This window comes from Bacillus sp. FSL L8-0193 (genome assembly GCF_037976065.1).
Taxonomy (GTDB): domain Bacteria; phylum Bacillota; class Bacilli; order Bacillales; family Bacillaceae; genus Bacillus; species Bacillus paralicheniformis.
The window spans coordinates 423,186-480,856 of record NZ_CP150261.1; the positions used below are offsets into that span (position 1 = coordinate 423,186).

Genomic DNA, 57,671 nt, shown 5'->3' on the forward strand with positions numbered 1-57,671 from the left:
ACGGGCGGAGACAAGCTGAAACGGATCGCAAAACGCTCCTACACGCTCGTCAACAACTATGGACCGACGGAAAACACGGTCGTCGCGACGAGCACGGCGATTGATCCTGATAAAGGAATGCTTTCAATCGGAAAGCCGATCGCCAATACGCGGGCGTATGTGCTAGGACAAAACAACGAAGTCCAGCCCGTCGGTGTCGCGGGTGAGCTGTGCATCGCCGGCCGCGGGCTTGCGCGCGGCTATCTGAACAAGCCAGAGGAAACGGCGAAGCGTTTTACGGAAGACCCGTTTGTGCCGGGCGAGCGCATGTACCGGACGGGGGACGCGGTCAAATGGCTGGAAGACGGACGGCTTGAGTACATCGGCCGAATCGACCAGCAGGTGAAAATCCGCGGCTTCCGGATCGAACTTTCTGAAATCGAAGTCCAGTTCGCGCGGCTCTCCGAAGTGCAGGAAGCCGTCGTCACCGACATCGAAGACGCCTGCGGCAACAAAGCGCTGTGCGGCTATGTCGTTGCGAATGAACAGCTTGATACAGAAAGCCTCGCCCGGAAGCTGGCGCAGACGCTCCCGGACTACATGGTACCGTCATTCTGGGTGCAGCTTAAAGAGCTTCCGGTTACGGCGAACGGAAAAGTCGACCGAAGGGCGCTGCCTCAGCCTGACGTCGAAGCGCAGACAGCCGAATACAAAGCGCCGCTTACAGAAACGGAACAGCTGTTGGCGGACATTTGGCAGGAGGTTCTCGGTATAGACCGAATCGGGATCACAGACAATTTCTTCGCGCTCGGCGGAGACTCGATCAAAGGAATTCAAATGGCAAGCCGGCTTCAGCAGCACGGGTGGAAGCTGGAGATGAAGGACTTGTTTCAGCACCCGACGATCGGAGAGCTGAGTGCTTATGTTCAAGCGGCTGACGATCAGCCGATCGATCAGAACCCTGTCGAAGGCGAAGTCACATTGACGCCGATTCAGCGCTGGTTCTTTGAGCGCCGATTTACGAACGAGCATCACTGGAATCAGTCGGTCATGCTTCACGCTTTAACGGGATTCGACCCGGAAACGGCAGGCAAGGCTTTAAGCAAGCTGATCGAACATCATGACGCACTTCGCATGGTTTATCAACGAAATGGAGACGGGATTGTTCAGTACAACAGAGGGCTGGAAGAAACAGCGGTTCGCCCTGAAGTCATCCGCTTCAATGAATCGGGCGCTGAACTTGAAGCTGCCGTGTTGAAGGCATCAAACCGGATTCAAAGCAGTATCGATTTAACCGAAGGCCCGCTTTTGAAAGCGGCGATCTTTAAAACGGATCAAGGCGATCATCTTCTCATTGTTATTCATCATCTCGTTGTGGACGGAATCTCATGGAGAATCCTCCTTGAGGATTTCGCCGCCGGGTACGCCCAGGCTGAAAAAGGGGAGCCGATTATTCTTCAAGACAAGACGCACTCTTTTGCTGAATATGCGGCTCGCCTGGAAGAATATGCAGGGTCAAAAGCTTTCGCAAAAGAAATCGGCTATTGGCAGGAAATCGAACAGGCGGAGACGGCAGCGCTCCCGAAAGACGATGAAGCAGAGGACAAGCGGATGCGCCATACGAAAACGGCTGAGTTTTCCCTCTCAAAAGAAGAAACGGAACAGTTGATGACAAAAGTTCATGAAGCATATAACACGGAAATGAACGACATTTTGCTTACGGCGTTGGGCTTGGCGCTGAAAGAGTGGACGGGGCAGGAAGACTTTATCATCTGCTTAGAGGGACACGGCCGGGAGGACATCATAGACGGCTTGAATATTTCCCGGACGGTCGGCTGGTTTACAAGCCAGTTCCCGGCGCTGATTCAAATGCGCCATTCAGGGGATATCGGCTATCAAATCAAACAGATCAAAGAAGAATTGCGCCACATTCCGAATAAAGGAATCGGCTATGGCATTTATCGTTATTTGACCGAAGAAGGCAAAAAGGCGAAGCCGATCAAGCATGATATCAGCTTCAACTATTTGGGCCAGTTTACAGAGATGGCGGATTCGGGTCTGTTCACGAGATCAACTTTGCCATCCGGCGATCCGCTCAGCCCGGAAACGGAAAAACCGAATGCGCTGGACATCGTCGGCTATATCGAAGACGGTATTTTGACAATGTCAATCGCTTATCATTCACTCGAATATAAAGAAAGCACCGTCGCCGCTGTCGCCGCAAGCTTTAAAACTTATTTGCTGCAATTGATCGATCATTGCTTAGAGCGGGATGGGGGCGAACTGACCCCGAGCGATCTTGGAGATGACGAACTCACGCTTGAAGAATTAGATAAATTGATGGAGATTTTCTAACAAAAAAACGAGGTGCCTTATGGGGAAACAAAAGATTCAAAAGGTGTATCCTTTGACACCGATGCAGGAAGGGATGCTGTACCACGCAATGCTTGATCCGGAATCTTCCTCTTACTTCACACAGCTGGAGCTATTCATAGACGGGGAATTTGATTTGGGGATCTTTGAAAAAAGCGTGAATCAGCTCGTGCGTTCATACGATATTCTCAGAACGGTTTTTGTTCACCAGCAATTGCAAAAACCGCGCCAGGTTGTCCTGGCTGAACGGCAGGCAATAGTGGAATTTGAGGATCTTGCGGACTTGGATGAGGAAAGGCAAACAAACCGCATTGACCGGTATAAACAAGAGGTACAGGCTGCCGGGTTTAATTTGGCGAAAGACATGCTGTTTAAAACGGCGGTCTTTCGGCTTGACCGGAATAAGTACCTTCTCGTCTGGAGCAACCATCATATCGTGATGGACGGCTGGAGCATGGGGATATTAATGAAACGCCTTTTTCAAAACTATGAAGCGTTTCGAGCAAACCGGACGGTTCCGCTTGATCAGGGAAAACCGTATGCGGACTATATTAAATGGCTCGGCCGGCAGGATAAGGGTGAAGCGGCATCCTACTGGGAACACCGCCTTTCGGGTTTAGAAAGTCCGAGCGTCATTCCCGGCGGCAAACCGCGGCCGGATTCAGAATCGTACCGGAACGAGGAGTTTACGTTTGTTTGGGACAAGAATATGGTGGATGCCCTTCAACAGGCGGCAAACCGCTATCATGTCACAGCTCCCAACCTTTTTCAGGCGATTTGGGGAGCGGTTCTTGCCAAATATAACAGAACCGATGATGTCGTGTTCGGCACGGTTGTGTCCGGGCGCCCGTCGGAAATTGACGGAATCGAGCATATGGCAGGGCTGTTCATCAACACGATCCCTGTCCGTTTAAAGGTCGATCAAAACGTATCGTTTGCCGAGCTGTTCAAACAAGCACAGCAGCATGCGATTGACGCGGAGCGGTACGACTATCTACCGCTCTATGAGATTCAAAAGCAATCGGCATTGGACGGCCGCTTGATCAGCCACCTTGTCGCGTTTGAGAACTATCCGCTTGATAAGGAGCTTGAAAACGGAACGATTCATGAGAGGCTCGGCTTTTCCATCAAGGCTGCCGGAGCTTTTGAACAAACGAATTACGACTTTAATTTGATCGTTTATCCGGGAGCTGAGTGGACGATCAAATTGAAATACAACGGTGCGGCTTTTGATGCGGCTTTCATTGAGCAGGCCGCCGGGCATTTAACGAGACTTGCAGAAGAGGCGATTGCAAATCCCGAGTCAAAAGCAGCCAGCGCCGCCATGTTATCAAAACAGGAGCAACAAACGCTGCTCGCTTTTAATCAAACAAAATCCGATTATCCAAGAGAAAAGACGATCCCGGAGCTGTTTGAAGAACAGGTTAAAGCGTCTCCTGACAAAACGGCTGTTGCCGCTGACGGAAGAAGCCTGACTTACCGCAGGCTGAATGAGAAAGCCAATCAGCTCGCGAGAAGACTGAAAGCTAAAGGCTTGATGCACGGAAATGCCGCCGCCATTATGATGGAGCGGTCGCTTGAAGCAGCCGTCAGCATGCTGGCGGTGCTGAAAGCAGGCGGCGTGTACGTGCCGATCGATCCCGGATATCCTGAAGAGCGGATTCGCTTTTTGCTCGAAGACAGCGGGTCAAAGATCGTCCTTACAAAAGACAGTACGCAGATTTCGCTGGAAGGTTATGAGGTGCTCGCCGTAAATGCGATGGATGCAGAAAAAGAAGATGCCGCCAACCTTGAACATGTCAACAAGCCCGAAGATCTTGCCTATTACATTTATACATCCGGATCGACGGGCAGGCCGAAGGGCGTTATGGTCGAACACCGCAATATCGTCCGCCTTGTCAAAAATGCGGGCTGCATCCCGCTGAAGAGCGGCGTGAAGATGGCGCAGACGGGGGCTGTCAGCTTTGATGCCAGTACATTTGAAGTATTCGGCGCACTGCTAAACGGAGGAACCCTTTATCCCGTCCCGAAAGAGACGCTCCTTGATGGAAAAAGGTTCAACATGTTTCTGAAGGAAACCGGAATCACAACAATGTGGCTGACTTCGCCTCTTTTCAATCAGCTTGCTCAGCAGGATCCGGGAATGTTTGCAACCTTGAACGATCTGATTATCGGCGGAGATGCCCTTGTTCCGGGAATCGTCAACAGAGTCAAACGCGAATCACCGGAACTGTCGCTTTGGAACGGATACGGGCCCACCGAAAATACGACATTTTCGACCTGTTTTTTGATCGATCAAGCATATGAGAGAACGATCCCGATTGGAAAGCCGATCGGAAATTCAACCGCCTATATCGTTGATGAACACGGCTCGCTTCAGCCGATCGGCGTGCCCGGTGAACTGTGTGTCGGCGGAGACGGGGTGGCGCGCGGCTACTTGAATCAGCCTGAGCTGACAGATGAAAAGTTTGTCGGCGATCCTTTTGCCGAAGGGAAGCGGATGTACCGTACGGGCGACTTGGCAAAATGGCTTCCCGACGGGAATATCGAATTCCTCGGCCGAATTGATCATCAAGTGAAGGTTCGCGGCTTCCGGATCGAATTAGGCGAGGTTGAAGCGGCTTTAGCCCGCCTTGAGGGGATTTCAGAAGCGGCCGCTGTCATTCGGGAAAACAACGCCGGAGAAAACGAGATTTGCGCCTATTACACTGCCGTTGGCACGAGGCCGGCCGCACAGCTGCGGACAGAGCTGTCCCGGTCGCTTCCGGAGTATATGATTCCGGCTCATTTGATCGAACTCGACAGCATGCCGCTGACAGCCAACGGAAAGGTTGACAAACGTCAGCTTCCGGCTCCTATCGCTGAAGAGACTGCTAGATTCGAAGCGCCAAAAAATGAAACGGAAGAAATTCTGGCGGCAATCTGGGAAGAGATTCTCGGCATCAAGCAGCCGGGAATCGATGACAACTTCTTTTCCATCGGCGGACACTCGCTGAAGGCGATGATGCTGACTGCCAAAATACAAGAGCAGCTCCAAAAAGAGGTGCCGATCAAAGTATTGTTTGAAAAACCGACGATCAGAGAGCTGGCCGAATTTCTTCAAGGAGAAACAAAAGAGGAAACCGCTTCGATTACGCCGGCACCATCCCGTCCGAATTACCCGGTTTCGTCCGCCCAACGGCGCATGTACATCCTCAATCAGCTCGAAGAAGCAAGCACGAGCTACAATGTGCCGGCGGTTCTGCTTTTGGAAGGCGAATTAGATAAGGAGCGTTTGGAAGCCGCGTTTCGGGCCTTGATCGGCCGCCATGAAACATTGCGGACATCGTTCGAATTAATCGATGGAGAAATCGTTCAAAGCATCCATCAAGACGCGGTTTTTCACCTGACGGAATCAGTGGCGGAAGAAGCGGAAGCCGAAGCGGCGATCAGAGAATTTATCCGGCCGTTTGAGCTGAATAAGGCGCCGCTCGTCCGGGCGGAGCTCGTGAAGCTTGAAGAAAAACGCCATCTGCTGATGATCGATATGCACCATATTATTACGGACGGAAGCTCCACCGGCATACTGATTCGCGACCTGGCCGGCTTCTACCACGGAGAAGAGGCGCCTGCCCCTAAGCTCCACTATAAAGATTTCGCTGTGTGGCAAAACGGACCGGAGCATCAGGAGAAATTGAAAGAACAAGAACAGTATTGGCTTGACGTTTTTAAAGGCGAGTTGCCTGTTCTCGATCTGCCGTACGATTTTCCGCGGCCGTCAAAACGCAGCTTTGAAGGTGACCGTGTCGTCTTCGGAATCGATCAAAAACTGACGGCAGACATTCAAAAGCTGCTTTCTGAAGCTGATGCGACACTTTATATGTTCCTGTTGGCTGCATTTAATATCCTGCTTTCCAAGTATGCGTCACAGGATGATTTGATCGTCGGATCGCCCGTGGCAGGCAGAACCCATCCGGATTTGCACAACATTCCGGGCATGTTTGTCAATACGCTGGCGCTCCGCAATCGTCCCGAAGGAGAAAAAACGTTTAAGCAGTTTTTGCAGGAAGTCAAAGAGACAAGTCTTCAAGGCTTTGCCAAGCAGGATTATCCGCTTGAAGAACTGATTGAAAAACTGCCATTGCCGCGGGATACAAGCCGAAATCCGCTGTTCAGCGTCTTTTTCAACATGCAGAACATGGAGGTCCCGACGCTGAAACTCGGAGATTTGCAGATTTCGTCTTACTCGGTGCGCCACCGCACGGCGAAGTTCGATCTGTCGCTTGAGGCTGTGGAGCATGATGGCGAAATCGGTTTGAGTTTTGACTATGCCGTATCCTTATTTAAAGAAGAAACGATTAGGCGCTGGAGCGGTCACTTCTTAAATGTGATTAAAAAAATCTGCGAAAACCCCGGCATTAAGCTCAGGGACATCGAACTGCTTTCAGTCAAAGAGCGCGCACTTCTGCTCGAAGAAGCGAGGCGCAGCCAGGCGGAGCGCCTTGAGGAGCGGCCGTTTCATGTACAGTTTGAAGAAAAGGTGGACGAAATGCCTGATCAGCCGGCCGTTGTCTGCGGGGAAACGATCCTCACATACCGCGTGCTCGATGAAAAAGCAAATCAGATCGCAAATGTGCTGCGCAGTGAAGGCGTCGGAAAAGACGATGTTGTCGGCATTATGCTGAATCGTTCTGCAGAGGTCGCCGCAGCGATTCTCGGTGTAATGAAATCAGGAGGCGCTTTTTTGCCGATTGATCCGGAAATGCCGACGAGCAGGGTGCAATATATGCTGGAAGACAGCGGAGTCCGCTGGCTCTTAACAGAACCTTCCCATCAAGTGGATCTTGCGGATTGGTATACCGGGAGACTGATAGATGTCAGAAAAGACACGCTGATGGCAAGTAATAAACGGCCGCATCCAACTACGGACGGAGCGAGTTTGGCGTACATCATCTACACATCCGGAACGACTGGCCGGCCGAAAGGTGTTCAGCTCGAACACCGGAATCTGGCAAACTATGTTTCCTGGTTTATCAGTGAGGCGCACCTGTCAGCTTCGGATAAAACGATGCTTTTGTCTTCCTATGCGTTCGATCTCGGATACACGAGCTTTTTCCCGGTGCTGCTTGCCGGAGGAGAGCTGCATATCGTCCCGAAAGAAACGTATACAGAACCGGAGGCATTTACTCATTATATCGGTGAACAAGGGATCACATATATGAAGCTGACGCCGTCGCTTTTCCATACGGTCGTTCAGCCGCAAAGCTTCGCTTTGGCAAAGGGGCTTCAGTCATTGAGACTGATTGTACTAGGGGGAGAAAAAATCAATCCGAAAGATGTGGAGCGGTTCCATTCCCGCTATCCGGACACCAGATTCATCAATCATTACGGTCCGACGGAAACGACGATCGGAGCAATCGCTAAACCGCTCGAGCCGGGCATGATCGGACAATTCGCCGAGCGTCCGACGATTGGACGGCCGATTTCGGGCGCCGGAGCACTGGTATTAGACGCCTCCCACCGGCTTGTTCCCGCCGGAGCAGCAGGCGAGCTGTATATAACGGGAAGCGGGCTTGCAAGAGGATATGTGAACAACCGGGAACTCACGGCTGCGAAGTTTGTCGAAAATCCTTACACGCCGGGCACATTCATGTACCGAACAGGGGATCTCGTCCGCCGTCTTCCGAATGGAGAGATTGAATTTTTGGGGCGGACGGATGATCAGGTGAAAATCCGCGGCTACAGAATCGAATTGAAAGAAATCGAAGAAGCCTTTAACGGGCTTGATGATATAGAGCGGGCTATCGTTCTTTCCTTTACGACTGACTCGGGGTTAGACGAATTGTGCGCTTATATTCAAGCGAAACGACAGCTGCCGGTTTCCGAACTGAGAGAGCGTCTTTCCGAGCGGCTGCCGTCGTACATGATCCCGTCATACTTCGTAACGGTGGATAAAATGCCGCTTTCGGCAAACGGAAAAGTGGACCGCCGCGCACTCCCGGAGCCGCAAGGTCTAAACGGACGAAGCGATTCGTATAGAGCGCCGTCAACCGAAATTGAAAAAGCCCTCTGCGGCATTTGGGAAGAGGTGCTTGGCGTTCAGAAGGTCGGACTTGACGACAATTTCTTCGATCTTGGCGGACATTCATTAAAAGGAATGATGCTGATAGCGGAAATCCAATCCAAGCTCGGAAAAAAAGTACCGTTAAAAACATTGTTCGATTGTCCGACAGTCGGCTTGCTCGCCCGCAGTATTGAAGCATCCGAAGGACAGTCACAACAAAGCGCGATTCAGCCTGCCGAAAAACGCGACTGGTATCCGGTTTCATCCGCTCAGCAACGGATGTATGCCCTCCACCATTTTGAAAAGAACGGAACGGGCTACAACATGCCGTCTGTTCTCATGATGGAAGGCGTGCTTGATACGGATCGTTTAAGACGGGCGTTCGCCGACTTGGTGAACCGCCATGAATCATTGCGAACCGCATTTATTGAAATCGATGGCCGTACCGTTCAAATTGTGCATGAAAAAGCGGACATTGACTTAAAGGTTATTCATATTCGTGAAGAGGACGCAGAAGCGGAAATCAACCGCTTTATCAGACCGTTTGATCTCAGCACCGCTCCGCTGATCAGAGCCGAGTTGCTTTCCATCAGCTCTACGCGCCATCTGCTTTTGATTGATACACATCATATTATTGCGGACGGCGTTTCCAGAAGCCTTTTCGTCAAAGAAATCGCTCAGCTTTATAAAGGCGCTTCGCTCCCTGAGCCGAAGCTGCACTACAAGGATTATGCGGTGTGGCAGCAAGAACCTGACCAGCAAGAAAACATTCGGAAACAGGAAGATTTCTGGCTCCGTCAGTTTAAGGAAAGCGTTCCGGAACTCAGCCTTCCGCTCGACTTTCCGCGTCCTCCTGTCCAAAGCTTTGCCGGTGACCGGGTTCGCTTTAAAGCATCAAAAGACGCCGCCCTTAAAATCCGCCGTTTGACGGCGGAAACGAACACGACGCTGAATATTGTGATGCTCGCCGTTTTTAACCTGTTTTTAAGCCGCCTTGCCGGCCAAAAGGATATTGTCGTCGGTACAGCGGCAGCGGGCAGAACGAATGCTGATCTGAAAGACATGCCGGGGATGTTCGTCAATTCGTTGGCGCTGAAAAACCATGTACCTGATCAAGCATCATTCAGCGAGTTTTTGGAAGAGGTCAAAAACAACAGCCTCGCAGCCCTCGACCATCAGGACTATCCGTTTGAAGAGCTGATCGCCAAGCTTGATTTGCCGCGCGATATGAGCCGGAATCCGCTGTTCAATGTCATGCTGACAACGGAAGATCCTGATAAAGAGACGCTCGATTTAGACGGTCTGACAATCAAGCCGTATGAGATTTCACATGCTGCTGCCAAGTTCGACCTGACACTGGGGGCTTTTGAAAAAGATCATGAAATCGGCCTTCAGTTCGAATATGCAACAGATTTGTTTCAGAAACAAACGATTGAACGCTGGAGCGGATATTTGCTTAACCTGCTCGAAGCGGTTGCCGAAAACCCGGATGCCCGCCTTTCAGAGCTTTCGCTTCTGGATGAAGCGGAAAAACGGCGGATCGTTCAAAATTGGAATGAGACGAAGCTTGATGTGCCGGAGGACAAAACGGTCCATGAGCTGTTCGAAGCGCAAGTCCTCCGCACGCCTGACCGCGGGGCAGCGGTGTACAACGGCGTGGAGTGGACATACAAAGAGCTGAACGCGCGGGCGAACCGCCTGGCTCGGCTGCTGATCGAAAAAGGGGCCCGCCCTGAACAGCGGATCGGGATCATGGTCAAGCCTTCGCTTGAAATGGCCGCTGGCGTGCTCGGAATTTTGAAAGCGGGAGCGGCCTATGTGCCGATCGATCCTAGCTATCCGGCCGAGCGGATCGGATACGTGCTGAAAGACAGCGGAGCAGAGCTGCTTTTGACGCAAAGCGGATTAACGGTGCCAGACACATTTACCGGAGACGTGATCGATTTGAATAGAGAAGGCTCCATTCTGGACGGCGAGCTTTATCCAGAGGATGACATGAATCCAAACGCGCAAGCTCAGTCTGACAACCTGGCCTACTTGATCTACACATCGGGCACGACCGGCCAGCCGAAAGGCGTCATGGTCGAACACCGGTCGCTCGTAAACTTGTGTTATTGGCATAATGACGCCTTTAAGGTCACCGAACACGACAAAAGCGCGAAATATGCCGGCTTCGGCTTTGACGCTTCCGTCTGGGAGATGTTCCCGTATTGGATCGCCGGAGCGGAGCTTCACATCATTGATGAAGCGATCCGAATGGATATTACGCGCTTAAATCAATACTTTGAAGAGAACAAAATAACGATCACGTTCCTGCCGACACAGTTGTGCGAACAGTTCATGGAGCTGGACAACCAGTCGCTGCGCGTGCTGCTTACGGGCGGAGACAAGCTGAAACGGATCGCAAAACGCTCCTACACGCTCGTCAACAACTATGGACCGACGGAAAACACGGTCGTCGCGACGAGCGCGGCGATTGATCCTGATGAAGGAATGCTTTCAATCGGAAAGCCGATCGCCAATACGCGGGTGTATGTGCTAGGACAAAACAACGAAGTCCAGCCCGTCGGTGTCGCGGGTGAGCTGTGCATCGCCGGCCGCGGGCTTGCGCGCGGCTATCTGAACAAGCCAGAGGAAACGGCGAAGCGTTTTACGGAAGACCCGTTTGTGCCGGGCGAGCGCATGTACCGGACGGGGGACGCGGTCAAATGGCTGGAAGATGGACGGCTTGAGTACATCGGCCGAATCGACCAGCAGGTGAAAATCCGCGGCTTCCGGATCGAACTTTCTGAAATCGAAGTCCAGCTCGCGCGGCTCTCTGAAGTGCAGGAAGCCGTCGTCACCGACATCGAAGACGCCTGCGGCAACAAAGCGCTGTGCGGCTATGTCGTTGCGAATGAACAGCTTGATACAGAAAGCCTCGCCCGGAAGCTGGCGCAGACGCTCCCGGACTATATGGTACCGTCATTCTGGGTGCAGCTTGATGAGCTCCCGGTTACGGCGAATGGAAAAGTCGACCGAAGGGCGCTGCCTCAGCCTGACGTCGAAGCGCAGACAGCCGAATACAAAGCGCCGCTTACAGAAACGGAACAGCTGTTGGCGGACATTTGGCAGGAGGTTCTCGGTATAGACCGAATCGGGATCACAGACAATTTCTTCGCGCTCGGCGGGGACTCGATCAAAGGAATTCAAATGGCAAGCCGGCTTCAGCAGCACGGATGGAAGCTGGAGATGAAGGACTTGTTTCAGCACCCGACGATCGGAGAGATCAGTTCGTATATTGAATGGGCCGATGCTAAACCGATCAATCAAGGACCTGTCGAAGGGGAAGTCACATTGACGCCGATTCAGCGCTGGTTCTTTGAACGCAAATTTACGAACGAGCATCACTGGAATCAGTCGGTTATGCTTCACGCGCCTTCAGGGTTTGACCCGGAGCTCGTTGAACAGACATTGGCGGCATTGACAGAGCATCATGATGCATTGCGCATGGTGTATCAAAAGAAAAACGGCCGCCTCATTCAGTATAACCGCGGGCCGGGCGACCGTTCGTTCGCCTTTCGAGTGGTTGACCTTCGATATGTCACTGACATTGAAACGGAAATCGCCGCCCAGGCAAACCGTCTTCAGGCAAGCCTTGATCTCGAAAACGGGCCGCTTGTAAAGGCAGAACAGTATCAGACTGCGGAAGGCGACCATTTGCTGATCGTCATTCACCATTTGGTGATCGACGGCGTGTCATGGCGAATTCTGCTGGAAGACTTTGCATCAGGCTACTCGCAAGCCGCACAGCAGCATGACATTGTCTTCCCCGACAAAACCAATTCGTTTAAAGATTGGGCAAAAGAGCTTGAGGCATATGCACAAACCGAACGCTTTCTTAAAACGGCCGATTATTGGCGCAGACTTGAACAAGAGCGCATTTGCGAGCTGCCGAAAGATCGGGCTGCCGCAGAAAGAAAAGCGGAAAACACTTCTGCAGTTACGTTTGAATTAAGCGAAGCGGAGACGCGTCTGCTGCTGACGAAAGTGCATGAGCCGTATGGAACGGATATCAACGACATCCTGCTTTCCGCCCTCAGCCTGACAATCAGAGAATGGACGAACGGCTCCAATATTTGCATCAATATGGAAGGGCACGGCAGGGAGGAAATTATTCCGGGGATGAATATTTCGAGAACGGCGGGATGGTTTACCGCGCAATATCCGGTTATTTTAAAAAGCGAAGCAGCGGCAGGATTGCCTGAGACCATTAAAAACGTCAAAGAAACCCTTCGGCGCATTCCTGACAAAGGAATCGGCTACGGCATCCTTCGCTACTTAACAGACCGGAAAAAAGCCGGTGCCGATTTCTCGATCAAGCCTGACATCAGCTTTAACTACCTGGGGCAGATCGACAGGGAGGTGCAGACCGATTTCTTCGGACCTTCTTCTTATGATATGGGCAGACAGGTTTCTGAAAGGTCTGAAGCGCTCTATGCGCTGAGCTTCAGCGGCATCATCAGCAAGGAAAAATTCATCTTGTCATGTTCATTCAATACAGAGGAATATGACAGACAGACCGTACAAGGGCTGATGGACAGATTCAAAGCTTCCCTAACGGCATTGATCGATCATTGTACAGCTAAAGAGGAGCGCGAATTTACACCGAGTGATTTTTCTGCCGGCGATCTTGAGATGGAAGAAATGGGCGACCTGTTTGACGTTCTTGAAGAAAACTTGAAATAAACACCGAGGACTTGCCCGCTTGTTAAGCGGGCGAGCCTATGAAAGGGGGATACGATTTTGAGCCAGTTCAAAAAAGAACATGTCCAGGACATATACTATTTGTCGCCGATGCAGGAAGGGATGCTTTTTCATACGCTGCTGCATCCGGGACAAAGCTTTTATATTGAACAAATCAGCATGCAGGTGAAAGGCTCTTTTCAAAAAGATATATTGGAAAAAAGCATGAATGTCATCATCGGCAGGTATGATATATTCCGAACCGTTTTCGTTCATGAAAAAATGAAACGTCCGGTTCAAGTCGTTTTAAAGGAAAGGTCGTTTCAGGCAGAAGAAATTGATCTATCAGGACTTTCTGAAGCAGAACAAAATGAGAGAATCGAAGATTATAAACGAAAAGATAAAGAAAAAGGGTTTAACCTCTCAAAAGACATTCCGATGAGAACCGCGGTTTTTAAAAAGGGACAGGACCGTTACGAATGGGTGTGGAGCTATCATCATATTCTTCTGGACGGATGGTGCTTCGGGATCGTCGTACAGGAACTGTTTGAAGTGTACAACGCGCTCCGCGAAAACAGGCTATACAGCCTCGGGCCCGTCAAACCTTACAAAGACTATATTAAATGGCTCGAAAGTCAGGACAAACAAAGATCGCTGGCTTACTGGGAACATCATTTAGCCGGATTCGAAGGGCAGACGACATTCAGCGAACAGCGGAAAAAACCGGAGCAAGCCGGCAATCAGCCGGAAGAACTGCTGTTTACACTTCCAAAAGAAGATACAGAAGTGTTCACACAGCTTGCAAAAGCGCATCATACCACGTTGAGCACGGCTCTTCAGGCGGTGTGGTCGGTGCTGCTCAGCCGCTATCAGCGATCCCGCGATCTGATCTTCGGTACAGTTGTGTCAGGCCGCCCCGCTGACATTCAAGGTGTCGAGCACATGGTCGGTTTGTTTATCAATGTCGTCCCGAAACGGGTAACCTTTGGCGCGCAAACGACCTTTACAGAGCTGGTCGCTGAATTGCAGAAGCAGGCGCTTGAAGCTGAGCCGCATCAATATATGCCGCTCTATGATATCCAAAGTCATATAGCAGCGCCGAACTTGATCGACCACATTATCGTTTTTGAAAATTATCCGCTGCAAGAAGCCAACAAACAGCACGAAGAAAAAAATCTCGGCTTCACAATGGATGATATCACCGTTTTTGAAAAATCGAATTATGATCTGAATTTGCTCGCCTCACCGGGGGAAGAAATGCTGCTGAAACTCGCATACAACAGGAATGTCTTCGAACCATCTTTCATCTTGCAGCTAAAAGAACAGCTATTGACAGCTATTCGCGAGATCATCACAAATCCGGAGCAGCCGCTTGACGACATTTGTGTCGTATCCAAAAAGGAAAAAGAGCGCCTTCTCCATGAATTTAACGGCCAAGTCCAACGGAAGCAAACCGGGCTGACGATCCCGCAACGGTTTGAGCAATGTGCTGAAGCGCTCCCGGAACAACCCGCGGTATCAGCGGCCGGGCGGACGCTGACATATCGGGAATTGAACGAACAGGCGAACAAGGTCGCGCATCTTTTGCGCAAAAAGAACGTCGGCCGCGGCGAACCTGTCGCTCTTTTGTTCCGCCGTTCGCCGGAAATGGTCATCGCGATACTCGCCGTCTTAAAAGCAGGGGGCGCCTATCTGCCGATTGACCCGGAATATCCTGAAGCGCGAATTCAGTATATGCTGGAGGACAGCGGGGCTGTTTGCATGTTGACACAAGAAGAGCTTGCCGGACAGGCGGCGTCGCTTTCTTTTCATCAGAATACGATCTTGATCGACGATCCGGCGGTGTCTGCAGAAAGCGGGCGAAACCTTGAAATTGCCGCCGAACCGGACGACCTTGCTTATATCATGTATACGTCAGGCACAACGGGAAAACCGAAAGGCAATCTGACGACCCATGCCAATATTACAAGAGTTGTAAAAGAGACAAACTACATCAGCCTTTCCGAGAAAGACACCTTGCTGTCCCTTTCAAACTATGCGTTTGACGGCTTCACATTTGATGTGTACGGCGCGCTTTTAAACGGAGCAAAGCTGGTAGTGGCCGATCAGGCGACGATTCTCCATATCGGCAAGCTGACAGAAACGATTCAGAAGGAAAACATCACGGTCATGTTTGTGACAACGGCGCTGTTCAACCTCCTGGTCGATGCGGGAACAGAGTGGATGAAAGGGATTCGCAAAGTTCTGTTCGGCGGAGAGCGCTCATCTGTCAGCCATGTCAAGAAAGCATTTGCCGCCATGGGACCGGACAGGATCATTCATGTATACGGGCCGACGGAAACGACCGTCTTCGCGACGTTCTATCCGGTCAACCGCATTGAGGACAGCGCGGTTTCCATTCCGATCGGCAAGCCGATAAACGAAACCAATGCATACATTCTGACGGAAAATAACCGGCTTCAACCGATTGGAGCGGTAGGTGAATTGTGTCTGAGCGGTACAGGGGTATCGCGCGGCTATTTAAACAGGCCGGAACTGACTGCGGAAAAATTCGCGCCGCATCCGTTCAACAGCGGTGAAACGATGTACAGGACAGGGGATCTGGCCCGCTGGCTGCCGGACGGCAATATCGACTTCATCGGCCGGATCGATGATCAAGTGAAAATCCGCGGCCACCGAATTGAGCTCGGTGAAATCGAAGAGGAGCTGATGCGCTGTCAAGGCGTAAAGGAAGCCGTTGTAATCGCCAAGAAAAGCGGGAATGGGGATGCGGCGCTCACCGCCTATGTCGTCCCGGTGCGGGGAGCTGTGGTTTCGAACGAGGAGGTTCGCCGCCAACTGGCTCGGAATCTCCCGGCTTACATGGTGCCGGATGCATATATCATGCTTGAAGAGCTGCCGCTCACCGCAAACGGAAAAGTCAACCGCCGCCTTCTTCCTGAAGCAGATGGCCGGCCGAATCCAACAGAGCACCGTGCACCTCGCAATATGACGGAAGAAAAGCTTGCGATCATTTGGTCTGAGGTTCTCGGCAGACAGCAGATTGGAATAGACGAGAACTTTTTTGAAATCGGGGGACATTCATTGAAAGCTATGGCTGTCACCTCCCGGATGCTGAAAGACCTCGCCATCGATGTTCCGGTGAATGTGTTGTTTGAAATGCCCACAATCGAGGGCCTCGCGGCTTATATCGACCAGGGCGGACATGCGGATGACGTGAAAAAAACCGTCTTCAATCAGGAAAGCACCCGCCATTTGTTCGCATTCCCACCTGTCCTCGGCTATGGCATCGTGTACGGCAAACTGGCCGAACAAATGCCGGAATATAAGATTCATGCGTTTGACTTTATAGAAAGCGATGACCGCGCCGTGCGCTACGCAGAAGCCATCTCCGGCCTTCAGCCAGAAGGGCCGCTGACATTGATCGGCTATTCGGCCGGCTGCGGACTCGCCTTTGAAGTGGCGCAAACACTCGAAAAGAACGGGCGGAAAGTCGAAAAGCTGCTGATGATCGATTCATATATGAAGAACGGTGTCAGCGATTTAGAAGGGCGGTCAATTGAAGCTGATACAGCTGCTCTGATGGAAGCCAACAAGGACAATGAATATATGAAAATCAAGACGGTTGCCGATGGCATCGCCAAAAAGATGGCAGCCTATTATTCTTACTTTGTTAACCTTGTCCATCAAGGAACGGTCAGCTGCGAGATTCACTTGATCAAATCAGAGCACGCGAAACCGCTCCCGGAATGGCTTTCGACGTGGAAAGAAGGAACGGAGTCTTCTTATGATGAATATCAAGGTGCTGGAAGACATGATGAAATGCTCGCGGACGTCTTTGTCAAAACCAATGCAGATCTGATCAGACAGATTTTGGGCGAACGTGCCGCTGTAATCGGGGGTGCATGATAAATGAACGAGATCATTAAGCAGTTTGGAGCGCCGGCAGGCGGCACGCAGTTGATCTGTTTCCCGTTTGCCGGGGGATATTCGGCATCATTCGGACCGCTTTATGAACATTTAAAAGCAGATTTTGAAGTACTGGCCATCGAACCGCCTGGACACGGAACAAATCGAATGGCGTTTGTCGACAATTTGGAAGAACTCGTCGATCTGTATATAGCGGCGCTCAAGCCGAGGCTCTCCGCTCCATTCGTACTGTTCGGCCACAGCATGGGCGGGATGGTTGTTTACAGGTTGACGCAAAAGCTTGAACAAGAAGGCATCTTTCCGGCAGCTGCGGTGATTTCAGCGATTCAGCCGCCTCATATTCAGCGGCAAAAAGTGTCTCACAAAAATGATGACGCATTTCTCGACCATCTCATCCAGCTTGGCGGAATACCCCAACAACTGAAAGATAACAGGGAAGTCATGAACTTTTTCCTGCCGTCATTCAGAGCGGACTACAGAGCGCTTGAGACGTTCTGCCATACGGATCATACGCCGCTCATGTCGCCTGTTCATATCCTGAACGGAGATCGCGATGAGAAATGCATGAAGGATGCGCATGGCTGGAAAAAGTGGGCGCGTACGATCGATTTCCACTATTTCAAAGGCGGCCATATGTATCTTTTAGCAAAAACGGAACAAGTAGCCGCGAAGATCAAAACGATTGCCGCGGCCAGCCGCAAGGAGGCCCCGCCCGGCAATATAAAGAAAAACGGAAAATCGGTGTGTTGAAACAGCCGATTTTCCGTTTTTTAGCCTTTTTTCAGCCGACTTTCCGGCCTGACCATCGTCGCTCCGATCAGTCCGGCAATAATCATCCCCGTTCCTGCGAAGTGAAACCATTCAAGTGATTCTCCCAGCCATATGATCCCAGCCAAAATCGTCACCAGTGTCGCCAGATGATTAAACATGCTGATTTTCGCAGCTTCTATTTTTGAGAGAGCATAATTAGATAAAAATGATGTCGCAAACGATGACAACACGCCCAAATACAAAACCGAAAGAATAAACACCGGATCAGTGAAGGGAGCAAAAAATCCGCTCAGCGTGCCGTCTGCCATGTGACTGATCCCGGCGATGCCGTTGAAAAAGAGAAATCCCGCACCAGTGGTCACATATGTTAATTCAAGCGAATTGAAGGTGCGTGTCATCTTTCTCGCGAGCACACTGTAGCCCGCCGATGAAAGCGCCGAAAGCAAAATCAGCGCCGCCCCTCTCAAATCGGAGCTTCCGGTGCCTGCGCTTTTCATCATAAAGATGCAGGCCACCCCCGCCGCTGACAAGACGGTGAAAAAGAATTGCCGCTTCGTAAACCGTTCATTTAAAAAATAAGCGGCGAATATCATCGTAAAGATCGGGATCGCCGCTTGAATGATGCCGGCTTCAGACGAAGACGTGTAGACGAGCCCAAACACTTGAAAAGCAAAAAACATGACAGGATAAAATAAAGCTAAAGGCAGTACCTTCAGCGCATCTTTCATGCTGATGCCAATCTTTACCCATCCAAGCAGAAGGGGAAAAAGCGCGGCCAAAAAAGCGACCGTAAAGCGATGGGCCAGAATATCGACCGGATTCGCTGCAGTGAGAGCCAATTTGACAAAGAAAAAAGAAAACCCAATGATAAAAGCATAGAGCAAAGCTGCCGCATAAGCAGATTTGTTCAAAGTCGATCATCTCCGTTAAAGTATGCATGCAATACATATATTTTACCGGCTTCTGTCATCTTATACGGAAGCGAAATCTGATACAATACAAAAAAACGGAATCTGTACCGTTACAGATTGGCGAAGGAGACGAACATGCACAAATATGTAGCGCTGATGAACGAATTGGAGGATATGATCGAAGACAAATCCTTTCAGGAAGGGGACAGGCTGCCGTCCATCCGCGAGCTGTCCGTACGCTTCAAAGTAAGCAAAAGCACGGTCATCAGGGCGTTTAGCGAGCTGGAGAGACAGCACCTCATCTACTCAGTGCCGAAAAGCGGCTATTACGTCGTGAAAAAAACGAATCAGCGACCAAATCCCGGAAAGGCTGTGATCGATTTCTCAGCATCTGCTCCTGATCCTGATGTCTTTCCATACATCGATTTTCAGCATTGCATCAATAAAGCCATTGACACATACAAAAACGATCTGTTTATCTATGGGACGCCGAAAGGTCTTCCGTCATTAATCGAGGCCATACAAAAAGAGCTTGCCAACGGCCAGGTGTTTGCGAAAGAGGAACACATTTTTATTACATCAGGCGTGCAGCAGGCCCTCGCTCTGCTCGCTTCAATGCCTTTTCCCAACCGGAAGCGGAAAATTCTGATCGAACAGCCGAGCTATCATTTACTGATTCAATACCTTGAAGTTCACGGCATACCCGCAATCGGCATCGAGAGAACCGCTGAGGGCATCGATATGGACGAGCTGGAGCAAATTTTCCAAACCGAAGACATCAAATTCTTTTATACGATGCCGAGATTCCACAATCCGCTCGGGACTTCCTATACGGAACGGGAAAAAATGGCCATCGTCAAGCTGGCGGAAAAGTATGACGTCTATATCGCCGAGGATGATTTTTTAGGAGATTTGGAGAATCATAAAAAGGCGGACCCGTTACATTATTATGACGTTTCTTCACACGTCATTTATTTGAAAAGTTTCTCCAAGATTATTTTTCCGGGTCTGCGGGTCGGAGCCGCTGTGCTGCCCGATTCTCTGACAGATGTGTTCAACCGGTACAAACAGCTGCTCGACATTGACAGTTCCATGCTGTCTCAGGCCGCTTTGGAGATCTATTTGAAGAGCGGGATGTTTGAAAAGCATAAGCAAAAGATCCGTTCTTCCTATCAAAAAAGATCATGCCTTCTGCATGATCTGCTAAAAGAATGTGCCGCGTCACTGGGGGATGTGCTTGAATTCCATCCACACGGCCATCCGGCCATCCACACCCACATCGAATTGGACCGGACGATCCCGGCGTCCCGTCTGATCAAAAGCTTACAAAAACGGAACGTCCTGCTCGAACCGGTAAACGCTCATTATATGTCGGCCTTTCCAAAAAGAAATCTATTAAAAATCAATACGTCCAATGTAAAGGAAGACGACATCCGCCGCGGCATCGACCGCTTGCGGCAAGCGGTGGAAACCGCTTATTTTTAGAGCGGAACTTTTTAAAGCGTTGACAGTTCAGCGCAGCTTTTCATCACAATGCGGTCTGGAAATTCAGGTGCGGCGGAACACACCGCCATTTTATAGCCTGGGTCAATTTCATAGGCTTGGATATAGCAAGGCGGATAGCCTGGGGGAGTTTCCACCGAAGCGCGTCCTTGTTCGTTCAGTTTGACGGAGAAGGAATCAAGCGGCAGAGACAGGCCTTTTCCCGCCTGTTTGATAAAGCTTTCTTTCATCGTCCACAAATGATAGAAATACGACAGGCGCTCTGAGTCGTCCTTTTCCATGAGATCATGGTGCTCTGAAGGAGAAAAAAACCGCTCGGCAATGTCGAAATTGATCGGCTTGATTTTTTCGACATCCACTCCGATCGGCTTGGTGCCAGCTCCGCACACGATCCAGTTTCCGGAGTGGGAAATGTTGAAATGAAAGTCGTTCAGACCTTCAGCAGCCGGTTTGCCGTACCTTCCTTCCGTAAAACGGATCTGATCGTTCGGTAAATGAAACGTTTCACTGATGATGTGCCTCGCCAGCACTTCCCCGATCAGCGTCCTGCTGGCATCTTCGGGATATCTGTATCTGCCCACTTTTTTGCGCTTTTCTTCAGAGACCATGGCCATCATTCGGTTAAATTGGCCGGCTTCCGGCAGCTGATCCATATAAACGGCGTAAATCTTCATCAAATGCAACCTCTTCACATGATATTTTTTCTGCTTTCATTTTAGCAAACAGGCAGCAGAAAAGATAGGCATGATACCTGTGCAGAATGGAGTGATGAACATGATAGACGGAACATTGATAAAAGATACATACTTCGGGAGGGAGCTTTTGATCTATCTTCCTCCTTCATACGGAAGCAGTAATAACCGCTATCCCGTCCTATACGTACACGATCTGGGCGATTTGTTCGATCCGGCACACAGCGGCAGTTTGCCCTCAATCGAAAAGCTGTTTTCGAATCAGGAAGTGCCGGAATTGCTGCTGGTCGGAGTGGCTCCGAAAGACAGGGAAAGCGAATACACGCCTTTTCCCAAACCGCATTTGCTGCCGAATAAACGGGCGTACGGCGGGAAGGGCAACGAATATGCCGCTTTTTTGGCCAATCGGCTTAAGCCCTATATCGACAGGCGCTACCGAACAAATCCAAGCCGTGAACATACAGGAATCATCGGAAAGTCGTTCGGCGGATTGATCTCGGTTTACACGGCGTATTTAGCATCTAAGACATTTGGGAAAATCGGATCTTTGTCAGGGTCTTTCTGGTTTGAAGGAATGACCGAGTTTATGAAGAATAACCGCTTTGAAAATGAGCATCTGCGCATTTATATGGATGTTGGAAGCATGGAAGGAGCAGACAGGGATAATCTGCAGAAGGAGATGATACCGAGGACGAAGGAAGCCTTCAGCCTGTTAACCGAAAGCGCCGCCTTCGAAAAAGAACTGAAGTTTGTCATTGATGAAGGAGGCTCACATCGGCTTGAGAGGTTTGCGAAGCGTTTTCCGGAAGCCGTCAAATGGCTGTTCGGCTCCTGTCACAACAACGCACGGAATGACCGGAATTTCTGATTGGCATGAAGTATCGTTGTAAATGAGAGGAGCGGAAACAATGGACATTCTGAATCGTTTGGCTGAAAGCATCGATTATATTGAAAAGCATTTGGATCAGCCGCTGAAACACGAAGAAATCGCCCAAATCGCATACTGTTCGAAATTTCATTATCAGCGGATGTTCTACATGCTGACGGGTGTTACCCTTGCCGATTACATTCGGAAAAGAAGGCTGACAGTCGCCGCGCAGGAGCTGGCTGCTTCACATATAAAAGTGGTTGATGCTGCTTTTAAATACGGCTACAACACACCGGAATCATTTTCAAAGGCATTCAGCCGCCTTCACGGTATCAGCCCTTCACAGGCCCGTGAAAAAGGCAGGACGCTCAGGGCATTTCCGCGTCTATCCTTTCATATTCAAATAAAGGGAGTGGAGGATATGAATTACAAGATTGTTGAAAAAGAACCGTTTCAGGTGATCGGCAAAGCGTTGGAGGTTACGGTGAAGGATGATCAAAACAAAAAGGACATTCCGGCTTTTTGGAACGAATTAAATCACAACGGCTTTACCGATTCTTTAAAGCCGGATATCGGCCCGCTCGGCTTCCTTGGCGTCTGCATGGATTTTAATGATCAAGCTGATACGTTCCATTATGTCATCGGGGTCGAAAAAACATCCGCTGACACGCCTGCCGGCTGTGTCGAGAAACCGATTCCCGCCGCAACTTGGGCCGTATTTGAAGCCGTCGGCCCCGTCAATTCGGCTGTTCAAGCCACATGGGAAAGGATCTTCTCAGAATGGTTTCCGGCGACAGGCTATGAATTGGCAAACGCTCCGCAATTTGAATCCTATCCTAAGGACGGGAATATTATGGCGCAAGACCATATCACCGAAATTTGGATACCGGTGGTAAAACAGAAATAATCTGAACGAGAAAAACGGATGAAACGCTCATCCGTTTTTTTTCAGCGACATATGTACAGGCTTGGCAGCTCTGATGCGCCTTCCTGTCATAGCTGTTTTTAAAAGCTGTTTGGACTGAGGCAAAGAAAACCGCAAAATCAGGCCTGTTAAAATGGCGGTTAAAACAGTGCCGATGCCGATCGGCCCGCCGAGCAGCCAGCCGATCAGTAAAATCGTCAGCTCCATTCCGTTGCGGACCCACTGAACGTTCCAGCCCGTTTTCTCGGAAATCAAAAGCATCAGGGAGTCGCGCGGACCCGCACCAAGATCTGCCGACACATAAATGCCGACTCCATAACCGATAAAAATGACGCCGATCACGAATACGACAGTGCTTGAAATATACGTTTCCGGGTCTGGAAGAATATAAGTAAAGAAATCTATAAAAATACCGATTAACAGCATATTAAGCACGGCGCCGATTTTCGGCCATGCTTTTGTAAATAAGGACGTTAAACCTACGATAACCGCCCCGACAATAATCGCCCATTGGCCGACTGTAAGGCCCAAAAGCATATACAACCCGTAGTGAAATGCATCCCAAGGACCGATGCCGAGCACTTTCCCTTCAATCGTAAGAGAAACCCCAAAAGACAAAACAATCAATCCGACAAAATAAAAAAGCCAGCGCAAAACAAGTTCCCGCTTCAATGGATTCCCCTCTTTTCAAAAAAACAATCGATTGTCATTGTATCACATTCTTCAGAACGGATAAATGCGGATTTCGGAATGCGGCTCTTCAATTTACATAATTATGATTATATTCCAATTGATGAAAATGATGTATGATAGCTGTAGAGATACATTTTCCATTGTGGAGGGGAGAAATTCAGAGTCTGATAAGGGTCCTGGACCCTTTTGTTTCTTTCGAGGAAGCATCATCTGCCAGTTCTATTCGACAGAGCCAATGGGCGAACCGAGCGCTTGGGCCGTTCTTGTAGGCTGGCTCTTTGCTGTCATTGCGGTTCAGCAGTTTGCAGGGAAAAAACAGCAGATGTTATGAAAAAAGGAGGGGAATGGCGTTGATTTTTTTAGTAAGGCTGATCTGTCTTTCCGTTTTAGCCTGTCTCGCACTGTTGCTTATATTGAACTATGCACCTTTTCTGGCGATGCCCGTTTGGATTGCTTTGATCATTGCCTTGATCGTCTGTCTGTATCTTGCCTTTAAAGAGGAAACGAAGGAATGGAGAAGACGAAAGCACTAAGTTTTTCTTCAGCGTTTTTTCTTGAATGAAAGAACATTTGCCAAAACGAAATAGATGATGGCCGTCCCGGACACAAACAAAAAAAATTCTTTCCACTCTCTTGCCGTCATGTATACAAAGCGGCAGATCTCGAGATGTTCATCCAAGTAAAAAGCCTGGGTATATGCGCTGACTATCATGCCGGTAAAGACGAATAGGCCGACCATATTGAGCAGCATTCTCATACTGAATGTTTTTTTCTCATTTTCTTGTTTCATTTTAAAGAAATCCTTTCCAATATGAATTTATCATTCTATTGTACGGAAATAGCGCTCAAATGTTTCGAAAACTTCTTAATATATCGTTAAGAAGTTTTTTTATTTAAAAGAAAATGTAAAAGATTAAACAATTTCATGAACTTTTTGAGCGAAGGCCTAAAAATATAGGAATATTATACCGATATGGCAAGTGAAAACTTTTTCCGAAATATTAAAGACAAGGCAGGAGAGAAAATCATGCAGCAACGCAATACACCGGATGTACAGAAATGGTTTCCGAGCGAGGACGGAAATGAAGCGAAAAGACATGAATTCCTATCATTGATTGAACAGCTGATCGAGGGAGTGGACGAGCTGAAAAATCCAGATCAGGTCAACCTTGGCGGCGAGAAGAACCGTGAGGGCTTCTTTTATGAAAAGCTGGTCGCAGAGAGCCGGATTCCGCACGAAGGTGCGCCGATGAAAGAGGTCAACGAAGAGCTGTTGAAGCTGTTGCACGGCCATCCGTATCATACCAAATACTTTTTCACAAACATTCTGCCGATGGCGAGCATCCCGGGGATATTAGGCATGCTTACGGCGTTCATGGTCAATGGGAACAACCTGTGGGATGTGTACGGTCCAGCCGGAGCGGAGGCGGAAGTGAAAGTTACGGCGATGATGTCAAAGCTTGCGGGGTATGATGCCGAAACAAGCGGAGGCTACACGACGTGGGGAGGACAAGGTGCGGTATACAGCGGCCTCAGAATCGCGATTGCCAAAATGGCGCCGTCATCGCTGAAAGAAGGGGTTCCCGGCAATTTCTACGCGTTTTGTTCTGAAGCGGCTCATTACAGCTTGTATAAGTCAATGGAAGCCGCAGGACTCGGGAGCGATCATTTAATTAAAGTCAAAACAAATCTCGACCATTCCATGGATACGGAAGATTTGCGTGCGAAGCTTAGACAAGTCTGCGAAGCCGGGGGGATTCCCGTTTATATCGTAGCTACAACAGGAACGACAGATGCGATCGGCATCGATGATGTGAGCGCTGTCCGCCGTGCGGCTGAAGAAACGGCGAAAAGCTTCGGGCTGCCGGTTCCGCATATCCACGCCGATTCCGCCCTGGGAGGATTTTTTGCCTTTTTTAATGAGTACGATCTGAATGAGAACGCTTTATCCTTCAGTCCCGGTGTTCTCAGCATGATCAAGCCGATTCAGGAAAAAATGAGGCATCTGCACGCAGCCGATTCGCTTTGTTTTGATTTTCAGAAGCTCGGACAGACGCCTTATGTGACGAGCCTGTTTCTTGTGAAAGATCGCAATGACTTAAAACGGATCGATCTGGATCCTGATGAGACGCCGTATGTCGGCCACCGCGGCTATGGGGACTACCATACGGGCTACACGCTGGAATGTTCGCGCATGGCCAGTTCGATCAGTATGTACAGCGCGTTGATGGCATTTGGCTATGAAGGCTATCAAAAGCTGCTCGGACAGTTTCTTGAAGTCAACCTGCATTTTAGGGAACAGCTTTCTCAGCAGATTCCGGAGGCCGATATTGTGAACCCGGACAACTTCGGCATGTCTACGCTGTTTCGCATTTATCCTGAAGGTGCCCCTAGATTTGAAGACGAAATTTCGGGAGCATGCACCATTCAAGAGCTGGAAAGAAACAATGCACTCACTGAAAAACTGTTTGAAAAGCTCGGAACAAAAAGGGACAAGATGTTTTTTGGCGATACGAAAAAGCACTTGCTTGTGAAATCCTGTGAAGGGACTGAGATACCGCTTTGCGTCAGCAAATTTTTCGTCATTTCTCCGTATACCATGCCTGAACATGTCCCGGGAATTATCGATTATTTAAAAGAAAATATTGAGGAAGTCTGCCGGGAGCATGGATCTCTCATGACAAATTAAAGGGGATATAGACGATGAAAACGTTGAAGAAAAAGCTAACAGAACACATTTCAGTCAAAATTATGATTGGCGTCGCCTTAGTGCTTTTAATCACGATCGCATCATTTTCAGCTGTGTTTACTTATATCAGCAAAGACTTGTCAGAGCAGCTGAGACAGCAGTTCCAAAACCGTCTTTATACCGATATTCATCTTGCTGAAAACCAAATCAAACGTCTGGACGGGAATCCGCTTGAAATCGATTCTGCGGACAATCCGCTTTACAAGCAGACAAAAATGGCTGTGGACAGCCTGAAAAAGAAAAACAATCTTGAAAATATCTATATCCTTTCCAATGAGGGCGGGAAGGAGCGGATTCTCGTGCTGTCGGATACGTCCGATGATTTCGGCACGGATTACAGTTTTTCTCCTGAAATGAAAGAAGCCTTAACGACAAACAAAGAGACGGTAAGCGACGTGTATGAGGATGAATACGGCATTCACCAGTCGATTTTTCAGCCGCTTGAGAACAGCTCCGGCGAAAAGGTGGGAATTTTGGGGATCGATCTTGATGCTTCCGTGATTCCGGCGACGGCTGCAAAAGCGAAGTGGTATACAATTGCGATCGCAGCATTTGTCTTGCTGCTCGGAATGGCCATGGCCTATTTTCTCGGTTCTTTTATCGCGAAGCCGATCAGGCAGCTGATGAAGGCATCAGAAAAAATTGCCGACGGCGATCTGTCGGCCGACATTTCTGTCAAGAGCCGTGATGAAGCCGGAAAGCTTGCCGAATCGTTCAAGCGGATGAGCGAAAATTTACAACAATTGATTGGACAAATTTCAGCTTCCTCTGAAGAGGTATCCAAGACGAGTCTCCAGCTGAAAAATGTATCGGCTGAATCGAGCGAAAGCGCGGCCCAGGTGGCTGAATCGATGAACAGCATGAGCGAGGGGATCAACGAAGTGGTCTCGTCCGTTTCGGATTGCCACACATCGGCTGCCGAAATCGATCATCAGCTTACACACGTCACAGAAGAAGTGAACGAGATGAAGAACGTTGCCGAAGGCGTCAGCAAGGATTCCAAGACCGGACAGGAGCTTGTCGAAGAAACATTGCGGCAGACCCAGACGATTAAAAACGTGATGGAAGAGTCCAAACAAGCGGCAGCAGAGATGCAAAACCATACCGAAGAAATTGAAAAAGTCATCGGAATGATTTCCTCTATTGCCGAACAGACGAATTTGCTGGCGCTCAATGCTTCAATTGAAGCCGCCCGGGTCGGTGAAGAAGGCCAGGGCTTTGCTGTTGTAGCGGGAGAAGTCAGAAAGCTTTCTGAACGCTCGGCAGATGCCGCTTTATCCGTTTCCCAGCTTGTGGCGGGCACGCAGGAGAGCAGCCGGCTTGTCATGGAACGCATTCAGGAAGGAAACGCAGCGGTTGACAAAGGGCAAATATTAATCAATGGCACATACGAGAACTTTTCAGGAATTTTTAAAGGGATCTCTCAATTTGCCGAACGGACCGATCAGTTGCTTCAGTCTTTGTTAAAAGTCGAAAAATCGTATCAAAACATTTCGGCTGCGATGGAACAGATTTCCGCCGTTACCGAAGAGCAGGCGGCAGGTTCTGAGGAAGTCGCGGCAGCAGCGGAGCAGCAAAGCGCCGGCATGCAGGAAATCGCATCGGCCATTCAGCAGCTCTCCGCTTTGTCGGAAGAATTGAATCAAGCGGCATCCAAGTTTAAACTGGCCGCAGAATAAAAAAGAACAGCCTGATCCAGAGAGATCAGGCTGTTTTGTTTATACAGGATTCAAAATCCGGTTTAAAAACTGTTTTGTTCGTTCTTCCTTAGGGGCTGAGAAAATTTGTTCAGGCGGACCCTGTTCGACGATGACGCCGCCGTCGATAAAGACGACTTCGTCTGCGACATCCTGCGCGAATTTGATTTCGTGGGTGACGACAACCATCGTCCAGCCCTCATTTGCAAGGTCTTTCATGACTTTCAGCACTTCACCGACCAGCTCGGGATCAAGCGCCGATGTGGGTTCGTCAAAAAGCATCAGTTCTGGCTTGATGGCCAGAGCGCGGGCGATCCCGACGCGCTGCTGCTGTCCCCCGGAAAGCTGGAATGGATAAAGGTCCATTTTGTCTTCTAGGCCGACCTTTTGCAGAAGCTGAACGGCTTCCTTTTTGACTTCTTCTTTATTGCGCTTTTGCACTTTTACCGGCCCTTCCATCACATTTTCAAGCACGGTGCGGTGCGGGAACAGGTGATAGGCCTGAAACACCATTCCCGACTTTCTCCGCAGTCGAAGGAGGTCAGCCGGTTTATTTTTCTTGGAAAAATCGATGGTAAAATCGTCAAAAGAAAGAATGCCGCGGTTCGGAATTTCCAAAGCGTTCAGGCAGCGAAGCAGCGTCGTCTTGCCGGAACCGGAAGGCCCTAAGATGGCGATCACTTTTCCTTTTTCGATGTTCAGGTCGATTTTTTTTAAGATCTCGTTTTCGCCGAAGGATTTATTCAGCCCTTTGATCGCAAGCATTGTCTATTTCCCTCCTTACCTGGCCACATACCGGTCCAATCGCCGTTCAATCTGCTGCTGAACAAGCGCGAGAACAAAGCAGATGATCCAATAGATGAATGCGGCTTCCATATAAATGATTAAAATTTGGTCTAGATTGCTGGCCCCGATTTCCTGGGCTTTCCGGAATAATTCAGCAACAAGAATTTGTGACGCAAGCGATGTGTCTTTAACCAAGCTGATGAATGTATTGGATAATGGCGGAATCGACACGCGTACAGCCTGCGGCAGGATGACCCTGGTAAGGGCCGTTTTTTGAGTCATTCCAATCGAATAAGCCGCTTCCCACTGCCCTTTCGGAACGGAAAGGATGGAAGCCCTGATGATTTCCGAAGCATATGCGCCGACATTTAATGAAAAGGCAATGATCGCGCTCGGAAACGGGTCAATCGTGATTTGAAATGCTGGAAACAAGTAAAAAATAATGAATAGCTGAACGAGCAGCGGCGTTCCGCGGATCGCTGAGACATAAATGCCGAAAACCGCTCTTAAAATGCGGGATTTGGACATTCTCGCCAGCGCCGTGATCAATGCGATGATCATACCGAATATAAAAGAGAGAATGGCAAGGGGAATCGAGTAATAGATTCCCCTTAAAAAGATCGGCCAAAATGATTCACGCACAAGATCCCAGGGGATCGCCGCGCCGATGGCCGCCGCTTGTATATTATTTAGAAACATCTTCGCCAAACCATTTCTTCGCTATTTTCGCGAGTGTGCCATCCTCTTTCATGTCTTTCAGCGCGGAGTTGACCTTGTCAACCAGCTCGCCGCTTCCTTTGCGGAAAGCAAAATGCGTAGTTTGCGGCTCGCCTGTTTCAAAAGCGACTTTCAGGTTTTTGTTTCCTGATGTCTTCAAATAGTTCAGCACCGCCAGTTTATCGTTAAAGGTGAGGTCGACACGGCCCTGCTGAATCAACTGAAACGCTTGAGCCATTCCTTCCACGCCTTCGATTTCAGCGCCGGCGTTTTTCGCAAGGTCATTATAGTTGCTTGTCAAAGATTGTGCAGCTTTTTTCCCTTTGACGTCCCCTTCAGCTTTTATATCGTTGTTGTCCGCTTTTGTGACAACGACGGCTTGGGAAGTTGTATATGAATCGGAAAAATCATACTGATTTTCACGGTCTTTCTTCCCGACTTGGTTGGCAACGACGTCAAAACGCTTGGAGTTGAGGCCGGCAAACATGCTGTCCCACTGCGTTTCTTTAAATTCAGCTTTCAGGTTGAGGCGCTTGGCGACTTCCTGCATCACTTCGACATCATAACCTGTTAATTGATCTGTTTTTTTATCGTGGAATGTAAATGGTTCGTACGTTCCTTCAGTACCGACGGTCAAAACGCCTTTATCTTTAATTGAAGACCAGAGGCTGTCGCCTGCTGCGTTTTTATCCTTGGAATTGTCCCCTGACGCGCCGCATGCGGCCATCACGGTGATCAACAGCGTCAGTAATACAGCGAATATTGCTTTCTTCATTTTATTCCCCACTTTTCTGATTGGATTTAGTTGATATGATTGTACTTAACGGTCTTACAAAAGTAAAGCATAAACCTTTTTTAGTATGAGTCAAGAAATTCGTTTTTAGTGATAATCATTCTGATTCCTGATCAAAACGGATCTTCCATTTTTTAAGCCTGTATTGCAGGCTCTGCCTGCTGATCCCCAGAACCCGCGCCGCTTGGGACACATTGTAATTGCATTTTTTAACGGTTTTTTGAATATAATACTTTTCGGCATTCTCGATTTGTTCCTTCAAAGGAGCTGCCGAGACGGAAGGAAGCGGGGCGAACAGATCATAGCCCTGCTGCGGCAGCTGCTTTTTTGCCGCTGGTTTTGTCCTGTATTGCAATGGAAGGTGCGTCAGCTCGAGTTTGTCTTCGTAAGACATCAAATTCATGGCGCCTTCAATTAAATGTTCAAGTTCTCTGACGTTTCCCGGCCAATCGTATGAAAGCAGAAACCGCTGCACCTCTTCTTCAAAACCTTTGACCTCCATTTGGAACAATGCGTTGTATTTGTCGATAAAATGCTGGGTGAGCGGCATGATATCTTCCTTTCGATCTTTTAATGGAGGAATGAACAAGGTGACGACACTCAGCCTGTAATACAAATCTTTTCGCAGTCTTTGCCCGCTGACCGCGTCGACTGGATCTTCGTTCATCGTCGCGATGATCCTGACATCGATCGGAGTATCCTTCGAAGCGCCGATCCGCCTGATCGTTTTTTCTTGAATCGCGCGCAAAAGCTTTGCCTGCAAGCTGAAGTCCAAAGAATTGATCTCGTCAAGGAGAAGTGTGCCGCCGTCTGCTTGTTCGAAAAGACCCGGGCGATCGACGGCACCCGTGAATGCGCCTTTGGCCGTGCCGAATAAAAGGCCTTCAACGAGGCTTTCCGGGAGGGCTGCGCAGTTTTGTGAGATGAATGGGCCAGTCGACCGCTGGCTTCCGTTATGTATACTTTGGGCGAACAGTTCTTTTCCGGTTCCGGTGTCGCCGACGATGAGAATGGAGGAAGAGGTCCGGGTCGCCCGCTTTGCATGTTCAATGACTTCCTTGAACGCCGGGCTGACGCCGATCAGACTGTCAAACGTATACTTTGTGTTTTCTGTTTTGTTCATATTTTCTCTGATCAGCCGTTCAAGCTTTGTGACATCTTTGGCAATCTCAACCGCTCCTTTCGTATTCCCGTTTTCCATAATGGGAAACGTATGATTGACGGTCGTAATTTCCTGGCCCTTGTTATTGAAGTAGGTCTGCTTGACGTTTTTGTTCGTTTTCCCGTGATGCAGCGCCTGCAGGAGAGTGCTGTCATATTGGCTGGCAAAGGTAAACACGTCCAGCACGTTTTTGCCGAGCACATCGTTGACATCCATCCCTTCAATCTGGCTCATTTTTTTGTTATAGACAACAGATGTGCCGTTTTCGTCGACGACATGCAAGCCGATATCGATTTCATCTATAATTCTTTGAAAAATAAGCTTGAGTAAATCATAATTCTTCAGCAAGTGACATCCCCCTTTGTTCGTAACTGTCTCTCCATTGTAAGTGAAGATTTGATAAGGGTGCAAAAAAATATGCATTTATTTTTGCACCTTTGAATAAAAACCGCAAAATTTTTTGCGAATTATACATGCAATGTTCTGAAAATTTGCGGTTTTAAGATTGGCACGATCCTTGCATATAAAATAGTGTGAAACAAAATACGACATCTGGCATGTATGTCCAAAAATAAGAAGGAGGAATCAGAATGACGGTTCTATCAAAGTCCGAGAAAATTATGAAGCAAACCGCACATTTTGGCGCGAATAACTATCATCCTCTGCCGATCGTGATTTCTGAAGCGGAAGGCGCGTGGGTGAAAGATCCGGAAGGCAACCGATACATGGATATGCTGAGCGCTTATTCCGCAGTGAATCAAGGGCACAGGCATCCGAAAATCATCCAGGCGTTAAAAGATCAGGCCGACAAAATCACCTTGACGTCGAGAGCTTTTCACAATGACCAGCTTGGTCCTTTCTATGAAAAGGTCGCTTCATTAACGGGGAAAGATATGGTTCTGCCGATGAACACCGGAGCGGAAGCGGTTGAGTCCGCGATTAAAGCAGCCCGGCGCTGGGCTTATGATGTAAAAGGCGTTCCGGACAATAAGGCTGAAATTATCGCATGTGTAGGCAATTTTCACGGCCGGACGATGCTGGCTGTGTCGCTTTCATCAGAAGAAGAGTATAAACGCGGTTTCGGGCCGATGCTTCCTGGCATCAAGCTGATTCCATACGGGGATCTGGAGGCGCTGAAACAGGCGATCACACCGAATACGGCCGCTTTCTTAATTGAGCCGATTCAGGGTGAAGCGGGTATTGTCATTCCGCCGGAAGGCTTTTTGAAACAGGCTGCAGAAGTCTGTAAAGAACGCAATGTCTTGTTTATCGCTGACGAAATACAGTCAGGGCTTGCACGAACAGGCAAAATGTTCGCCTCTGATTGGGAGGATGTCACACCGGACATGTACATTTTAGGAAAAGCGCTCGGAGGCGGCGTGTTCCCAATATCGTGTATTGCTGCAAACAGAGATGTGCTTGGCGTGTTTAATCCCGGCTCACACGGGTCGACTTTTGGAGGGAACCCGCTTGCATGCGCCGTATCGATCGCCGCCCTTGAAGTGTTGGAAGATGAGCGGCTCGCTGAACGGTCGCTGGAGCTCGGGGAATATTTTAAAGAGAAGCTCTCGCAAATCGATAATCCAAAAATCAAAGAAGTGCGCGGCAGAGGGCTGTTCATTGGGGTTGAGCTGACCGAGGCGGCGCGTCCGTATTGCGAGCGTTTGAAAGAAGAAGGCCTGCTCTGCAAAGAAACGCATGAAACGGTGATTCGCTTTGCGCCTCCTCTTGTTATTTCAAATGAGGATTTGGATTGGGCGATTGAAAAGATTACCCGTGTTTTGTCGAAGTAAAGCGGACGGCTGAACAATAAGGGGATTGTTCAGCCCGTTTTTTCGCCGCATGTGCGAAGTTTGTCAAAAATTGAAATATCAGGAAAATGTTCAGAAGATTTAAAAAATAGTCTATATGTCATAGGGGGAGATGACATTAGGGAGAATGGAAACGGAAGGGGTGAAGGCGGTTTGAACCATGAAAACCGTGAACAATATACACTGAAAAGAACGATGAAATCACGCCATTTGTTTATGATCTCGCTTGGCGGCGTCATCGGAACCGGCTTTTTTCTTGGAACAGGATATACGATCAATGAAGCCGGGCCGATCGGCGCGATTCTTTCTTATTTAGCGGGCGGAATGATCATGTATTTTACGATGCTTTGCCTCGGGGAGCTCGCAGTGGCAATGCCGGTTTCAGGCTCTTTTCAGACGTACGCGACAAAATTTATCGGGCCTGCCACAGGATTTGCCGTCGGCTGGATCTACTGGCTCGGCTGGTCGGTTACGGTTGCTTTGGAATTTCTGTCGGCGGGGCAGCTGATGAAAAGGTGGTTTCCCGATGTCGGCGTCTGGATATGGTGTTTGATTTTCGGTCTGCTGCTTTTTTCGCTTAACGCGCTATCGGCGAAAGCCTTCGGGGAATCGGAATTTTGGCTGTCCGGCATTAAAATTATCGTCATCCTTCTGTTTATTATCCTCGGCGGAGGCGCGATGTTCGGATTTATCGATATGAAAGACGGACAGGCTGCACCGTTCTTTTCCAATCTGATTGGAGACGGAATTTTTCCAAACGGATTCGGCGCGATCTTTATCACGATGATCACCGTCAACTTTGCCTTTCAAGGGACAGAGCTGATCGGGATCGCGGCGGGGGAAAGCGAAAATCCGGAAAAAACGGTGCCCCGCTCCATCAAACAGACGGTCTGGCGGACACTTGTGTTTTTCGGCCTGTCCGTATTTGTCCTGGCGGGGTTGATTCCATGGGAAAAAGCGGGGGTTGTTGAAAGCCCGTTCGTTGTCGTATTTGAACAAATTGGCATTCCGTATGCCGCCGATCTGATGAACTTTGTTATTTTAATTGCTTTATTATCGGTGGCGAATTCGGGTTTGTACGCATCGACAAGGATGCTTTACTCTCTTGCGAAAGAAGGAATGGCCGCTCAGGCTTTAAGCCGGGTCAATAAAAGAGGGATCCCGATGAATGCGCTGTGGATCACGCTCGGTTTTGCGGGTTTGTCCCTCGTCTCAAGCGTAGTTGCCGCGGAAACGCTCTACATCTGGCTTCTGTCTCTAGCCGGTTTAAGCGCACAAGTCGGCTGGATCACGATTACGGTATCACAGCTGCTATTTCGCAGAAGATATGTTAAAGAAGGCGGTAAGGTTGAAGACTTGAAATTTAAAACGCCTCTTTACCCTTATTTGCCGCTGACGGGATTTATTTTAAACAGCGCCGTCCTTGTGAGCCTTGCCTTTGATTCAGAGCAGAGGATGGCATTGTACTGCGGGATTTTGTTCATGTCGGCCTGCTACTTTGTTTATCACGTATTTGTGAAAAAACGCCAGGGTCTTGAGCGACAAGAAGCATTGATCTATCAAAACAAAACAAACGATGAGGTGGTTATTGATGAATAAGCAAGTTTCTCTGATTGGAATGCCGATGGACTTGGGACAGGCGCGGCGCGGTGTGGATATGGGACCGAGCGCGATTCGCTACGCTCATATCGTGGAACGTCTGACCGAGCTTGGCTATGATATCGATGATCTGGGCGATGTGCCGATCAATCGCGATCAGCCAAAAGGAGACGAAGGGCTGAAAAATTTAGTTTCCGTACTAGAAGGAAACCGCAAGCTGGCTGATATCGTCGACAATGTCATCGAGCAGCGCCGCTTCCCGCTCGTGTTGGGCGGAGACCACAGCATAGCCATCGGGACATTGGCGGGGGTAGCCAAGCATTATCAACAACTCGGCGTGATTTGGTATGACGCACACGGCGACTTAAATACGCTGGAGACATCGCCGTCAGGCAACATCCACGGTATGCCGCTGGCGGTAAGTCTCGGTGTCGGCCACGAAAAGCTGGTCAACCTTCACGGCTATACGCCGAAAGTCAAGCCGGAGCATGTCGTCATCATTGGTGCCCGCTCGCTTGATGAAGGAGAGCGCAAATATATCCGTGAAACCGGCATGAAAGTCTACACCATGCACGAAATCGACAGGCTTGGCATGACGAAGGTGATAGAGGAAACGATCGAGTATCTGTCAGCAAATTGCGACGGCATTCATCTGAGCCTCGATCTGGACGGTCTTGATCCGAGCGACGCTCCGGGAGTCGGCACCCCTGTCGTCGGAGGCATCAGCTACAGGGAAAGCCATTTGGCGATGGAAATGCTTTATGACGCAGATATCATTACTTCTGCCGAGTTTGTTGAAGTCAACCCGATACTTGATCATAAAAATAAAACCGGTGAGGCGGCCGTCGAACTGATCGAATCGCTGTTAGGGAAGAAGCTGCTGTAACCAATGAAAAGGAGAAGGCATCGGCATGATGCCTTTTCTTTTTTATTATCAAAATAAAGCCAAAAACTCTCTTACGGGCTTCGGCAGAAAACTGCCGGCCCGCCAAACGACAGATGGCTGCAGAATGAACGGATTGTCTTGAATCTCCAATGTCTGAACATGACGCGCAAAATGCGCCGGCAGCATGGACAGCGGCAGAATCGTTGCTCCGAATCCCGAGGTGACAAGGCTGAGGAGCGTTGTAGAATCATGGCACTCACAGACGACCCTCGGCTCAAGGTCCAATGAGTGAAAGTGATGGACGACCTCATCATAAATCCCTTTTCCGTGCGACGGTCTGAGCAGAATCAGCGGCAGACCGGCAATTTCTTTCATTCCGGCTTCCCCTTTTAAGCCATACGACTGATTCCCCGGAAGAACGAGCTTGCATGGGACCTCCGGCAGGCTCTTTGCTTCGATATTTTTGCTGTGGAAAGGCGTTGTCGTGACCGCCGCATCGATCTGCCGGTTTTCCAAGAGCCCGCTCAGCCGTGAAGGCTCACCTTCCCAAATGTTAAACATTAAATTCGGGTACATTCCCCTGATCTTCGAGACTTTTGAGAGCAATAGAGCCGCACAGTAAATCGTTGAACCGACGGCAAGGGTTCCGTTGACTTCTTCACGCAGCTCCCGAACCTCCAAGATGGAATCCTCAAGCTTGTGCAGGATTTCTTTTGCTCTTTTCAAAAACACTTCTCCTTCATAGGTCAGCGTCAGGTTTTTCTTTTTGTTCCGGTCAAATAAAACGACTCCGAGCTCCTCTTCCATCTGCTTCAACTGTCTGGAGAGGGGCGGCTGGGCGATATGAAGCCGTTTCGCCGCCGTTGTAATCTTTCCTTCCTGTGCGATCGTAACAAAGTACTTTAACTGGCGAATATCCATTTTCTCGGCACTCCTTTTTATACCTTTAAAGTATTATATATAGATTTAACAGATATTTTCAATATGGTAAATAGAGGCGTATCATTTTAACTGAAGCACCAAGAGGGAAAGGGGGGGCGCATATGAACATCATCGTCGGAATTACGGGCGCGACCGGCGCGATATTTGGCGTGCGGATGCTGGAGTGGCTGAAGAAAACCGACGCAGAGACACACCTAGTCATCTCTCCGTGGGCAGCGGCAACGATTCTGCACGAAACGGGATATACGATGAAAGACGTAGAAAAGCTCGCATCTTTTACGTATTCCCACAAAGACCAGGCGGCCCGCATTTCAAGCGGTTCCTTTCAAACGGACGGAATGATTGTCGCACCGTGCAGCATGAAGACGTTGGCGGGCATTCGCACCGGTATGGCGGATAACCTGTTGACCCGTTCGGCGGACGTCATGCTGAAGGAACGGAAAAAGCTTGTGCTGTTAACAAGGGAGACGCCGCTGAACCAGATTCATCTTGAAAACATGCTTGAGCTGACAAAAATGGGCGCGGTGATCCTGCCGCCGATGCCGGCTTTTTATAATCATCCCCAAAATCTGAGCGAAATGGTCGACCATATCGTATTCCGGACGCTGGACCAATTTGGAATCCATCTGTCTGAAGCGAAGCGCTGGGAAGGAATGAAACAGAAGAAATAAGGAGGATAACAGAATGGCTTATCAAGATTTTAGAGATTTTTTAAACACGCTGAAAAAAGAAGGACAGCTTCTTGAAGTTCAGGAAGAGGTGAAGCCGGAACCCGATTTGGGTGCCGCTGCACGCGCCGCCAATAACCTCGGAGACAAATCACCCGCTCTTTTATTCAACAACATTTACGGCTATAACAATGCCCAAATCGCCCTGAATGTCATCGGCTCCTGGCCGAACCACGCGTTAATGCTCGGCCTTCCGAAAGACACGCCGGTCAAAGAACAGTTCTTTGAATTCGCACGCCGCTATGATCAATTTCCTGTAAAAGTGCAAAGAGAGGAGACAGCGCCGTTTCACGAAAATGACATCACAGAAGACATCAACCTGTTTGACATTCTGCCGCTCTTCCGCATCAATCAGGGCGACGGCGGCTTTTATTTAGACAAGGCATGCGTCATTTCCAGAGATGTCGAGGATCCGGAACACTTCGGCAAACAAAACGTCGGCATGTACAGACTGCAGGTAAAAGGAAAAGACCGTCTCGGCATTCAGCCCGTCCCGCAGCATGATATTGCAATCCACCTGCGTCAGGCTGAAGAGCGCGGCGAAAACCTGCCTGTCACGATTGCGCTCGGCTGCGAACCGGTCATTGCAACGGCGGCATCCACACCGCTCTTATACGATCAATCAGAATACGAAATGGCAGGGGCCTTGCAAGGTGAACCTTATAAAATCGTCAAATCAAAACTGTCTAACTTAGATATCCCATGGGGCGCGGAAGTGGTTCTCGAAGGTGAGATCCTGGCGGGCGAACGCGAGTATGAAGGCCCGTTCGGCGAGTTTACCGGCCACTATTCAGGCGGAAGAAGCATGCCGATCATCAAAATCAAGCGCGTCTGCCACCGCAACAACCCGATTTTTGAACACCTCTATTTAGGCATGCCTTGGACTGAGGTTGACTACATGGTCGGCATTAATACATGTGTGCCGCTTTACCAGCAGCTAAAAGAGGCCTATCCGAATGAAATTGTCGCGGTAAACGCGATGTATACACACGGCTTGATCGCCATTGTCTCAACGAAAAGCCGCTACGGCGGATTCGCCAAAGCTGTCGGTATGCGCGCGCTGACGACGCCGCACGGCCTCGGCTACTGCAAAATGGTGATCCTCGTTGACGAAGACGTCGATCCGTTTAATCTCCCGCAAGTGATGTGGGCCATTTCAACGAAAATGCATCCAAAACACGATGCAGTCATTATCCCGGATTTATCCGTTCTGGCGCTTGACCCGGGTTCTGAACCGGCGGGAATCACCCACAAAATGATCTTGGACGCGACAACACCTGTGGCCCCGGAAACAAGAGGACACTATTCACAACCGCTCGATTCCCCTATAGGAACGAAAGAGTGGGAAGCGAAACTAATGAATCTGCTAAATCAATAAAAGAGGAGAGTGTTTCATCATGCATACATGTCCGCGCTGCGAATTAAAAAAAGCGGAAACCGTCAGCAAGTCACCCGTTGAAGGAGCCTGGGAAGTTTATCAATGTCAGCACTGCTTTTTCACTTGGAGATCATCGGAGCCGGAGACGATCACAAATCCTGAAAAATACAATCCGGCCTTTAAAATCGACCCTTCTGAAGTCGAAACAGCCGTACAAGTGCCAGCGGTTCCAGATCGGAAAATCTAAAGGGAGGCATCCGGCATGGCTCAGCTATCAAACGAATTATTTCAGCTGTTAAACGGAGAGAAACTCGCCGGAAAGCGGCGCGAAGCGATGATGCTCCAGACCGTCACAGAAGAAGGCTGGCCGCACACAGCGATGATCAGCGCCGGCGAAATCCTCGCCTTGAACAAAACCGACATCCACCTGGCTCTCTGGCAAGGCACAACGACAACCTCGAACATCGCGAGAACAGGCCGGGCGCTCTTCGTCACTTGCTGGAAAGGCAAAGCACATTATGTGCGGCTGTCTTTAAAGAAACTGCCCGAATTAAAAGACGCCAAACACCCGAGAGCGCGCTTCGCCGGCACCGTCGAAGCGGCCCGGGAAGATATCGCAAAATACGCCGATATCATCTCCGGCGTTCAGATTGAGCTGAAGGATGAAGCGGCGGTTTTGCGGCGGTGGGAAGAGACGCTGGGGGAATTAAGGAAATGATGAAAAGGACTATGGCGATTCATAGTCCTTTTCTTCATTTCTGCAACATTTTATTCGTCACTTTATAAGCCAAAATACAGCCAATTGTAATGATAATAATCGCGATCGAAAGGATCACGAGCTTTTCAGCAACGGTATATATCGACATGGGAATAATAACAGCGCAGACGGAAAACACGCCGCCAAAATAAACAAACAGGATCAGCGGCTTTTTGTATTTTTTCCAAATCACTTGATTAATCCCGTTTCTTTCGGGGTCTGCCGGATGTTTGCGGTCTTCATCTTTCATCAGTTTATTTAGCAGCACATAAATGAGAAATGCGAATAAAGTTGCCGAGAAAATATTAAAACAGAGGATAAACAGCTTTTCTCCCAGACTCATCACCGGATTCAGAACAGAGCTGAGAACGGAGCCGCATACGAAAAACAGGTAGACGGATAAGATAGCTTTGTTTCTTGGTTTTTGTAGAAATTTAGACATTCGGATCTCTCCAATCGTAAATGATTTAAACGCTGAAAATGAGATGGATCAGAAAAGAAAAAATATAAAAGATGATGATGCTTAAAATGCCTCTGCCCAGAAGATAGAGGGCGAAATACAGTTTTCTCAGGAACCAGTTGTATTTTAATAGCCGTTTGTAAACAAAGTAACCGGTTCCGACAAGAAGAAAAACGAATGTATTTGTGATTTTATGGGACCATTTTTCAGGTTTTAAAAAGACCATTTTTTCATATTCAATGATCATGTGACTCGCAATGATTAAAAAACCCAAACTGTAAGCGAAATGAGCGGCCAACATACCGGCGATGAAATATTCGGTATATTCAACAAAAGTTTCTGGTGACATCATTACTCCTTTATGAATGGCGGACTCCAGCGTTTTTTAACAAAACTTTTTTTCTGCTAAAAAAAGCTTCTCATTCTTCGTCAGGCATTCTTTCCAAACAAGACCGGTTCAGCATTTGATTCGCCGTTTGATAAACAGTAAAAAAGCCGCCAGATATCACGGCAAACAAAATTGCAAACACGCCGGATTTCCAAGCGAGTGAGAGTTCGGGCATGAAAAACACGGATGTTCCCACAATCAGGATGCCGACGAAGTAGAAAGAGAGCATGAACGGTTTTCTGTATTTCTTCCAAAAGATTTTCGCGACGATGTTGCATCGGGGCGCGCTTTGATCTTTCTTCGGCTTATTTATGAACACATAAGTGATGAAGGCGAATAAAGAAATTGAAACGAACATAAAGCCGATGACGGCAAGCTTTTCCTTCCAGTTCATTGAAGGTTTGACAAGGCCGGTCAAAATAATGATTGCTGCAAGTAGGGAATAAACTGAGAGAATGATTTTATTTCTGCCTTTCAAACATGACCTCTCCTTGTGCCTTAAATCCTATGCTGTCTGATGATATCTTGATTCGCTTTGATGAAGAAGTATTTGTGGATGAATTTGACCCCCATCATAGAAAATAAACAAGCCATAAGCAGATAGACGGTACTCATCAACAAATAAACGGCAGACTCGGAAACTCGCAAAACGGCATGACTTATTACAAAACCGCCTGCCGGAACAGCTGCCAGGAGCATCCTTGTCGGAGCTGCTGTCTCCCTTTTGCCTTTTTTAGAATCAGGGAAAACAACCAAATAATACCGAATGATGAGGAAAATAACGGCGGCATAAATGAATAATGACAGACTGATCAGCGGTACATGAAAACCGATAGCAGAAACCATCATTTTTTGCGCTGTGATCAACTGGCAATATGACGTACCGCTGAATGATACGCCCATAAAGCGAACATATTGAAGGTGATGATGATATCCGGTCATGCTTTTGGTATTCATGATGATCATCCATATATTGATCAGGATAGCAACAGGAACAGCGGCGAATGTGAAAAAATCTACTTTGTTCACCAGCACAGGTAATATGCTTAAAATATCCAGCATCAACACGATAAAACACGCCATTCCCCATTTCGTTTCCCGGCTGATGGGAGCTGTCAAATGAGACTGAATATTGGTAGGTAAATCTTTGTATGCAACTGTTTCTTTTAATTTCAGCAAAACTTACTTTCCTCCGCTTATCCCTCTGAATTTTTATAATTCTGCATGTATTTTTTCAGCCAGACTTTTTTTCTGTAGATATGCAAAAGAAATGGAAGAACGAAATAAAATAAGCTGAAAACTGAAACAACCAAGGGAATTTCTGACGGGGCTTGTTCTCCTAACGCCCATATTGTCATGATGACAAAAAAGATACCAACTACAGGGAATAAAATCATGAAGATGATCATCGCTTCATTTATTTTTTTGTATAGAACATTTTTTTCGTGTTTCATCAAAAAGCTCCTTTTTCTTGGTCAAACGATACTTATCTCTTGAAAAGCAAAGGAATACAATTGTAGCTAGCTGTGATCTGTTTTTTTTTTTCGTAAATCAATCATGTTTGTGTTCCGGCGATTGCTCTGTTCGGTGGTCATGATTTTCGGTCGCGGGCTGTATGTTCCATTTTTAAAACGTCTATCGATCAAGTCTTGATTGGCTTTGATAAAAAAGAATTTATGAATGAATTTAACCCCCATAAAAGAAAAAAAGAAAGTAAATGCCAAAAAGGTATAACTCATAAAATAGGTAGCTCCGCCTTCAAAATAATGCAGGAAGAAAAACGCCGCAATGTAAGCGACTATTCCAAATAAACACAAGCAGTTTACCAAAGTCGTACTGTCTGTCTTTTTTTTATAGTTTGGGAAAATGATAAGGTAATGTAGAACCATACTTAAAATCACAACAACATAAACAAATGAAGACGTGATGATAAATACAAGGTCATAACCGAGCAAAACGTAAACTAGTTCTTGTGATAAGACAAAATAACAAAAAGAACATACAGCGCCAGCTACCCCCATATATATGGTGAAATGCAAATCATTCCGATCACTCTGTTTTAAAAACAGGACAATGACTGTCCATATGTTAATACCCGTCATAAAAGGTAATGATATAGCCGTGAAAAATGTTTCCCCTATCGCTATGATCAGCACGCCGCACATTAAATCAGTAAATAAAATCATCCACAGCATGTTTAACTTAGCATCTTTATCACAGCTTTTAGATGCTAAATGGGTTATGATGCGGGAAGGTAAATTCCTGTATTTAGGATTTCCTTTTAATTTCAGCAAGGTGTTCACCTGCCTTTTATCAATTGATGTGAAAGAACAGACCATTCGGATCGTGTATTTCGGCTGATGAAAGCTATAAAATAAAATTTGTCAGGGCTCCGAATTTGAAAATTAGCTTAAGAGAAAGCATCCCGAATGAGATGCTTTGAAATTTATTCATTTGTGAAATCAATAATTATGTATTTTTAAACGATACCGTATACTCCAGCCCTTTTAATAATTCATACCATTGTTCAATTGTCTTTAATGAAATATGTACAGGTTTTTCATTGTGTTCATCATATTGAGCAACCCAGACGCCTTGAGCAGAAGGAATAAAGAAGACGATGTTTTGCAAAAATGGTCCATCGTTTAAGCTTGGGATGTAAATATGTGAGATATTGTTATTGTTTAGCGGCCATTGGTTAGCTTCAAGATCGGCTATCAGTTGATTAAAGCTATGTTCTTCCTCCGGTGAAAAAGAACTTTCTTTTCCGGACCTTTTCTGTCATGTTTTATTACTCAACCAATCAAGCACTTATCTGAAAGGCGCAGTTTTAAAGGGACATGCTCTTCGTGAGCTGAAAAGTAATAATAGTCTTTAATAAACTCGGCGATTTCCTGCTCGTCGGCATACGCAAATTCATGTATGATGTCACGGTCATCATATGGAAAAGCCATGTTTCATTTTCAAAATGGTGAAGCATTAAAGTGTTTTGATTGTCAAAACTGGAACAGCGGATCATTTATTCCGAATTTACGTAGGAGACGATGAACTTTTTCATCTTCAGTTAGAGGATTTTCATCCTTTGCGCTTTTTTCTTCATTCCAGTATTGTTTTAAAATAAGCTGATTGATGGTTGCGGCTGACTGCAATTGCATCCCATTCTTTTCTTAATTTTTTCCTAAAGATGCCTCTGCAATACTTTTGGCTAAATCCGGATAATCGCATAGCGTGACGAGTATTGCTAGTTCTTCAGATGTACATGTGATGAGATGTTTTATTGTTTTCACATCCTTGTAAAAAAATTAAACCCTGAAAATGAAGTGGAGAATAAAAGATAAAATATAAAAGATGATGATACTTAGAATTCCGCTTCCCAGAAGATAAAGGGCGTAATATAGTTTTCTCAGGAACCAGTTATATTTGTAAAGCCGTTTATATACAAAATAACTAGCACCGAAAAAGAGTCTTGTATAAAAATTAACAGTTTTTTTGAACAAATTTGAAGGCGTTTCAAATGTTCCACGTTCGTAATTATTTACTATTAGATTTCCGAGAATTAGCAATAGCAACCCGTAACCAAATTGAGCACCTAAAATAGCGCATAATAGGTACTCTGAATATTCGACGAAAATTTCGGGTGTCATACTCCCTCCTGTTTAACCAAACCATTTTTTGATAGATTTAAGTCGAATTTTTGTTCATGCTTTCGATTTTTTTAACGACGTCAAGGTTGTTTTTTGCCGCTGATATCTTTACCTAACGAATCAATATCATCATTTTTGGAAAACGATAAGGTAATGTAGCCATACTTAAAATCACAATCACGTAAATTAATAAAGACGCGGTGATACATAAAAAGTTATAACAGAACAAAACGTAATTGGGTTCTTGGGATAATACAAGATAACAAAAAGAACATACAACTTCAGTGGCTCCCATATGGCTCTGGTATTTGTACGATATTGCAGGTTATCTCAGCTTTTTTTCGGCTATTGAATATTGACGGGGATTTCTAGATGTAAAGCCACTTTTGATTTTAATTTTTATATGAAAGGCATTCCTGGAGAAAGGGATGTTTGTTAAACTAGTCTTTCATTATTTTATTCATAACAATGTAAATAATAAAAGTGAACCCAGTGGCTGAAAGAGTATTAAAACAAAACAAAAATAACTTCCCTTTCCACTCAACGGGTACCGCTAAAGTAGACACAGTAATGCAAAATATAAAAATAAAATAAATAATTAAGATAGCTTTATTTCTTCGCTTCTCTAAAAATTTAGACAAGTTTACACCTCATTATTGTCTAAAGACTCTTTTCTTTTCTCGTTTAACTTTTCTTGAATAATCTTCTCTTCGTCATTAATAAAACCTTTAAATAAAACTTCTTCAATCATATTTTGATTGAAAAATAGATTGAAATCTTCGGTTATATTTCCTTCCGGATAAGGCACTGAAACGTAATCAAATCTTTCCTTACTTGAAGATTGAATCTGGTGTCGACCATAAATCATTACTAGTTTTTCCACTTTTTTTAATTTGACTACGCTGCCGATCGGTAACCAGGAATACTCTTTTATGTTTTTCATCTGTTAAGCTCCTAACGATTACTTTTTTGTCTAACGAGATGAGGATGTTTTTTAAATAAAACTTTTTTTCTGTAAATAAGCAAACATATTGGCAATAACAAAAAAAACGTTGAGATCAATATTGTAAATTCAATAAAGGCTTGAAATGGGAGTTTGTTTTCTATAGTGATCCAAATTAAAGCTGAAAACATACACAACCATACAAACGGCCCAAAGATTGATGCAACAATAATAGCTGAATTCACTCTTTTAGCTAAAAAATCTTTATTCATCAAGACCCTCCTTATTCATCATCTAGTTTAGCACCAAATTTGAAAGACACGCCAACACCATCTGCTGCATAAATTTCATTTTGTAGGCCAAAGCTGCCTCCAATTCCTACACTACCTACAGATACACCTACACCAATATAGGGATCTATGTCAATACCAAACCATTCTTTTAATGGCTCATAACCTAACCAATTTAAAGGGGTGATGGTTAATTCAGCTTCGGCTACACTTGCTTCTCCTCCTAAAGAGGCACTATATTCAGATATATTTGCATCTAACTGAGCGTGACCGACTTTAGCTTCAAACGAAACTGGAAACTTTTCATGTCCAATTTCCATGTCTGCTAGATTACCTTCTGCACTAGCACCAATCATTTGACCAGCTAAAAGATATTTCGGTATGTTTTGATTTTTTGGAAAAGCAGCTTTTGACTCCAAATCAATTGCCTTAAATGAACTTTGGTGTTCAGGCTCCCCTTTGTCTCTAAATGCTTTATTTGTGTCGAATAGACTAAATCCAAAATTCGCTTTGATTTTTTTCTCATTTGTTTCAAAAGAACCTTGAACATTTCCAGTACCATAAAATCCTAAAAGTCCACTTTTATCAAAATCGAATGAAATGTCCTCATCTTGCGCATTTGAATTGTCTTTGACCTCTTCTGTATTTTCAGCACTTGTATTATTGGTGCTTTGATTAACCTTTTCCAACATTTTCTTCATTGGACTGTCTGTAAAATCATTCAGATTTTCGCTGTCGCTTAATTCACTTTTTAAAATTGAACCGCTTTTATATTCCGAGATTTCAATCTTCGGCCCCGTATACATCCTCTCCAGCTGCTGGATGTATTGCTTCATTGTGTCGAGGTCATCCCTCGCCGCTTTTAGCGCATTTGTCTGTTCGCGGTCAAAGGTATGAAGCTTTTCAAGCGTCTCGCTGATTTGTCTTTGGGCTTTTTTGGCGTTTTCGTTGACGGCTGAATCGTCGAGGTCGGGCAGGTCGACGATGTTTTTGACTGTTAGAATAGTCATATTGGCTTTTGACGTCAATCTGCCTGTCAGCGATTCGGCTTGACTGACGCCGTCATGGAGTTCGTTTTCAAGAAAGCTTTGCGAGATAAAGCCGTTTTGGTTCGGTTCAAGGGAATGAAGTGCGCTTTTCGTCTTTTCTAAAAGTCCTTTATAGTCGGAAATAAAAGATTCATAAAAAAGAAGAAAAGTGGTGTGGCACTCTTCATAGAACGAGCGGATCGCTTCACCGCCCGCGCCTTTTAAGGCGTCGTCAAGGGAGGTGAGACCTTTGACGCTTTGTTTGACTTTTGAAATCTCGTCAGTCTGGTTTTTTAATTCGGTCAGCGTTTTGTCTAGGCCGGTTTGAAAAGCCTGAACATCTAGAGTTTTCAATGCGTAGTCCCTTCCTTCTACTTGGCTTTGATCGATGACGACAGCTTTTTGTCGGCGTCTTTTATAGCGTTGACAGCCTGTTCGGTTTGCGCAATCTGTTTAGCGAGAGCCGAAGCGTATGCTTTTGTCAGGCTTTTCAAATCTTTGTTCATGCTTTCGATTTTTTTGACGACGTCAAGGTTGTTTTTGCCGCTGATATCTGTCGGCACGTTCGGTTTTACAGCTTGGGCTGAATGCTTCAGCTTCGAGAGCGCCTGTTTGACTTCGCCTGTTTTGACTTTGATTTCTTGACCCATCGTAATCACTCCTTTAGCGGCGGGCTTCTCTTTCTTCTTTTTCCAGCTTTTCAATTTTCGTTTTTAATGAGCTGATATCCTTACCTAGTGAATCAATGTCATCATTTAAGGAAGAGATTTTCTCTTTTAATTGTTTAAACACTTCATTTAACTGTTTTCCGCAAATATCATTGTAGGCCGTTTTCATATCGCTTCTGACATTTTTAAAAGAATCAGCAAGGCTGCCCTGCCATGTTGTCGGCGACAGTTCGGGCTTTTTGATGCTGTCTTTTGAATCGTCAAATTCCTTTTTATCTGCTTCTAATTCAGTTTGGCAATTTTTCAGTTGTTCGAGCTGTTGTTTTTTGATGAGAAGTGTACCTTGCAGCCCGTATAAAACTGTTTTTTCCCAGATCATGTTACTGCCACCTCCCGGAAAATTTGATTCAAATGACCTGTTGGGATCCGTTCATTAAAGGACCTTATTAATGTTACAACATGGTATAAATGAGTTGAATAGGAAAAATGTACCGTGATTAAAGGATCGAATCAAGCGGTGGAGCAGGAGATTCCTTATTATGACTGCGATTTTGCACATTTCTCCATTTTCTTTCAAGGGCAAAAGTCATGGTTCCTAGGGCTGTGTTTTTTGTGATATTTATTTTTTGTTTCACAAACTTTAAGGTAATTTTAAGAAAGAGGCGATCTTGTCGAACACTAAACAAGGTTTTTCGGGCAAAATGTCAAATAGATTAGATATTTCATATAAACAAGGGGGGAAATTGTCTGTTTGTGATGAAAAAGGGGACGGGCGAAATTTCTGTCAGGATGCCTCAGCTGGATTCTAAGAAAAATATGCGGCCAAATATATACTTCATGATAGATTGTAAACGCTGTCTTGTCCTCTGACCAACAGGGGGATGAAGATGAAGAAGCTGTTAGTTGTTTATGCCGTGATGCTTTGTTTGTTTTTTCTGTATGTCTACGACTACTCCCGGGGCGATCAAACCGGATCTACAGAAGCAAGCAAAAGGCCGGCGGCCGGAAGTCTGTCCGAAAAATATGTGATGGTCACGTTTCAATCGGGAATCGAATATTGGAAGAGCGGCCTGAAAGGCTTTGAGGATGCCGCGCAGCTTTTCAACGTCACTGTCGAGTATCGGGGGGCGGCCCATTATGATGTCCATGAGCAGACGACCGTCCTCGAGCAGGTCATTGCAAAAAAGCCGGCGGGGATCGCACTTTCGGCAATAGATCCCAAAGCTTTAAACCCTGTCATTGACAAGGCGCATGAGCAGGGTATTCCGCTCGTTTTATTCGATTCAGACGCCCCGCTCAGCAAAGCCTCTACATATGTCGGCACAAATAATATGAAAGCGGGTGCTGAGGCCGCAAGGCGAATGGCCGAGTTTTTAGATGGAAAGGGAGAAACCGCAATCATTACCCAGCCGCGGCAGTACAATCACCAGGAAAGGACGAAGGGCTTTGAACAAACGATCAAGCAAAAATACCCGAACATGAAGGTCGCCGCGGTTTTGGACGGAAAAGGGGATGAGCTGACGTCGAAAAAAGAAGCAGCGAAGATTCTGGAAAAAAATCCATCCATCAAAGGGATTTTCACGACAGAAGCCAATGGAGCGAGCGGTGTGGCCCGGGCTGTGAAGGCGGCGGGACTTGAAAGGGAAGTATGTATTATCGGCTTTGATAAAGACAAGAAAACGCTGGACGGTATCAAAAGCGGGTCGATTTCCGCGACAATGGGTCAGGACACATGGCAAATGGGCTATTGGTCGCTGCACATGCTGTTTTTCTCAAATCACCATTTGAAGCAAGAACGCCCGCTTCCGGCAGCGATCGATACAGGCATTACGATCATAACGAAAGAAAATGTGGCAGCCTATTATGCGAATGATTAAACGTTTGATCAACAATGCGCCGATCCGTCATAAGCTGATCAGCCTTCTCTTACTAATCAGCATGCTGCCGACGATCGGCCTCGGTATTTTATCGGGATGGGCCGTTGAAAATATTATTGAAAAACAGGTGATCGACCAAACACTGCAGCTGATCGGCGAAGTGAACAAGACGGCTGAAGTATATGTCAGCCACATGCAAAACCTGACATATTTAATATCAATGAATGAAGAAATGGAAGCATTTTTTAATCATGAAAAAGAGGATGGAGAGGCGGATTATAAGAGAAGGACGTTTTTGCAGGGCCTGACTTCTTTATATTCTGAAGCCGCGGGCATTCTCGTCGTCAATGATAAGGGTGAGATGATCAGCAATGAGATGTATGAACGGACGCCGACAGATTTGACAAAAGAACCGTGGTATCTGGCGGCTGTAGCTAATGAAGGGATTTTCAAGATGATCGGAAAGCCTGTCAACCGGAATATCAGAAGCCATGTGCACTACAGAGAAGACGAGGTCGTTTCTGCCGTCAGAGCTGTTATCGATCCTGAGACACAGCGTGTGAAAGGTGTTGTACTCATCGATTTGAAGCTGCGCGTCCTCGCAGAAGCGACAAAAAATATCCGCTTGGGGAAAACGGGTTATTTGATGATCATGGATGAAAATGGCGGCAATATTTATGCACCGGAGACCTCAAAGCTGTTTCTGCCGAAAAAGTGGTTCAGTCAAGACCGGTCCGGATATTTTTCGAAGCGGATCAAGGGAGAGGAATATCAATTCATTTACGAGACGTCTTCCTTTACGAACTGGACAACGGTCGGCGTTTTTAAAGCGGGTGAACCCGTATTCGAAGTGAAGGAAATCCACTTGTATGTGCTTTTGTTTTTACTGACGGCGGCGTTTCTCGGAATGTCTGCTTCCTATTATTTGTCCCATTCCATGTCGCGGCCGATTTTGAAGCTGAATGCTGTCATGAAAACGGCGGAAAGCGGGAATTTTTCAACATTTTATCAGGAGGAAAGGGAAGATGAAATTGGGCTTTTGGGAAAAAGCTTCAATCGCCTGATGATGAGAATCAGGGAGCTGATGTCGGTCACAGAAAGACAAGAGCGCCAAAAAAGAGAAGCCGAATTAAGGGCGCTGCAGGCGCAGATCAACCCTCATTTTCTCTACAACACGCTGGATACAATCAATTGGATGGCGAGGAAGAAAGGAGCGGTAGAGGTCAGCGGTCTCGTGCAGGCTTTATCCAAGCTGTTCCGCATCTCCTTGAGCAAAGGGAAAGATATCATTCCGCTGTCTGATGAATTTGCACATGTTGAAAACTATTTGAAAATCCAAAAAGCGCGATACCGCGATAAATTAAACTACTCAATCGAAATGACCGGACTTTGTGACGACCGCCTGATATTAAAGCTCGTGCTTCAGCCGATTGTCGAAAATGCGATTTATCACGGAATTAAAGAAAAAAAGGGGCCGGGTCATATTACGATCAAAGGCATGGAGGAAGACGGCTCGCTGATTATCAAAATCGAGGATGACGGAGCCGGAATGGATGAAGAGACGCTAAAGCAAATAACCGATCAATTCAAACACAGGGATGATACAGCGGGCTACGGCATGATCAACGTCCATGAACGGATCGCCCTTACATTTGGCGAGCCGTACGGTTTAACGGTTCAAAGCCGAAAAGGAGCCGGAACCGCCGTCACAATACGGCTCCCAATCTTAACAAAAGGGGGAACAAGCCTTGAGTGAATGTTGGCGCGTACTGATTGCCGATGATGAACCGTGGATTCGGGAAGGAATACGGGATGCCGTCTCTTGGGAGCGCTATCAAATGTCGGTGTCGGCTGAAGCGGAGAATGGCGAGGAGGCATTTGAGCTCGCTCTCAAACACGGCATCGACTTATTGATTGTCGACTTGAATATGCCGATCGTCAACGGAATCACGCTGATGAAAAAGCTCCGCGGCGCCCTGCCGCAGTGCCGCTTTGTCATCGTGACGGGCTACGATCAGTTTGCATACGCGCAAGAAGCAATCCGGCTGAATGTCGATGATTATTTGTTAAAGCCGGTCGATCCCGCTCATCTGGAACAAGTGCTCGAAAAGATCAGCTTGTCGCTGGCAGCTGAAAAAAAGAAGCTCAGCGAGCAAAAGCTTGCCGAGCAGCATATTCAACAAAACCTCGGCCTTCTGAAAGAGCATGTTTTCAGAAGCTGGATCGAAGGCCGGGCAGTGGAAGAAGGCGTTTACCGGCAGCTCGAATGCCTCCGTCTGCCGGCCCGCGATCCTGAGACGCTCGGTGTCATCGCGGCCGGGCATGTATGGAACAAGCCGTTTGAAGCTGACAGTCTGAAAGAAAAAGTAGAACGCTTCTTTGTCGCTGAACGGGATAAGGCTGTTTTTTTCGACGGAGACCGCCTGATCGTCGCCTGCCTGTGGCGCTCTGTTACAGAAGCTGAACAGCAGGCGCTTGCAGAGATGATCGAAGCTGAAATGCAGGTAAGCGCCGCTGTCTGCTTCGCCAAGCTTGCTGAAAACGGCCGCTCAGCTGCGCAATGCTATCAGCATTGCAGACAGCAAGTCTCGAAAGCATTTAATATCTCGCCGGTTGTCACGAGGGCCAAAGAATATATGCAAAAGCATTTCACTGAAAGGGAGTTTTCTTTAAAACAGACGGCAGATGCGCTTCAAGTTTCGTCCGTCTATTTGAGCAGGATCATGAAGAAGGAGCTCGGCATGACATTTGTTCAGCTTTTGACCGAGATGCGCATAGATCAAGCGGTTCACCTGTTAGAGACAACCCCTCTTTCGATTCACGATATTGCCGAACAAACGGGGTATGATACACAGCACTATTTCAGCACGGTATTTAAAAAAACGATGGGGGTATCTCCCAATCAGTACCGACGCATGTCGGGAATTGAACGAACAGGGAGAAAATTGTAATGTAAGCGCTTTAAAAAAGTATGATTTTTATAAAAATAGTTAATTAATTCAAAAGACGGACCTTCGAAAGACATGGTACAGTTGGCATGATTCATGATGGGAGAAATCAAAAGGGGGATACCAAGCATGAAAAAATGCTGGCTGTTGATCACTGCAATGCTTTTCTGTCTTATTGTTTCCGCCTGTTCGGGGAATCAGGCGAGCGGAGGTGGAGACAAAGGCTACGTCGGAATCTCAATGCCGACAAAGTCATCGGAACGCTGGGTGTATGACGGGAAATATATGGTGAAAGAGTTTGAAAAACTCGGGTATAAAACGGATCTGCAGTATGCGGAAGATGTCGTTGAAAACCAAGTCTCACAAATCGAGAATATGATTACAAAAGGCGTCAATGTCCTCGTCATTGCTTCGATTGACGGGGAAGCGCTGACCGACGTCCTTGAAAAAGCAAATAAGCAGGATATTAAAGTCATTTCCTATGACCGGCTGCTTATGAACAGCAAACATGTCGACTATTATGCGACATTTGACAATCATAAAGTCGGAGAACTCCAAGGGAAATATATTGAAGAAAAGCTTGGCTTAAAAGACAAAAAAGGGCCGTTCAACATCGAATTGTTCGCAGGATCGCCCGACGACAACAACGCGCATTTCTTTTTTGACGGCGCCATGTCTGTTTTGAAGCCTTATATCGATTCGGGCAAATTAAAGGTATTGAGCGGCCAGACTTCATTTGAGCAAGGTGCGACGCTCAGGTGGGACGGCGCAACCGCGCAATCCCGGATGGACAATTTGCTGAGCGCGCATTATACAAAAGCGAAGCTTGATGCGGTGCTTTCACCTTATGACGGGATCAGCATCGGAATCATTTCCTCTTTAAAAGGTGCGGGCTACGGATCGAACAAGAAGCCGCTGCCGGTTATTACGGGACAGGATGCGGAGCTTGCTTCCGTGAACTCGATCATTAAAGGGGAGCAGACCTCAACCATTTTCAAAGATACGAGAGAGCTGGCGAAAAAAGCCGTTGAGATGGCGACATCCGTCTTAAAAGGCGAAAAAGCGGAAGTCAATGACACAAAGACGTATGACAACGGAGAGAAGGTCGTTCCGTCCTATTTGCTTGAGCCGGTCGTCGTCGATAAAGAGAACTATAAAAAAGTGCTCGTTGACGGCGGTTACTATAAAGAATCGGAATTAGGGAAGTGATCCGATGTCCGATTGCATTTTGGAGATGAGAGGCATCACGAAGGAGTTTCCCGGCGTCAAAGCGCTCGACAATGTCCACCTCCGCGTTAAAGCGGGCGAAATCCATGCCCTCTGCGGAGAAAACGGGGCGGGCAAGTCGACTTTGATGAAGGTGCTGAGCGGTGTATATCCGTACGGTACGTATACGGGCGACATTTTGTATAAAGGGGAAGTATGCCAATTCAAAAATATTAAGCAAAGCGAGGAAGCGGGGATCGTCATCATCCACCAGGAGCTGGCGCTCGTCCCCCAGCTTTCCATTGCGGAAAATCTTTTTTTGGGCAATGAACAGGCGAGCCGCGGCGTCATCAATTGGCGAAAAACGAAGCTGGAAACGCTCGAGTTAATGAAAAAAGTCGGGCTTCATGAATCTCCGGATATGCTTGTTTCCCAAATCGGCGTCGGAAAGCAGCAGCTTGTTGAAATCGCCAAAGCGCTGGCGAAAAAGGTGCAGCTCTTGATTTTGGATGAACCGACTGCGGCTTTAAATGAAGCGGACAGCGAGAATCTGCTGCGGCTCTTACTCGAACTGAAAAAACAGGGGATCTCTTCAATTATGATTTCCCATAAATTAAATGAGGTTACGAACGTCGCAGATTCGATTACCGTGCTCCGCGACGGACAGACGATCGAAACGCTTGATGTGCAAAGCGGGCAATTGACCGAAAACCGGATCATCAGAGGCATGGTCGGCAGGGAGCTGCAAAACCGCTATCCTGCCAGAAGCGCCAAGATCGGGGACGTCATCTTTGAAGTGAAGGATTGGACAGTTCATCATCCTCTTCAACAGGACCGCAAAGTGGTAAACACGGCGGCCCTTTCCGTCAAAAGAGGCGAGATCGCAGGAATTGCCGGCTTGATGGGCTCCGGAAGGACGGAGCTGGCGATGAGCATCTTTGGAAGATCATACGGAAAAAACATCTCCGGCACAATCGAAAAAGACGGGCGGGAGCTTTACATCCGCCACCCTGAAGAAGCCATTAAAAACGGCATCGTCTATGTGACGGAGGACCGGAAAGGAAACGGTCTGATTCTGGATGACAGCATTAAAGAAAACATTACGCTGTCCAAACTGGAGAAGGTGTCGAGCCGATTGGTGATGGACGAGCGCCGCGAAAAACATGAAGCGGAGGATTTTCGCAGGAAATTGAACATCAAGACGCCCGACATCGGCCAGCGGACCGGAAATTTAAGCGGAGGCAACCAGCAGAAGGTCATGCTGAGCAAGTGGATTTTTGCGGAGCCTGACATTTTAATTTTGGATGAACCGACGCGCGGCATCGATGTCGGCGCCAAATACGAAATCTATGGCGTCATCAATCAGCTTGCCGAAGCAGGTAAAGCGGTTATTATGATTTCTTCGGAGCTTCCCGAGCTGCTGGGAATGTGCGACAGAATCTATACGATGTGTGAAGGGGAAATCACCGCTGAATTTTCCAAAGAAGAAGCTGATCAGGAGAAGCTGATGAAATATATGACCATCCGCATGAAGAGAGGGGGAGAGGCGTATGCAGACACCGGTGCAAACGGATAAAGACCGCGCTCAGCCCGGTTACTTTCAGCTGTTTCGCGACATGTATAAGCAGAACATCCGGAAATACAGCATGGTCATTGCGCTCGTGTTTATTATGCTGCTGTTTCAAATACTGACAGACGGAATTTTGCTGAGGCCGCTGAACATTACGAACTTGATTTTGCAAAACAGCTACATTCTCATTTTAGCCATCGGGATGATGCTCGTCATCATTACGGGACACATTGATTTATCAGTCGGTTCAGTCGCCGCTTTTGTCGGCGCCGTCTCCGCGATGATGATCATCGAAAACGATATGCCGCTGTTTGCGGCGGTCGTTCTGTCGTTGCTTCTGGGAGCGGCAATCGGCGCCTGGCAGGGATTTTGGATCGCTTATGTCAAGATTCCAGCCTTCATCGTGACGCTGGCGGGAATGCTATTGTTCAGAGGACTCACGATGATCGTGCTTGAGGGGAAATCGATCGCTCCATTTCCCGTGTCCTTTCAAAAAATGGCGTCCGGCTTTATCCCGGACTGGCTGAACGGAGGCGCGCTCCATATGACGACGATTGTCGCCGGAGCGGGAGTGTCGATTCTTTATCTCGTGTATCAGCTTCAGCAGAGAAACATGCAGAAGAAATTCCAATTTGACTTGCAGGGAAAAGGTCTGTTTGCAGTTAAGGTGTTTTTTATCATCGCCATTATCAACCTTTTTACCTACATTCTCGCGACGTACGAAGGCATACCTCTCATTTTGATCACATTGTTCATCTTAATCGCCGGGTATACATTCGTTATGAAAAAAACCGTCATCGGGCGGAGAATCTACGCAATCGGCGGCAATGAAAAAGCAGCCGAGCTTTCAGGAATCAAAACAAAACGGCTTACCTTTATGGTCTTCGTCAATATGGGCGTCTTAGCTGCTCTTTCCGGATTGATTTTTGCCGCCCGTTTAAACGCGGCCACTCCGAAAGCAGGAAACCTGTTTGAACTTGACGCCATTGCGGCCTGCTTCATCGGCGGTGCTTCAGCTTACGGCGGAATCGGTACGATCGGCGGGGCCATCATCGGCGGCCTTGTCATGGGGGTCATGAACAACGGTATGTCGCTGCTCGGTCTGGGCATTGACTGGCAGCAAGCAATTAAAGGCCTCGTCCTTTTGATTGCCGTTGCATTTGATATTTACAATAAGAATAAAACTTCTTAATTGATAAAGAAAAACCTGTTTTTGAACATCAAAAACAGGTTTTTTCATTATTGCTGGACTGAACGTCCTTCCTGATTCAGTGTGGGGTTTATTTTTTTAGGTTCCGGCAGGAGGATGTTCAAAATGCTTGCTGCCGCCAAAATAACGATTGAAAGATAGAAAGACAGGTTATAGTTGCCTGTTTGGCTGTACCAGACGCCCGGCAAATAAGCGCCGAGCGCCGAACCGAGCTGGTGGCTGAGGAACAGCCAGCCGAGAATGAACCCGACGGAGTACTGCCTGAAATACTGGGTTGCGAGCATTTGCGTCGGGGCGACGGTCGCAAAGTCGACCAAACCGAACAAAACCGCGAAGCAAAGCAGGAGGACCGAGTTGTGGCTCGACAACAAAATGACAAGCGACAGCGCCCTTACGGCATATAAAAAGCACAAAATTTTTCGGCTGCTCCAGCGGTCAGCGACGACGCCGGAAATCAAAATGCCGATGATGTTAAACCCGGCCAGCAGGCTGACAGCGGCGCTTGTTACTTCGGTCGAAAACCCGTGGTCATGCGAAAAAGGGATAAGATGGGTATCCATTAACCCCGTCGTTGTAAATCCGCAAATGAAAAACGGCAAGACGAGGAACCAAAACGTTCTTTTGAGAAAAACGGCTTTGTATGGAATCTTTTTAGGCTGGGCGTCCGGCTCTTCTTTTGTCTCGCCGCCCTGAGTGCCGCCGATCGGCTGTACATTCTTTTCCGAAGGATGATTCCGCAATAACAAGATGACGATCGGAAATACGATAACAGCTAAAAACAATCCGAGAACGATAACGGTCACTTTCCAGTTAAACCAGTGGATCAACATGAGCGATCCAGGGACAAGCAGCATCTGCCCCGCGCCGAATCCCGCTTCCATAATGCCGAATGCAAGCCCCCGCTTCTCATTGAACCAGTTGGTCACGATCACGGTCGATGCGACATTCGACGCACCGCCGACGCCGAGAGAAACGATGATGCCGTACAAAATAAACAGTTGCCACGGAGAAGTCACGAGATATGTAAAAAAGATGCTCAGGCCGACCAGAAGCGTGCTGAGAGATAAAATGATCCGCGGTCCGAACCGGTCGACAAGCCTGCCGATTACCGGCTGGGATACACCGTAGACAATGAAGCTCAGCATGGAAATAAGCGAAATCGTGCCCCTGTCCATTGAAAATTCCTCTTCCCAAGGCTGAATAAAGGCCCCGAAAGAAAGGCGCACTCCTTGAACGGCCAAAAGCGTCAAAAACGTCACAAAAACGATAATCCAGGCGTAGTGTATTTTCCGTTTCATAGATCCTCCATTTCGTCAGCCTAACTCGGCATCCCAGCGTTCTTCCCGGAGCCGCTGTCCCCATAATAAAGTCTCGTCTTTCACTTCCGTCAGTCTGAATCCGAATTTTTCATACAAAGGCCGCGCTTCAGCCATCGTACTTACCGTCCATAGAAAAATCCGTTCAAATTGATTGTCTTTACAATAATCGATGAGATGCTTCAAAAGGCGCGTGCCGACTCCCTGATGCCGAAAAGCGGCATCGACCAGAAACCATCTGAGCTGTACGGTTTTGCCGGGATGTTTGACGAGCCCGACGCATCCCGCAAACCTTCCGGCGCTCTCTGCGATCCAGATGTTTTCGATATCGGCATCAAATGTTTCGTGAAGGTAATCCAAAAATGAATCGTCCCAGCCATGTGTCTCCGCGTAAAACGCACGCTGTTTTTCGATCATCAGTTTGATATCGTCCGATATATAGTAATCTCTTATGGAAACGTCCGATTTCTCGGGCGGCAGGTGTTCCGACAATATGCATTCAATTGTATTCATCGCCTCCGTCAGCTTTTCCTGATGGGGGCCGTCGATATGCTTCAGCATGTATTCGATTTGCTGATTGGCTTTTGTCTCCAGCTTCTTATAAATGGATTCGCCGAAGCTTGTTAAATAGATATAGTGGTTGCGGCTGTCCTCCTCGCTTCTCTTTTTATAGACCATATTTTCCTTTTCGAACCGCTTCAGGAT

At 47.5% G+C, this 57,671-nt stretch carries 47 protein-coding genes (2 of these 47 cut by a window edge); 23 read left to right on the top strand and 24 right to left on the bottom strand.

From position 1 onward, the window contains the following. The 4 genes in view from licA to licTE are tightly spaced (at most 57 nt apart) and all read left to right on the top strand, a layout consistent with a single transcriptional unit that may run on beyond the window. Nucleotides 1–2,334, top strand: partial view of a lichenysin non-ribosomal peptide synthetase LicA gene (licA, locus tag MHH76_RS02200; protein WP_326337365.1) — the end only. It extends 8,415 nt beyond the left edge of the window; 2,334 of the gene's 10,749 nt are visible here — the last part of the coding sequence; its start codon lies off the left edge, out of view; its stop codon occupies nucleotides 2,332–2,334. Nucleotides 2,335–2,353: 19 nt separating this feature from the next. Beyond that, nucleotides 2,354–13,123, top strand: a complete 10,770-nt coding sequence (gene licB / locus MHH76_RS02205) for a lichenysin non-ribosomal peptide synthetase LicB (RefSeq protein WP_339223930.1) — start codon at nucleotides 2,354–2,356, stop codon at nucleotides 13,121–13,123. A 57-nt stretch (nucleotides 13,124–13,180) separates the two neighbouring features. Then, complete coding sequence (licC, locus tag MHH76_RS02210; RefSeq protein ID WP_043054052.1) at nucleotides 13,181–17,029, top strand: lichenysin non-ribosomal peptide synthetase LicC; 3,849 nt, start codon at nucleotides 13,181–13,183, stop codon at nucleotides 17,027–17,029. 3 nt (nucleotides 17,030–17,032) lie between these two features. Then, on the top strand, nucleotides 17,033–17,800 hold the full coding sequence (licTE, locus tag MHH76_RS02215; RefSeq protein ID WP_020450108.1) for a lichenysin biosynthesis thioesterase LicTE: 768 nt from the start codon (nucleotides 17,033–17,035) through the stop codon (nucleotides 17,798–17,800). A 20-nt stretch (nucleotides 17,801–17,820) separates the two neighbouring features. Here the strand turns inward: licTE and MHH76_RS02220 are convergent, their stop codons facing one another. Then, nucleotides 17,821–18,732: a DMT family transporter gene (locus tag MHH76_RS02220; RefSeq protein WP_020450109.1), complete on the bottom strand. Its 912-nt coding sequence runs from the start codon at nucleotides 18,730–18,732 to the stop codon at nucleotides 17,821–17,823. A gap of 135 nt (nucleotides 18,733–18,867) precedes the next feature. Between MHH76_RS02220 and MHH76_RS02225 the strand changes: the two genes are divergently transcribed. Beyond that, the gene (locus MHH76_RS02225) at nucleotides 18,868–20,217 is read left to right on the top strand and encodes a PLP-dependent aminotransferase family protein (RefSeq protein ID WP_020450110.1); all 1,350 of its coding nucleotides are present in this window, start codon (nucleotides 18,868–18,870) and stop codon (nucleotides 20,215–20,217) included. Between the two features lie 11 nt (nucleotides 20,218–20,228). Here the strand turns inward: MHH76_RS02225 and MHH76_RS02230 are convergent, their stop codons facing one another. After that, a complete protein-coding gene (locus tag MHH76_RS02230; RefSeq protein ID WP_020450111.1) occupies nucleotides 20,229–20,909 on the bottom strand; it encodes a 4'-phosphopantetheinyl transferase superfamily protein in 681 nt (226 codons plus the stop codon). A gap of 100 nt (nucleotides 20,910–21,009) precedes the next feature. Between MHH76_RS02230 and MHH76_RS02235 the strand changes: the two genes are divergently transcribed. Both MHH76_RS02235 and MHH76_RS02240 read left to right on the top strand, forming a co-directional pair. After that, nucleotides 21,010–21,795, top strand: coding sequence for an alpha/beta hydrolase-fold protein (locus MHH76_RS02235; RefSeq protein ID WP_228119605.1), 786 nt, complete (start codon nucleotides 21,010–21,012; stop codon nucleotides 21,793–21,795). A 40-nt stretch (nucleotides 21,796–21,835) separates the two neighbouring features. Continuing rightward, the gene (locus MHH76_RS02240) at nucleotides 21,836–22,702 is read left to right on the top strand and encodes an AraC family transcriptional regulator (RefSeq protein ID WP_043054053.1); all 867 of its coding nucleotides are present in this window, start codon (nucleotides 21,836–21,838) and stop codon (nucleotides 22,700–22,702) included. Nucleotides 22,703–22,729: 27 nt separating this feature from the next. Here MHH76_RS02240 and MHH76_RS02245 read toward each other — a convergent pair whose 3' ends face one another. Continuing rightward, nucleotides 22,730–23,392: a YitT family protein gene (locus tag MHH76_RS02245; RefSeq protein WP_020450114.1), complete on the bottom strand. Its 663-nt coding sequence runs from the start codon at nucleotides 23,390–23,392 to the stop codon at nucleotides 22,730–22,732. Between the two features lie 365 nt (nucleotides 23,393–23,757). Between MHH76_RS02245 and MHH76_RS02250 the strand changes: the two genes are divergently transcribed. After that, complete coding sequence (locus tag MHH76_RS02250) at nucleotides 23,758–23,946, top strand: hypothetical protein (RefSeq protein ID WP_020450116.1); 189 nt, start codon at nucleotides 23,758–23,760, stop codon at nucleotides 23,944–23,946. Nucleotides 23,947–23,954: 8 nt separating this feature from the next. Here the strand turns inward: MHH76_RS02250 and MHH76_RS02255 are convergent, their stop codons facing one another. Further along, nucleotides 23,955–24,203: a hypothetical protein gene (locus MHH76_RS02255; protein ID WP_020450117.1), complete on the bottom strand. Its 249-nt coding sequence runs from the start codon at nucleotides 24,201–24,203 to the stop codon at nucleotides 23,955–23,957. Between the two features lie 237 nt (nucleotides 24,204–24,440). Between MHH76_RS02255 and MHH76_RS02260 the strand changes: the two genes are divergently transcribed. Together MHH76_RS02260 and MHH76_RS02265 are read left to right on the top strand one after the other, a co-directional pair. After that, nucleotides 24,441–26,102 carry a pyridoxal-dependent decarboxylase gene (locus MHH76_RS02260; protein WP_020450118.1) on the top strand — a complete coding sequence of 554 codons (1,662 nt, stop codon included), beginning with the start codon at nucleotides 24,441–24,443 and terminating at the stop codon, nucleotides 26,100–26,102. A gap of 14 nt (nucleotides 26,103–26,116) precedes the next feature. Then, complete coding sequence (locus tag MHH76_RS02265; RefSeq protein WP_020450119.1) at nucleotides 26,117–27,841, top strand: methyl-accepting chemotaxis protein; 1,725 nt, start codon at nucleotides 26,117–26,119, stop codon at nucleotides 27,839–27,841. 39 nt (nucleotides 27,842–27,880) lie between these two features. Here MHH76_RS02265 and MHH76_RS02270 read toward each other — a convergent pair whose 3' ends face one another. From MHH76_RS02270 to MHH76_RS02285, 4 genes are all read right to left on the bottom strand, one after another. Beyond that, entirely contained in the window at nucleotides 27,881–28,624 is a 744-nt protein-coding gene (locus MHH76_RS02270; RefSeq protein ID WP_003178866.1) for an amino acid ABC transporter ATP-binding protein, read from the bottom strand. Nucleotides 28,625–28,639: 15 nt separating this feature from the next. Then, a complete protein-coding gene (locus MHH76_RS02275) occupies nucleotides 28,640–29,344 on the bottom strand; it encodes an amino acid ABC transporter permease (RefSeq protein ID WP_020450121.1) in 705 nt (234 codons plus the stop codon). Then, entirely contained in the window at nucleotides 29,331–30,137 is an 807-nt protein-coding gene (gene tcyA / locus MHH76_RS02280) for a cystine ABC transporter substrate-binding lipoprotein TcyA (protein ID WP_020450122.1), read from the bottom strand. Before tcyA ends, MHH76_RS02275 begins: the two co-directional genes overlap by 14 nt. 115 nt (nucleotides 30,138–30,252) lie before the next feature. After that, complete coding sequence (locus MHH76_RS02285; protein WP_023855659.1) at nucleotides 30,253–31,665, bottom strand: sigma-54-dependent Fis family transcriptional regulator; 1,413 nt, start codon at nucleotides 31,663–31,665, stop codon at nucleotides 30,253–30,255. Nucleotides 31,666–31,907: 242 nt separating this feature from the next. Between MHH76_RS02285 and MHH76_RS02290 the strand changes: the two genes are divergently transcribed. The 3 genes from MHH76_RS02290 to rocF all read left to right on the top strand — a co-directional run bounded on the left by MHH76_RS02290 (nucleotide 31,908) and on the right by rocF (nucleotide 35,613). Further along, nucleotides 31,908–33,110, top strand: coding sequence for an ornithine--oxo-acid transaminase (locus tag MHH76_RS02290; protein ID WP_020450124.1), 1,203 nt, complete (start codon nucleotides 31,908–31,910; stop codon nucleotides 33,108–33,110). Nucleotides 33,111–33,323: 213 nt separating this feature from the next. Beyond that, complete coding sequence (locus MHH76_RS02295; protein WP_223254835.1) at nucleotides 33,324–34,727, top strand: amino acid permease; 1,404 nt, start codon at nucleotides 33,324–33,326, stop codon at nucleotides 34,725–34,727. Next, nucleotides 34,720–35,613, top strand: coding sequence for an arginase (gene rocF, locus MHH76_RS02300; protein ID WP_020450126.1), 894 nt, complete (start codon nucleotides 34,720–34,722; stop codon nucleotides 35,611–35,613). Before MHH76_RS02295 ends, rocF begins: the two co-directional genes overlap by 8 nt. A 48-nt stretch (nucleotides 35,614–35,661) precedes the next feature. Here rocF and MHH76_RS02305 read toward each other — a convergent pair whose 3' ends face one another. Further along, nucleotides 35,662–36,534 (bottom strand): LysR family transcriptional regulator, encoded by an 873-nt coding sequence (locus tag MHH76_RS02305; protein WP_023855658.1) that lies wholly within the window; start codon nucleotides 36,532–36,534, stop codon nucleotides 35,662–35,664. 122 nt (nucleotides 36,535–36,656) lie between these two features. Here MHH76_RS02305 and MHH76_RS02310 point away from each other — a divergent pair, with 122 nt between their 5' ends. The 4 genes from MHH76_RS02310 to MHH76_RS02325 are packed head-to-tail and all read left to right on the top strand — an operon-like array spanning nucleotide 36,657 to nucleotide 39,379. Continuing rightward, the gene (locus tag MHH76_RS02310) at nucleotides 36,657–37,226 is read left to right on the top strand and encodes a non-oxidative hydroxyarylic acid decarboxylases subunit B (protein ID WP_023855657.1); all 570 of its coding nucleotides are present in this window, start codon (nucleotides 36,657–36,659) and stop codon (nucleotides 37,224–37,226) included. A gap of 13 nt (nucleotides 37,227–37,239) precedes the next feature. Next, nucleotides 37,240–38,661, top strand: a complete 1,422-nt coding sequence (locus tag MHH76_RS02315) for a non-oxidative hydroxyarylic acid decarboxylases subunit C (protein WP_023855656.1) — start codon at nucleotides 37,240–37,242, stop codon at nucleotides 38,659–38,661. A gap of 19 nt (nucleotides 38,662–38,680) precedes the next feature. Then, entirely contained in the window at nucleotides 38,681–38,908 is a 228-nt protein-coding gene (locus MHH76_RS02320; RefSeq protein WP_020450130.1) for a non-oxidative hydroxyarylic acid decarboxylases subunit D, read from the top strand. Between the two features lie 15 nt (nucleotides 38,909–38,923). Then, complete coding sequence (locus MHH76_RS02325; protein ID WP_043054054.1) at nucleotides 38,924–39,379, top strand: pyridoxamine 5'-phosphate oxidase family protein; 456 nt, start codon at nucleotides 38,924–38,926, stop codon at nucleotides 39,377–39,379. A gap of 34 nt (nucleotides 39,380–39,413) precedes the next feature. Here MHH76_RS02325 and MHH76_RS02330 read toward each other — a convergent pair whose 3' ends face one another. The 13 genes from MHH76_RS02330 to MHH76_RS02390 all read right to left on the bottom strand — a co-directional run bounded on the left by MHH76_RS02330 (nucleotide 39,414) and on the right by MHH76_RS02390 (nucleotide 47,218). After that, the gene (locus tag MHH76_RS02330; RefSeq protein ID WP_023855654.1) at nucleotides 39,414–39,860 is read right to left on the bottom strand and encodes a hypothetical protein; all 447 of its coding nucleotides are present in this window, start codon (nucleotides 39,858–39,860) and stop codon (nucleotides 39,414–39,416) included. A gap of 25 nt (nucleotides 39,861–39,885) precedes the next feature. After that, the gene (locus tag MHH76_RS02335) at nucleotides 39,886–40,227 is read right to left on the bottom strand and encodes a hypothetical protein (RefSeq protein WP_023855653.1); all 342 of its coding nucleotides are present in this window, start codon (nucleotides 40,225–40,227) and stop codon (nucleotides 39,886–39,888) included. A gap of 70 nt (nucleotides 40,228–40,297) precedes the next feature. Further along, on the bottom strand, nucleotides 40,298–40,744 hold the full coding sequence (locus MHH76_RS02340; RefSeq protein WP_020450134.1) for a hypothetical protein: 447 nt from the start codon (nucleotides 40,742–40,744) through the stop codon (nucleotides 40,298–40,300). 20 nt (nucleotides 40,745–40,764) lie between these two features. Then, complete coding sequence (locus tag MHH76_RS02345; protein WP_020450135.1) at nucleotides 40,765–41,445, bottom strand: hypothetical protein; 681 nt, start codon at nucleotides 41,443–41,445, stop codon at nucleotides 40,765–40,767. A 17-nt stretch (nucleotides 41,446–41,462) separates the two neighbouring features. Beyond that, nucleotides 41,463–41,720 carry a hypothetical protein gene (locus MHH76_RS02350; RefSeq protein ID WP_020450136.1) on the bottom strand — a complete coding sequence of 86 codons (258 nt, stop codon included), beginning with the start codon at nucleotides 41,718–41,720 and terminating at the stop codon, nucleotides 41,463–41,465. 66 nt (nucleotides 41,721–41,786) lie between these two features. After that, on the bottom strand, nucleotides 41,787–42,560 hold the full coding sequence (locus MHH76_RS02355; protein WP_020450137.1) for a hypothetical protein: 774 nt from the start codon (nucleotides 42,558–42,560) through the stop codon (nucleotides 41,787–41,789). Between the two features lie 175 nt (nucleotides 42,561–42,735). After that, the gene (locus MHH76_RS02360; protein WP_023855651.1) at nucleotides 42,736–42,897 is read right to left on the bottom strand and encodes a hypothetical protein; all 162 of its coding nucleotides are present in this window, start codon (nucleotides 42,895–42,897) and stop codon (nucleotides 42,736–42,738) included. 164 nt (nucleotides 42,898–43,061) lie between these two features. Continuing rightward, nucleotides 43,062–43,220 (bottom strand): hypothetical protein, encoded by a 159-nt coding sequence (locus MHH76_RS02365; RefSeq protein WP_023855650.1) that lies wholly within the window; start codon nucleotides 43,218–43,220, stop codon nucleotides 43,062–43,064. 1,333 nt (nucleotides 43,221–44,553) lie between these two features. Next, nucleotides 44,554–44,853 (bottom strand): DUF4176 domain-containing protein, encoded by a 300-nt coding sequence (locus tag MHH76_RS02370; RefSeq protein WP_020450141.1) that lies wholly within the window; start codon nucleotides 44,851–44,853, stop codon nucleotides 44,554–44,556. 11 nt (nucleotides 44,854–44,864) lie between these two features. Continuing rightward, nucleotides 44,865–45,125: a hypothetical protein gene (locus MHH76_RS02375; protein WP_020450142.1), complete on the bottom strand. Its 261-nt coding sequence runs from the start codon at nucleotides 45,123–45,125 to the stop codon at nucleotides 44,865–44,867. Nucleotides 45,126–45,136: 11 nt separating this feature from the next. Further along, the gene (locus MHH76_RS02380) at nucleotides 45,137–46,525 is read right to left on the bottom strand and encodes an LXG domain-containing protein (RefSeq protein ID WP_020450143.1); all 1,389 of its coding nucleotides are present in this window, start codon (nucleotides 46,523–46,525) and stop codon (nucleotides 45,137–45,139) included. Between the two features lie 17 nt (nucleotides 46,526–46,542). Further along, the gene (locus tag MHH76_RS02385; protein ID WP_020450144.1) at nucleotides 46,543–46,821 is read right to left on the bottom strand and encodes a YwqI/YxiC family protein; all 279 of its coding nucleotides are present in this window, start codon (nucleotides 46,819–46,821) and stop codon (nucleotides 46,543–46,545) included. Nucleotides 46,822–46,834: 13 nt separating this feature from the next. Continuing rightward, entirely contained in the window at nucleotides 46,835–47,218 is a 384-nt protein-coding gene (locus tag MHH76_RS02390) for a DUF5082 family protein (protein ID WP_003178893.1), read from the bottom strand. Between the two features lie 508 nt (nucleotides 47,219–47,726). Here MHH76_RS02390 and MHH76_RS02395 point away from each other — a divergent pair. From MHH76_RS02395 to mmsB, 6 genes are all read left to right on the top strand, one after another. Next, nucleotides 47,727–48,716 carry a substrate-binding domain-containing protein gene (locus MHH76_RS02395; RefSeq protein WP_020450145.1) on the top strand — a complete coding sequence of 330 codons (990 nt, stop codon included), beginning with the start codon at nucleotides 47,727–47,729 and terminating at the stop codon, nucleotides 48,714–48,716. Next, nucleotides 48,709–50,472 (top strand): sensor histidine kinase, encoded by a 1,764-nt coding sequence (locus tag MHH76_RS02400; RefSeq protein WP_199792120.1) that lies wholly within the window; start codon nucleotides 48,709–48,711, stop codon nucleotides 50,470–50,472. Before MHH76_RS02395 ends, MHH76_RS02400 begins: the two co-directional genes overlap by 8 nt. Continuing rightward, complete coding sequence (locus tag MHH76_RS02405; protein WP_020450147.1) at nucleotides 50,465–51,667, top strand: response regulator; 1,203 nt, start codon at nucleotides 50,465–50,467, stop codon at nucleotides 51,665–51,667. Before MHH76_RS02400 ends, MHH76_RS02405 begins: the two co-directional genes overlap by 8 nt. A 126-nt stretch (nucleotides 51,668–51,793) precedes the next feature. Further along, the gene (gene chvE / locus MHH76_RS02410; protein WP_020450148.1) at nucleotides 51,794–52,873 is read left to right on the top strand and encodes a multiple monosaccharide ABC transporter substrate-binding protein; all 1,080 of its coding nucleotides are present in this window, start codon (nucleotides 51,794–51,796) and stop codon (nucleotides 52,871–52,873) included. A gap of 4 nt (nucleotides 52,874–52,877) precedes the next feature. Beyond that, the gene (gene mmsA / locus MHH76_RS02415) at nucleotides 52,878–54,446 is read left to right on the top strand and encodes a multiple monosaccharide ABC transporter ATP-binding protein (RefSeq protein WP_023855646.1); all 1,569 of its coding nucleotides are present in this window, start codon (nucleotides 52,878–52,880) and stop codon (nucleotides 54,444–54,446) included. Continuing rightward, a complete protein-coding gene (gene mmsB, locus MHH76_RS02420; protein ID WP_020450150.1) occupies nucleotides 54,421–55,632 on the top strand; it encodes a multiple monosaccharide ABC transporter permease in 1,212 nt (403 codons plus the stop codon). The genes mmsA and mmsB overlap by 26 nt, the downstream gene beginning before the upstream one ends. A gap of 47 nt (nucleotides 55,633–55,679) precedes the next feature. On the opposite strand, the gene MHH76_RS02425 is transcribed toward mmsB, so the two are convergent. After that, nucleotides 55,680–56,948, bottom strand: coding sequence for an MFS transporter (locus MHH76_RS02425; protein WP_023855644.1), 1,269 nt, complete (start codon nucleotides 56,946–56,948; stop codon nucleotides 55,680–55,682). Between the two features lie 15 nt (nucleotides 56,949–56,963). Next, on the bottom strand, nucleotides 56,964–57,671 hold the 3' portion of the coding sequence (locus tag MHH76_RS02430) for a helix-turn-helix domain-containing GNAT family N-acetyltransferase (RefSeq protein WP_043054056.1). The gene runs 210 nt beyond the window's last position; only the last 708 of its 918 coding nucleotides appear in the window; the start codon falls outside the window, past its right edge; its stop codon occupies nucleotides 56,964–56,966.

Coding starts and splice junctions, on each gene's coding strand:
- mmsA (WP_023855646.1), top strand. CDS start 52,878: ATGTCCGATTGCATTTTGGAGATGAGAGGCATCACGAAGGAGTTTCCC.
- MHH76_RS02335 (WP_023855653.1), bottom strand. CDS start 40,227: ATGTCACCAGAAACTTTTGTTGAATATACCGAATATTTCATCGCCGGT.
- MHH76_RS02310 (WP_023855657.1), top strand. CDS start 36,657: ATGAACATCATCGTCGGAATTACGGGCGCGACCGGCGCGATATTTGGC.
- MHH76_RS02290 (WP_020450124.1), top strand. CDS start 31,908: ATGACGGTTCTATCAAAGTCCGAGAAAATTATGAAGCAAACCGCACAT.
- MHH76_RS02255 (WP_020450117.1), bottom strand. CDS start 24,203: ATGAAACAAGAAAATGAGAAAAAAACATTCAGTATGAGAATGCTGCTC.
- mmsB (WP_020450150.1), top strand. CDS start 54,421: ATGCAGACACCGGTGCAAACGGATAAAGACCGCGCTCAGCCCGGTTAC.
- MHH76_RS02325 (WP_043054054.1), top strand. CDS start 38,924: ATGGCTCAGCTATCAAACGAATTATTTCAGCTGTTAAACGGAGAGAAA.
- MHH76_RS02370 (WP_020450141.1), bottom strand. CDS start 44,853: ATGAAAAACATAAAAGAGTATTCCTGGTTACCGATCGGCAGCGTAGTC.
- MHH76_RS02315 (WP_023855656.1), top strand. CDS start 37,240: ATGGCTTATCAAGATTTTAGAGATTTTTTAAACACGCTGAAAAAAGAA.
- MHH76_RS02365 (WP_023855650.1), bottom strand. CDS start 43,220: ATGGCTTTTCCATATGATGACCGTGACATCATACATGAATTTGCGTAT.
- chvE (WP_020450148.1), top strand. CDS start 51,794: ATGAAAAAATGCTGGCTGTTGATCACTGCAATGCTTTTCTGTCTTATT.
- MHH76_RS02305 (WP_023855658.1), bottom strand. CDS start 36,534: ATGGATATTCGCCAGTTAAAGTACTTTGTTACGATCGCACAGGAAGGA.
- MHH76_RS02350 (WP_020450136.1), bottom strand. CDS start 41,720: ATGAAACACGAAAAAAATGTTCTATACAAAAAAATAAATGAAGCGATG.
- MHH76_RS02260 (WP_020450118.1), top strand. CDS start 24,441: ATGCAGCAACGCAATACACCGGATGTACAGAAATGGTTTCCGAGCGAG.
- MHH76_RS02375 (WP_020450142.1), bottom strand. CDS start 45,125: ATGAATAAAGATTTTTTAGCTAAAAGAGTGAATTCAGCTATTATTGTT.
- MHH76_RS02230 (WP_020450111.1), bottom strand. CDS start 20,909: ATGAAGATTTACGCCGTTTATATGGATCAGCTGCCGGAAGCCGGCCAA.
- MHH76_RS02295 (WP_223254835.1), top strand. CDS start 33,324: ATGAAATCACGCCATTTGTTTATGATCTCGCTTGGCGGCGTCATCGGA.
- MHH76_RS02275 (WP_020450121.1), bottom strand. CDS start 29,344: ATGTTTCTAAATAATATACAAGCGGCGGCCATCGGCGCGGCGATCCCC.
- MHH76_RS02425 (WP_023855644.1), bottom strand. CDS start 56,948: ATGAAACGGAAAATACACTACGCCTGGATTATCGTTTTTGTGACGTTT.
- MHH76_RS02235 (WP_228119605.1), top strand. CDS start 21,010: ATGATAGACGGAACATTGATAAAAGATACATACTTCGGGAGGGAGCTT.
- MHH76_RS02240 (WP_043054053.1), top strand. CDS start 21,836: ATGGACATTCTGAATCGTTTGGCTGAAAGCATCGATTATATTGAAAAG.
- MHH76_RS02265 (WP_020450119.1), top strand. CDS start 26,117: ATGAAAACGTTGAAGAAAAAGCTAACAGAACACATTTCAGTCAAAATT.
- MHH76_RS02395 (WP_020450145.1), top strand. CDS start 47,727: ATGAAGAAGCTGTTAGTTGTTTATGCCGTGATGCTTTGTTTGTTTTTT.
- MHH76_RS02400 (WP_199792120.1), top strand. CDS start 48,709: ATGATTAAACGTTTGATCAACAATGCGCCGATCCGTCATAAGCTGATC.
- tcyA (WP_020450122.1), bottom strand. CDS start 30,137: ATGAAGAAAGCAATATTCGCTGTATTACTGACGCTGTTGATCACCGTG.
- MHH76_RS02250 (WP_020450116.1), top strand. CDS start 23,758: ATGGCGTTGATTTTTTTAGTAAGGCTGATCTGTCTTTCCGTTTTAGCC.
- rocF (WP_020450126.1), top strand. CDS start 34,720: ATGAATAAGCAAGTTTCTCTGATTGGAATGCCGATGGACTTGGGACAG.
- licB (WP_339223930.1), top strand. CDS start 2,354: ATGGGGAAACAAAAGATTCAAAAGGTGTATCCTTTGACACCGATGCAG.
- MHH76_RS02330 (WP_023855654.1), bottom strand. CDS start 39,860: ATGTCTAAATTTCTACAAAAACCAAGAAACAAAGCTATCTTATCCGTC.
- MHH76_RS02320 (WP_020450130.1), top strand. CDS start 38,681: ATGCATACATGTCCGCGCTGCGAATTAAAAAAAGCGGAAACCGTCAGC.
- MHH76_RS02270 (WP_003178866.1), bottom strand. CDS start 28,624: ATGCTTGCGATCAAAGGGCTGAATAAATCCTTCGGCGAAAACGAGATC.
- licTE (WP_020450108.1), top strand. CDS start 17,033: ATGAACGAGATCATTAAGCAGTTTGGAGCGCCGGCAGGCGGCACGCAG.
- MHH76_RS02390 (WP_003178893.1), bottom strand. CDS start 47,218: ATGATCTGGGAAAAAACAGTTTTATACGGGCTGCAAGGTACACTTCTC.
- MHH76_RS02225 (WP_020450110.1), top strand. CDS start 18,868: ATGCACAAATATGTAGCGCTGATGAACGAATTGGAGGATATGATCGAA.
- MHH76_RS02385 (WP_020450144.1), bottom strand. CDS start 46,821: ATGGGTCAAGAAATCAAAGTCAAAACAGGCGAAGTCAAACAGGCGCTC.